This window comes from Acinetobacter sp. GG23 (genome assembly GCF_057766365.1).
The window spans coordinates 1-57,671 of the sequence record NZ_JBYMDJ010000003.1 but is presented as its reverse complement, the minus strand read 5'-3'; the positions used below and the strand labels follow the sequence as shown (position 1 = coordinate 57,671).

55 protein-coding genes are annotated in these 57,671 nt (G+C 40.6%); 17 read left to right on the top strand and 38 right to left on the bottom strand.

All coding sequences use genetic code 11. The features are described from left to right. Positions 1–65: 65 nt before the first annotated feature. The 18 genes from AC3CAU_RS06395 to acnD all read right to left on the bottom strand — a co-directional run bounded on the left by AC3CAU_RS06395 (position 66) and on the right by acnD (position 15,091). Positions 66–407, bottom strand: coding sequence for a zinc ribbon domain-containing protein YjdM (locus tag AC3CAU_RS06395; RefSeq protein WP_131217630.1), 342 nt, complete (start codon positions 405–407; stop codon positions 66–68). Positions 408–502: 95 nt separating this feature from the next. Further along, positions 503–853, bottom strand: a complete 351-nt coding sequence (locus AC3CAU_RS06390) for a DUF488 domain-containing protein (RefSeq protein ID WP_424620397.1) — start codon at positions 851–853, stop codon at positions 503–505. Positions 854–873: 20 nt separating this feature from the next. Next, the gene (locus AC3CAU_RS06385) at positions 874–1,317 is read right to left on the bottom strand and encodes an SRPBCC family protein (protein WP_131217634.1); all 444 of its coding nucleotides are present in this window, start codon (positions 1,315–1,317) and stop codon (positions 874–876) included. A gap of 205 nt (positions 1,318–1,522) precedes the next feature. Next, entirely contained in the window at positions 1,523–3,955 is a 2,433-nt protein-coding gene (locus tag AC3CAU_RS06380; RefSeq protein WP_447054364.1) for an AI-2E family transporter, read from the bottom strand. Positions 3,956–4,198: 243 nt separating this feature from the next. After that, positions 4,199–4,579 carry a ribonuclease E inhibitor RraB gene (locus tag AC3CAU_RS06375; protein WP_067723624.1) on the bottom strand — a complete coding sequence of 127 codons (381 nt, stop codon included), beginning with the start codon at positions 4,577–4,579 and terminating at the stop codon, positions 4,199–4,201. A gap of 560 nt (positions 4,580–5,139) precedes the next feature. Next, positions 5,140–5,805 (bottom strand): RluA family pseudouridine synthase, encoded by a 666-nt coding sequence (locus AC3CAU_RS06370; RefSeq protein ID WP_131217637.1) that lies wholly within the window; start codon positions 5,803–5,805, stop codon positions 5,140–5,142. 87 nt (positions 5,806–5,892) lie between these two features. Further along, positions 5,893–6,345 carry a GIY-YIG nuclease family protein gene (locus AC3CAU_RS06365; RefSeq protein WP_131217639.1) on the bottom strand — a complete coding sequence of 151 codons (453 nt, stop codon included), beginning with the start codon at positions 6,343–6,345 and terminating at the stop codon, positions 5,893–5,895. 161 nt (positions 6,346–6,506) lie between these two features. Then, positions 6,507–7,220, bottom strand: a complete 714-nt coding sequence (locus AC3CAU_RS06360; protein ID WP_131217641.1) for an SIMPL domain-containing protein — start codon at positions 7,218–7,220, stop codon at positions 6,507–6,509. Between the two features lie 144 nt (positions 7,221–7,364). Then, entirely contained in the window at positions 7,365–7,613 is a 249-nt protein-coding gene (locus AC3CAU_RS06355) for a DUF6868 family protein (protein WP_131217643.1), read from the bottom strand. 592 nt (positions 7,614–8,205) lie between these two features. After that, positions 8,206–9,492, bottom strand: a complete 1,287-nt coding sequence (locus AC3CAU_RS06350; protein ID WP_171459167.1) for an MFS transporter — start codon at positions 9,490–9,492, stop codon at positions 8,206–8,208. A gap of 472 nt (positions 9,493–9,964) precedes the next feature. Continuing rightward, complete coding sequence (locus tag AC3CAU_RS06345; protein ID WP_424619233.1) at positions 9,965–10,186, bottom strand: hypothetical protein; 222 nt, start codon at positions 10,184–10,186, stop codon at positions 9,965–9,967. 167 nt (positions 10,187–10,353) lie between these two features. Beyond that, on the bottom strand, positions 10,354–10,497 hold the full coding sequence (locus tag AC3CAU_RS06340) for a zinc ribbon-containing protein (RefSeq protein ID WP_081408354.1): 144 nt from the start codon (positions 10,495–10,497) through the stop codon (positions 10,354–10,356). A 106-nt stretch (positions 10,498–10,603) separates the two neighbouring features. After that, positions 10,604–10,957 (bottom strand): hypothetical protein, encoded by a 354-nt coding sequence (locus AC3CAU_RS06335; protein ID WP_447054083.1) that lies wholly within the window; start codon positions 10,955–10,957, stop codon positions 10,604–10,606. Next, the gene (locus AC3CAU_RS06330) at positions 10,902–11,474 is read right to left on the bottom strand and encodes a hypothetical protein (protein ID WP_447054082.1); all 573 of its coding nucleotides are present in this window, start codon (positions 11,472–11,474) and stop codon (positions 10,902–10,904) included. Before AC3CAU_RS06330 ends, AC3CAU_RS06335 begins: the two co-directional genes overlap by 56 nt. Before the next feature lie 57 nt (positions 11,475–11,531). After that, positions 11,532–11,855, bottom strand: coding sequence for a hypothetical protein (locus AC3CAU_RS06325; protein ID WP_250697872.1), 324 nt, complete (start codon positions 11,853–11,855; stop codon positions 11,532–11,534). Positions 11,856–11,867: 12 nt separating this feature from the next. Next, a complete protein-coding gene (locus AC3CAU_RS06320; protein WP_131217649.1) occupies positions 11,868–12,086 on the bottom strand; it encodes a hypothetical protein in 219 nt (72 codons plus the stop codon). A 78-nt stretch (positions 12,087–12,164) separates the two neighbouring features. Continuing rightward, positions 12,165–12,383: a hypothetical protein gene (locus AC3CAU_RS06315; RefSeq protein ID WP_131217651.1), complete on the bottom strand. Its 219-nt coding sequence runs from the start codon at positions 12,381–12,383 to the stop codon at positions 12,165–12,167. Between the two features lie 101 nt (positions 12,384–12,484). After that, positions 12,485–15,091: a Fe/S-dependent 2-methylisocitrate dehydratase AcnD gene (gene acnD / locus AC3CAU_RS06310; protein WP_447054081.1), complete on the bottom strand. Its 2,607-nt coding sequence runs from the start codon at positions 15,089–15,091 to the stop codon at positions 12,485–12,487. A 258-nt stretch (positions 15,092–15,349) separates the two neighbouring features. Here acnD and ygfZ point away from each other — a divergent pair, with 258 nt between their 5' ends. After that, entirely contained in the window at positions 15,350–16,069 is a 720-nt protein-coding gene (gene ygfZ / locus AC3CAU_RS06305) for a CAF17-like 4Fe-4S cluster assembly/insertion protein YgfZ (RefSeq protein ID WP_447054080.1), read from the top strand. A 59-nt stretch (positions 16,070–16,128) separates the two neighbouring features. On the opposite strand, the gene AC3CAU_RS06300 is transcribed toward ygfZ, so the two are convergent. Then, positions 16,129–16,380: a hypothetical protein gene (locus AC3CAU_RS06300; RefSeq protein WP_131217654.1), complete on the bottom strand. Its 252-nt coding sequence runs from the start codon at positions 16,378–16,380 to the stop codon at positions 16,129–16,131. 355 nt (positions 16,381–16,735) lie between these two features. Between AC3CAU_RS06300 and AC3CAU_RS06295 the strand changes: the two genes are divergently transcribed. Then, positions 16,736–17,542 carry a tetratricopeptide repeat protein gene (locus AC3CAU_RS06295; RefSeq protein ID WP_131217655.1) on the top strand — a complete coding sequence of 269 codons (807 nt, stop codon included), beginning with the start codon at positions 16,736–16,738 and terminating at the stop codon, positions 17,540–17,542. A gap of 57 nt (positions 17,543–17,599) precedes the next feature. Here AC3CAU_RS06295 and AC3CAU_RS06290 read toward each other — a convergent pair whose 3' ends face one another. Genes AC3CAU_RS06290 through AC3CAU_RS06275 form a run of 4 tightly spaced genes read right to left on the bottom strand, consistent with a single transcriptional unit; the run spans position 17,600 to position 23,147 of the window. Continuing rightward, complete coding sequence (locus AC3CAU_RS06290; protein ID WP_447054079.1) at positions 17,600–18,523, bottom strand: AEC family transporter; 924 nt, start codon at positions 18,521–18,523, stop codon at positions 17,600–17,602. Positions 18,524–18,581: 58 nt separating this feature from the next. Continuing rightward, positions 18,582–19,703: an NADH:flavin oxidoreductase/NADH oxidase gene (locus AC3CAU_RS06285; protein WP_131217657.1), complete on the bottom strand. Its 1,122-nt coding sequence runs from the start codon at positions 19,701–19,703 to the stop codon at positions 18,582–18,584. 11 nt (positions 19,704–19,714) lie between these two features. Further along, the gene (locus AC3CAU_RS06280; protein ID WP_447054078.1) at positions 19,715–21,865 is read right to left on the bottom strand and encodes a TonB-dependent receptor domain-containing protein; all 2,151 of its coding nucleotides are present in this window, start codon (positions 21,863–21,865) and stop codon (positions 19,715–19,717) included. A gap of 19 nt (positions 21,866–21,884) precedes the next feature. Continuing rightward, positions 21,885–23,147 carry a carbohydrate porin gene (locus tag AC3CAU_RS06275; protein ID WP_131217659.1) on the bottom strand — a complete coding sequence of 421 codons (1,263 nt, stop codon included), beginning with the start codon at positions 23,145–23,147 and terminating at the stop codon, positions 21,885–21,887. A gap of 396 nt (positions 23,148–23,543) precedes the next feature. Here AC3CAU_RS06275 and mutM point away from each other — a divergent pair, with 396 nt between their 5' ends. Together mutM and AC3CAU_RS06265 are read left to right on the top strand one after the other, a co-directional pair. Further along, the gene (gene mutM, locus AC3CAU_RS06270; RefSeq protein ID WP_131217660.1) at positions 23,544–24,398 is read left to right on the top strand and encodes a bifunctional DNA-formamidopyrimidine glycosylase/DNA-(apurinic or apyrimidinic site) lyase; all 855 of its coding nucleotides are present in this window, start codon (positions 23,544–23,546) and stop codon (positions 24,396–24,398) included. After that, positions 24,395–24,676 (top strand): peptidylprolyl isomerase, encoded by a 282-nt coding sequence (locus AC3CAU_RS06265; protein WP_131217661.1) that lies wholly within the window; start codon positions 24,395–24,397, stop codon positions 24,674–24,676. The genes mutM and AC3CAU_RS06265 overlap by 4 nt, the downstream gene beginning before the upstream one ends. A 205-nt stretch (positions 24,677–24,881) precedes the next feature. On the opposite strand, the gene mscL is transcribed toward AC3CAU_RS06265, so the two are convergent. After that, positions 24,882–25,319 (bottom strand): large conductance mechanosensitive channel protein MscL, encoded by a 438-nt coding sequence (gene mscL / locus AC3CAU_RS06260; protein ID WP_131217662.1) that lies wholly within the window; start codon positions 25,317–25,319, stop codon positions 24,882–24,884. Positions 25,320–25,537: 218 nt separating this feature from the next. Further along, complete coding sequence (gene typA, locus AC3CAU_RS06255) at positions 25,538–27,376, bottom strand: translational GTPase TypA (protein ID WP_131217663.1); 1,839 nt, start codon at positions 27,374–27,376, stop codon at positions 25,538–25,540. Positions 27,377–27,548: 172 nt separating this feature from the next. Between typA and AC3CAU_RS06250 the strand changes: the two genes are divergently transcribed. The 3 genes from AC3CAU_RS06250 to AC3CAU_RS06240 all read left to right on the top strand — a co-directional run bounded on the left by AC3CAU_RS06250 (position 27,549) and on the right by AC3CAU_RS06240 (position 31,486). Continuing rightward, on the top strand, positions 27,549–28,919 hold the full coding sequence (locus AC3CAU_RS06250) for a uracil-xanthine permease family protein (protein ID WP_447054077.1): 1,371 nt from the start codon (positions 27,549–27,551) through the stop codon (positions 28,917–28,919). A 66-nt stretch (positions 28,920–28,985) separates the two neighbouring features. Continuing rightward, complete coding sequence (locus AC3CAU_RS06245; RefSeq protein WP_131217665.1) at positions 28,986–30,020, top strand: methyltransferase; 1,035 nt, start codon at positions 28,986–28,988, stop codon at positions 30,018–30,020. Continuing rightward, positions 30,020–31,486: an amino acid permease gene (locus AC3CAU_RS06240; RefSeq protein WP_131217666.1), complete on the top strand. Its 1,467-nt coding sequence runs from the start codon at positions 30,020–30,022 to the stop codon at positions 31,484–31,486. Before AC3CAU_RS06245 ends, AC3CAU_RS06240 begins: the two co-directional genes overlap by 1 nt. Before the next feature lie 69 nt (positions 31,487–31,555). Here the strand turns inward: AC3CAU_RS06240 and AC3CAU_RS06235 are convergent, their stop codons facing one another. After that, positions 31,556–32,392 carry an alpha/beta fold hydrolase gene (locus AC3CAU_RS06235; RefSeq protein WP_131217667.1) on the bottom strand — a complete coding sequence of 279 codons (837 nt, stop codon included), beginning with the start codon at positions 32,390–32,392 and terminating at the stop codon, positions 31,556–31,558. Between the two features lie 142 nt (positions 32,393–32,534). After that, on the bottom strand, positions 32,535–33,578 hold the full coding sequence (omp38, locus tag AC3CAU_RS06230) for an outer membrane protein Omp38 (RefSeq protein WP_131217668.1): 1,044 nt from the start codon (positions 33,576–33,578) through the stop codon (positions 32,535–32,537). A gap of 371 nt (positions 33,579–33,949) precedes the next feature. Here omp38 and AC3CAU_RS06225 point away from each other — a divergent pair, with 371 nt between their 5' ends. Beyond that, positions 33,950–34,471 carry a GspH/FimT family pseudopilin gene (locus AC3CAU_RS06225; protein ID WP_131217669.1) on the top strand — a complete coding sequence of 174 codons (522 nt, stop codon included), beginning with the start codon at positions 33,950–33,952 and terminating at the stop codon, positions 34,469–34,471. A gap of 115 nt (positions 34,472–34,586) precedes the next feature. Further along, complete coding sequence (locus AC3CAU_RS06220) at positions 34,587–35,762, top strand: thiolase family protein (RefSeq protein ID WP_131217670.1); 1,176 nt, start codon at positions 34,587–34,589, stop codon at positions 35,760–35,762. Here AC3CAU_RS06220 and AC3CAU_RS06215 read toward each other — a convergent pair. Beyond that, complete coding sequence (locus tag AC3CAU_RS06215) at positions 35,759–35,935, bottom strand: hypothetical protein (protein ID WP_447054076.1); 177 nt, start codon at positions 35,933–35,935, stop codon at positions 35,759–35,761. The two genes, AC3CAU_RS06220 and AC3CAU_RS06215, sit on opposite strands and share 4 nt — an antisense overlap. On the opposite strand from AC3CAU_RS06215, the gene AC3CAU_RS06210 reads away from it, so the two are divergent. Next, positions 35,934–36,383, top strand: a complete 450-nt coding sequence (locus AC3CAU_RS06210; protein WP_131217671.1) for a VOC family protein — start codon at positions 35,934–35,936, stop codon at positions 36,381–36,383. The two genes, AC3CAU_RS06215 and AC3CAU_RS06210, sit on opposite strands and share 2 nt — an antisense overlap. An 82-nt stretch (positions 36,384–36,465) precedes the next feature. Here AC3CAU_RS06210 and AC3CAU_RS06205 read toward each other — a convergent pair whose 3' ends face one another. From AC3CAU_RS06205 to AC3CAU_RS06185, 5 genes are all read right to left on the bottom strand, one after another. Next, positions 36,466–36,951 carry a DUF934 domain-containing protein gene (locus AC3CAU_RS06205; RefSeq protein WP_131217672.1) on the bottom strand — a complete coding sequence of 162 codons (486 nt, stop codon included), beginning with the start codon at positions 36,949–36,951 and terminating at the stop codon, positions 36,466–36,468. Further along, the gene (locus tag AC3CAU_RS06200; RefSeq protein WP_447054075.1) at positions 36,944–38,587 is read right to left on the bottom strand and encodes a nitrite/sulfite reductase; all 1,644 of its coding nucleotides are present in this window, start codon (positions 38,585–38,587) and stop codon (positions 36,944–36,946) included. Before AC3CAU_RS06200 ends, AC3CAU_RS06205 begins: the two co-directional genes overlap by 8 nt. 330 nt (positions 38,588–38,917) lie before the next feature. Next, positions 38,918–41,326: a glucose/quinate/shikimate family membrane-bound PQQ-dependent dehydrogenase gene (locus AC3CAU_RS06195; RefSeq protein ID WP_447054074.1), complete on the bottom strand. Its 2,409-nt coding sequence runs from the start codon at positions 41,324–41,326 to the stop codon at positions 38,918–38,920. Positions 41,327–41,494: 168 nt separating this feature from the next. After that, positions 41,495–42,760 (bottom strand): carbohydrate porin, encoded by a 1,266-nt coding sequence (locus AC3CAU_RS06190; RefSeq protein ID WP_447054073.1) that lies wholly within the window; start codon positions 42,758–42,760, stop codon positions 41,495–41,497. Positions 42,761–42,899: 139 nt separating this feature from the next. Further along, positions 42,900–44,018, bottom strand: coding sequence for a CaiB/BaiF CoA transferase family protein (locus tag AC3CAU_RS06185; protein ID WP_447054072.1), 1,119 nt, complete (start codon positions 44,016–44,018; stop codon positions 42,900–42,902). A 242-nt stretch (positions 44,019–44,260) separates the two neighbouring features. Between AC3CAU_RS06185 and AC3CAU_RS06180 the strand changes: the two genes are divergently transcribed. The 4 genes from AC3CAU_RS06180 to AC3CAU_RS06165 all read left to right on the top strand — a co-directional run bounded on the left by AC3CAU_RS06180 (position 44,261) and on the right by AC3CAU_RS06165 (position 49,402). Then, positions 44,261–45,271 carry an AraC family transcriptional regulator gene (locus AC3CAU_RS06180; protein WP_131217702.1) on the top strand — a complete coding sequence of 337 codons (1,011 nt, stop codon included), beginning with the start codon at positions 44,261–44,263 and terminating at the stop codon, positions 45,269–45,271. Between the two features lie 163 nt (positions 45,272–45,434). Then, complete coding sequence (locus AC3CAU_RS06175; protein ID WP_447054071.1) at positions 45,435–46,640, top strand: acetyl-CoA C-acetyltransferase; 1,206 nt, start codon at positions 45,435–45,437, stop codon at positions 46,638–46,640. 11 nt (positions 46,641–46,651) lie between these two features. After that, positions 46,652–48,787 (top strand): 3-hydroxyacyl-CoA dehydrogenase NAD-binding domain-containing protein, encoded by a 2,136-nt coding sequence (locus AC3CAU_RS06170; RefSeq protein ID WP_447054070.1) that lies wholly within the window; start codon positions 46,652–46,654, stop codon positions 48,785–48,787. A 288-nt stretch (positions 48,788–49,075) separates the two neighbouring features. Beyond that, positions 49,076–49,402, top strand: coding sequence for a hypothetical protein (locus tag AC3CAU_RS06165; protein ID WP_447054069.1), 327 nt, complete (start codon positions 49,076–49,078; stop codon positions 49,400–49,402). A 69-nt stretch (positions 49,403–49,471) separates the two neighbouring features. On the opposite strand, the gene AC3CAU_RS06160 is transcribed toward AC3CAU_RS06165, so the two are convergent. Both AC3CAU_RS06160 and AC3CAU_RS06155 read right to left on the bottom strand, forming a co-directional pair. Beyond that, positions 49,472–49,900 (bottom strand): GNAT family N-acetyltransferase, encoded by a 429-nt coding sequence (locus tag AC3CAU_RS06160; protein ID WP_447054068.1) that lies wholly within the window; start codon positions 49,898–49,900, stop codon positions 49,472–49,474. 56 nt (positions 49,901–49,956) lie between these two features. After that, complete coding sequence (locus AC3CAU_RS06155; protein ID WP_447054067.1) at positions 49,957–51,183, bottom strand: class I SAM-dependent methyltransferase; 1,227 nt, start codon at positions 51,181–51,183, stop codon at positions 49,957–49,959. A gap of 105 nt (positions 51,184–51,288) precedes the next feature. Between AC3CAU_RS06155 and trhA the strand changes: the two genes are divergently transcribed. Together trhA and AC3CAU_RS06145 are read left to right on the top strand one after the other, a co-directional pair. Next, positions 51,289–51,927 carry a PAQR family membrane homeostasis protein TrhA gene (gene trhA, locus AC3CAU_RS06150; RefSeq protein ID WP_447054066.1) on the top strand — a complete coding sequence of 213 codons (639 nt, stop codon included), beginning with the start codon at positions 51,289–51,291 and terminating at the stop codon, positions 51,925–51,927. Between the two features lie 144 nt (positions 51,928–52,071). Continuing rightward, the gene (locus AC3CAU_RS06145) at positions 52,072–53,388 is read left to right on the top strand and encodes an MFS transporter (RefSeq protein WP_447054065.1); all 1,317 of its coding nucleotides are present in this window, start codon (positions 52,072–52,074) and stop codon (positions 53,386–53,388) included. A 58-nt stretch (positions 53,389–53,446) separates the two neighbouring features. Here the strand turns inward: AC3CAU_RS06145 and AC3CAU_RS06140 are convergent, their stop codons facing one another. After that, positions 53,447–53,791 (bottom strand): hypothetical protein, encoded by a 345-nt coding sequence (locus AC3CAU_RS06140; RefSeq protein WP_447054064.1) that lies wholly within the window; start codon positions 53,789–53,791, stop codon positions 53,447–53,449. 87 nt (positions 53,792–53,878) lie between these two features. Further along, on the bottom strand, positions 53,879–54,889 hold the full coding sequence (locus AC3CAU_RS06135) for a metallophosphoesterase (RefSeq protein ID WP_447054063.1): 1,011 nt from the start codon (positions 54,887–54,889) through the stop codon (positions 53,879–53,881). 168 nt (positions 54,890–55,057) lie between these two features. Between AC3CAU_RS06135 and AC3CAU_RS06130 the strand changes: the two genes are divergently transcribed. Then, on the top strand, positions 55,058–56,635 hold the full coding sequence (locus AC3CAU_RS06130; protein ID WP_447054363.1) for a phospholipase D family protein: 1,578 nt from the start codon (positions 55,058–55,060) through the stop codon (positions 56,633–56,635). 37 nt (positions 56,636–56,672) lie between these two features. Here the strand turns inward: AC3CAU_RS06130 and AC3CAU_RS06125 are convergent, their stop codons facing one another. Then, entirely contained in the window at positions 56,673–57,482 is an 810-nt protein-coding gene (locus tag AC3CAU_RS06125) for a lysophospholipid acyltransferase family protein (RefSeq protein WP_447054062.1), read from the bottom strand. Between the last annotated feature and the right edge of the window lie 189 nt (positions 57,483–57,671).

The window sequence follows — 57,671 nt, the reverse complement described above, 5'->3', positions numbered from 1 at the left end:
AATTCCAGCCTCATAAAAAAGCCCTAGCATTTCAGCTAGAGCTTTTAAATTTCTATCTGTGTGAATTAAGCTTTTTTCACAAATTCAGATTTTAATTTCATTGCCCCAAACCCATCAACCTTACAATCAAGATCATGGCCATCGCTTGAGTCAGGTAATAAACGTATGTTCTTTGCCTTGGTTCCCACTTTAATAACAGATGAAGAACCTTTAATTTTCAAATCTTTAATTAGGGTAACAGTATCGCCATCAGCCAGGACATTACCATTTGAGTCTTTAATAATGGTTGTTTGCTCAGCGCTGCTTTCATCCTCTTTCCACTCATAAGAGCATTCTGGACAAATCAGCAAATCGCCATCTTCATAGGCATATTCTGAATTACATTTGGGGCAATTTGGCAAAGACATAAAAAACCTCAAAAAGTCTACTATAGCATTTTATAAGCCAATCTCTTGCTTAAAACCCTATTTATTTTATGGAATAAAAGCAGGTAAGATGAATATCAACCTTGTTCCAAAACCTGTTTAAGTACAATTACATGGTTATAGTCTTCACTTTTGGCAGCAGTAATTAAAGTCACTGTTTGCTGCTGAGCCATCTCTCGAATTTGCTGCAATATTTCCGGTTGCTTAAGCAATTTTACCTTATAGCAGCGTTGAAATACTTCCCAATGTTCTGGATCATGCGCGTACCATTTTCGCAGTTCAGTCGACGGTGTAATTTCCTTGGGCCATAGATCAATTTTAGCATTTTCCTTTTTGAGGCCTCTGGGCCAAAGTCGATCGACTAAAATCCGTTTGCCATCTGAGGCTAAGACTTTAGCATAGGCACGTTTGATCTGAATTTGCGTCATCTATATTGCATTCATTTCTATTAATCTGGTATTTCAGGAGTAATTAATAAAGTGAGCAGTTGCAAAGATTCCTGCCATCCTAAATAGCAGGCTTCGACTGGAATCACATCGGGTATACCCGACTGGGTGATATTCACTTCAGTGCCTACAGAAACAGGATTTAATTGAATAATGACTTCAATTTGACCGGGTAAATTTGGATCATCAAACTGGTCGGTATAACGCAATAATTGGTTTGGAATCAGTTCATGATAAGTTCCACCAAAGGACTGGCTTGAACCGGTAGAAAAATTATTAAAGGACATTTTATATGTTCCACCGACTTTAGCTTCGAGATGATGAACTTTGGCAGTAAAACCATTCGGCGCCATCCACTTGACTAAGGCATCAGGATCAATAAATGCCTTAAATACCCGTTCAGGGGGCGCGTTAAATACACGGTGAATTTTGACAGTATTAGGCATTTCTTATTCCCGGATTTTTATTGTTTTGTTTCTTCAGTCTACTGCAGTCGCTACATAAATCTGTATTGCTTTGGTAGGAGTCTGATTATTTTTTTCATAAACAAACAGATGAAATTTACCCACTTTTTATTATTAAAAAGTACAGATGAACGAGTTTAACTGCCCAGTTTCCTTGATCATTTATAAGTCTAAGCGATAGCATTCGTCAGCTAGACAAACCCTGTATAGGCTCTGCTTGTTGTAACTTGGAAATTTCTTCTAACTTTTGGGTTTGTGCCTTGTCACTACTCAGGGTCTGAATTAAATCGTCTGCAAGCTGGTTCAATAAAAGCAAATCATCTTCACTCATCTGCCTTACCTGTTTATCCAGAATACATAAACTGCCTAACACCAAGCCTTGCTTATTGCGTAAGGGTACACCTGCATAAAACTTAATTTTATTTTTATTCAACTCTGGATTATGGCTAAAACGCGGATCCCGGTCTATATCCTCAATAATCAGTGCTTCATTTTGATGAACCAAATGGGTACAAATAGATTCCTCGCGAGGAATGCCAGCTTCTATCGGATTCTGATTTTCATCTGCCAGTGGACTGGCTGGAGTATTCACCCATTTTTCATCGACCAGGGAAATTTGCGCATATGTCACATTAAATGCCTGACAAGCTTCTTCAATATATTGCTGATAAATTAATAAAGTTTCAGGTTCAAGTAATTGTAATTCATGCAAAGCTGCCAAACGTTCTGGTTCATTTTCAGCAAGCAATTCACGTGCAGGGTTTTCACCGTGTTGTAGCATGAGAGCATCAATGCTCAACATCAATTCGTTCACTGTAGAGACTACGGCATCCGGTTGGAAACGGTTTTGAATTTCTTCCCTCAATTCATCGCTGGTATTGCCCCATGTGGCAAAAATAATTTTTGTATTGGGTAACTGTTTACGGATGCGATGATTCAGTAATCGAATTTGCGCCAAAGGCTGTTGATGAAATATAGAAATGCACATCACCTGAATATCTTGTGGCACTGACTCAAGCACATCTGTTTTTGATTGAATCAGTACTTCACTATGACTTTGCGCTGCAATTTTTCTTAAGTTTAAACCATGGGCCAACATAGAAGATGCCAGCACATCAATTTCCCAACGTGCACCCAGGCAAATGACTTGTACTGAATCATTTGTCTTTGGACTTGGATACTTGTTTTGAAAATCATGATTAAACAATTTCAAACCTTGGTGCATCCTTAAACGATGCTCCGCGCTTGCTTCAGTACTATGTCCTTGGGAAAATAAACGAATTGCGGGAATGGCAACATCATCATAAAAGCTTATGACCTTACGAACGACGACTTCTTCACTGGGCTTTTTCGGTAATTTTTGTTGAATATAATCCTGTGCAACTTCAAGCGCATCATCTACATCATCCGCAACCAAACGCTGGTAAAACCGTTCCGGTGGCGTCAGTACCGGTTCACTGCCAATCAGAATTTTAATAAATCCCAAAGCCGGAATATAATTGGACAATACCAATAAACATGCTGTCACTGGAGTCGAGAGAATCAGGCCAGCTGGCCCCCATAAGGTGGTCCAGAATGTTGCTGCTAGAATAATCGCCAAAGTGGAAAGACCGGTACTTTCTCCATATAACCACGGCTCAATCATATTGTTACTAATCAACTCAAGTAACAGAATCAGCCCAATGGTCCATAGCACCATATCCCAGCCCGGATCGACTGCAAATGCCAAAGTAATGGGAAATAAGGCCGAGATCATTGGACCGACATAAGGAACGAAGCGCATGCCTATAGCCACAATCCCCCACATAATTGCAGCAGGCACACCAATCAGCCATAAGCCTAATGCCATAGGAAGACCATAAGTGACATTCACCAACAGTTGCATCCGCAGATAGGTTCCGATCCGGTCTGCTGCTTCATCTAATGCATCTGTACCGACATTTAAATTGCCACCCAGCAATTTCAATAGACGGTCATGCAAGTCTTTACGGCTCAGTAAAATCAGCACCACAAACAGAAAAACAATACCGGCAGTCGCCAAAGGACTGAGGATTTTTGATCCCCACTGCAGAGCCGCTTCAGCGTCACTTTGTTGCTGCCCCACCACCTCTACCTGTTGTACATCCTCTTTTTTATTAACCGGAGCCACATCCTGTATTGAACTTTCCACCGTATCAATGGTCTTGATAGCACCGTCCCATACACTTGGCCCAGAAGTAAAACTTTTTACCGAATCGAGTTTGTGTTTAATGGTGTCCTGATATTGGGGCAACTCCTGACTTAAATTCCCCAATTGATAACCAAGATAAGTTGCGGCCCCACCCAAGACACTTAAGGCAAATAGCACCACCAGTGCAATCGATGGCAGTTGCGGTAAGCCCCATTTTTTTAAGCGTGCCACTAAAGGTTCAAGTAAAAATGCCAAGAGCACCGACAGCGCCAAAGGAATTAAAATATCTTTTCCAAAGTAGAGGGCTAAAATAATCAGCGCAGCAATCACAAATCCCGCCATTACACGTAAAATATGCTGGGTTTGAGTTTCATCATTTATTGGAGGTAATGGAGATTCTGAATTTAGAGTTTTTCCCTTATTCACGTTAATATCCTTATTATTTTTTATCCCTACCTCTCTATTTAAGATTTTTTTGTGCTGAAATTCTAGAGAGTTACTGTAAATAAAAGCCTTTTCTCTTACCTCATTTTTAGTTAAAAGGCATTATTTTTGCCAAATCTGAAAATATAAAAACACCCTAACCATTTGCATCGTCAGGGTTGCTTGGTCTTTCACTCAACAAGCGGAAATTTGACTTCAGCTTTATTTGAATTCAGACACGATATTTGGACTATTATTCAGTGATTTGAATTAGCTTTGAAGTTCATCTTCCAAGTCTTCGTCGTCATAGACATAAGCCATACAACCCCAGCCATCATATTCACCGCCGTGTTGTTCAGCTATTTTAGTGAACCATTCCTCAATATCGACAATGTCTGAATAGTCAGGTTCCATATACACATAAATAGTGATAATCCACTCTAACGTATCGGCTTCTTCATCTTCAAACAGACTGATTTTCTGTTCTTCTTTCAGCAAATAAAGTGCACATTTTTCGGCTTGTTCTTGGGTTTGAAAAGCAATAGAAAATTCAATTTCATGTGCTTCAGTCAAGTCATCGCCATCTTCAGCCATTTGCCAAAGTACGTTACCATTTTCGTCATCTGGGAATTGTTCAAAATCGCGTGTCATGGGCATTTCCTTATCGTAATCATTTAAATCTGTAACATTGTACCCAGATTAGCTCAAGTTTGTTTCATTTTAGCGATTCAAAAGATTCTTTCTCTTGCTCATTCGTTAAAGTTACTTTCCGTTTTATCCGTTCAAACTGGTATTTACTTCTTCATCCCTGCAGCATCTGTACCTGCACTGGGCTTTGTTACTTTCGTTATTTTTCTTTCACCCAATTTATTGCACGGTAAAACCATACTGCTAAAATAATTATTGTGATAACCCTTATAACAGATAGGTAAATCATTATTATTATCCAAAAAAAACCCCACCCTACAGTAGTCATTTTTGATCAATTTTCAATCACTAAAACAAGAGATATTATTTCTATTTGTATCCCATAAAATTATTAAATAAATACAAAAAACTATATTTTTCAAATTGTTAATTATTTAAAATATTTTAAATTTGCTTATTAAGCATCCACAATTCCAGTCCGTAGAACAGTGTTTACTCCGACCAATGCATCCTAGACCAGCTATACAATTCCTGTCATACGGGGTTGTATTTTGATTCCTAGATCAGAAAGGTACATTTCCTTTAATTTCAACATTCGCTCCTGTAAAGGGTTGCTTAAATGCCAAATAACTCGCATGTAAAGCCATACGTTTTAATGGGCTTTGGTAAGGTTCGGGGTGATACAGCTTATCGCCAGTAATCGGATGCCCGATATATTGCATATGCACCCGGAGCTGATGCGAACGTCCGGTAACAGGAGTGAGCAATACACGGCTAATATCTTCAGCTTCCGAATAATCCAAAACCTGATATAGGGTTTTGGCCGCTTTGCCCAATTCAAAATGCACCATTTGACGGGGACGGTTTTCCCAATCTGTAAGCAGTGGAACTTCGACACTTCCCTCACCCGCAAGCTTGCCTTGTACCAAAGCGATATAGTTTTTTTGTACGGTACGCGCCTGGAACATTTTACTGACCGCGACTTCTGCATCCCGGTGTTTGGCAAACATAAGTATGCCTGAAGTTGCCATATCTAGACGATGGGTGATTTTGGCGTGAGGGTATTTTTCCAGAACACGTAAATAGGCACTGTCCTGATGTTCAGGCAAACGCCCCGGTACGGACAACAACCCTGCAGGTTTTTCGATGACCACCAGATCTTCATCTTCATAGACAATAGCAAGCGGTTCTTGCGGTGGCATATAAATAAAGTTTTTGTTAATGGGCATGTGCGGATAGTGTTTGAGAGAATGGGCGCAAAATAACAAGGTGAGATAATGCTGTCAATCCAACTTCAACCTAGGGCTAAAATTGAATTATTTATTGTTTGCACCTGATTTTCCAAATGCAGGTTTAAGTTGATCTGAGAGATCATCTTCAATCAATTGCAGTACTTGATTTTCTACCTCATATTGCTGAATGGTAATTTTAAACTGACCCTGAAACCATTGATTTAAATGCAATGCATAAGTCCCTTTGTGACCTAGTCCCAAATGTTGTTTCAGCCGATTTTTAAGTCCGGTAATTGATGACCCCACATACATGACTGCGCAAGGTGCATTTAATTTTGCACAAGCATGGGTTGCCTGTTCTTTAAAAGTAAGAAAATGATTAAATGTCTGGTTAATATCGCCGTCTACTTGTTCAATGATATAAATTGCTTTAGAGATTTTGGGTAAATCATCCAATGTTGAAAATATAAACTCCTGAACAGGTAGAGCTGTTTTTGCAATGTAGCACTGTTGAATAAGCGTATCTAAATAACCCATATGATTTTATTACAATACAATGATTTATTTAATATTTTAGCAGCTAAAAAATAGAATTTAACGGTATTTTTTATTTTAAAATTTCAAAGGATTAAGTAAAATTCTACTGAAATTTTATCCAAACTCCCCCTTCAATCATCCCGTTCACATACTTCTATCCATTAATCTGCAAGATAATAATCAACCGTTGAAACCACGCGTACTTTTTTCAAATACGGCGTATTACTGTCTCGGTCTTCAATACTGAACAAGCCCTGATTGGCTGACTTAATTTTACCTAAACCGCTTTTAGAATCAGCAGCAAATTTTTCCGCAACACTGCGGGCATTTTCGGTGGCTTGTTCGATCATGGCAGGTTTGATGTCATTAAGTTTGGTAAATAAATATTCGGTTCTTTGCCCAGAATCATCTCCGCCAAAGGCAATGCCTTTTTTACCTAAAGCCACCAAGCGACTTTGTGCAGCACGTACCGCATCTATTTTGTGGGTATATACAGTTATAGTTTGATGTGCGGTATAACGGAGTGCAACATTTTCATTACCGCCATATTGCTGGGCATATTTATCCGTTGTACTGGGTGAAGCGGTAGTAATTTCCTCGGCAGTAAAACCTTCATTTTTCAAGAATGCCTGAATTTGCTGAGTGTTTATTTCCATGCTGTCGTACAACTGAGTCAGGTCCTGGCTGGCAGAGCTAAAGCGAATGGGCCAAACCGCTACATCGGCTTTCACTTCGCGTTCAGACAAGCCTTTGACCGAAACAATACGTTCATATTGTTTAATTTTCAGTGCGCTGCTGCCTAAAATCCATCCTGCAATAATCATCCCTAGGCAAATAAAAACGCCTAAAATAAGTGCGGGTTTGAACTGATTCATTGGACTAAATTCCTTTTTAGCATGACTTTAATTTGAGTTTTACGGTGGTTATTTTTATCGCATCAGTAGGAAAGTATTAATTAAATTATTGTGATAGTGGTATGTTTGACTGTGTACTTAGATGTTGAAATACAGCGTTAAATTTTAACTTTTACCCATAAAGTATAAAGCAATCAAAGGCACTAAGTTAAACAGTAGAATACCTACTTTATAGACCGCCATTCCCCCATAATGAATTGCATCAAAAGTCGCATCTGACAGATTGAACCATTTTCCATGGACTTGTTTAATCCAGTCACGCGCAAAAATAATAGCCAAAAACCAGATCATTAATATGATGTAATTGATGAGTACTGCGGAAAGCAAAAAACGACACCAAAAATCAAGATTCATATTGATTCTCTACGTGGTAGCTCATGATTTCTAAAATAACAGATTTAATATGCTGAAACGAGTTGCTGATTTGTATCTACATTATCAGGGTTAAAGTCTATTGCAGGTTTATGATTTTTAATTTTTTTATATTTTAATTGTTTTTTATTCGCTAGAAAATTCTTGAGGGTGTTAGGGAAAACATAATGTTTAACTTCAACAATTATAGCTTTGTAAGCGATAACCTTATGCCTATAAACTTGTGATCTATAGCGTCCTAAGCCGAATCGAGACCTTTTGGGTAAGTACTACACTCACGTTATACGTAACTAGTAGCAATCTACTCTTTTCGATCCCCGTCACACCCTTGAGATATAATTTAACAAGTTAGGCTCGGGATTAATTTCCTAAGATTTGTCTATTTCAAATTATTTTAGGAAAATTTCCCTTCAATAGCGTATTAAAAAGAATTTTTTATTAAATTTAAGTACATTATGGTTTTTTATTACGGTTTAATTAAGTTTATTGAAATTAATTTCAGGCTATTTTTCCTGTAAAAAATATGGTGCATAAAAAAACCTGCCCAATGGCAGGTTTTTTTATGCACGTTAAATCAGTGATCGTGATGTAAATACTCAGGTTCTTTCGGTAGAGCAAAACTACACAAGAAGCAAATTACCAGCATTACCACGACATAAACAAAGAAGAGATTTTCAATTCCGGCATCTTTAAACTGTAGCGCTACAGCAGGCGCCGTTCCACCAAATATCGCATTACCTACAGCATAAGAAAAGCCAACACCGAGTGCACGTACATGCGGTGGGAACATTTCCGCCTTAACCAGACCACTAATAGAGGTATAGAAACTCAGCAGCATCATCATAAAAATTAGCAACAAGGTCACAATGACTGGCGAATAGCTAAAGTATGGCATGGCAATCACCATCACTGGATAGATAAAGATTGCCACGGACGCACTGAATGCCAACATTGCAGCACGACGCCCAATACGGTCAGAAATCGCACCAAAAAGTGGTTGTGCCACCATAAATATAAACAGGGCCGCAGTCATCATGTAACCAACAGTTCTACCCTCAATCCCCAAATTGGTCATATAGGTTTTTGAGTAAACGGTCAGCACATAAAAACTTAAAGAACCTGCGGATGTATAACCGACCACCAGCAAGAAGGTTCTCCAGTGCTTTTTAAATAACTCACGCAAACTTCCCGCTTCTTCTTTACCTTCGTCTTTTTTGGACAAAGTCTCCTCTAAGCGACTACGTGCCAGCAATGAAATAATGGCAGCAACACCACCCACTACAAATGGAATGCGCCAGCCGCCATCCATTAACTGTTGTTCAGTCATTAGCATCAGCAAGATAACGCCCAATAAGCTTGCTAATAACTGCCCGCCAGATAAAGTCACATACTGGAATGAAGCAAAAAAGCCACGTTGCCCTTTGAGTGCAATTTCGCTCATATATGTTGCAACTGCGCCATATTCACCGCCTACCGATAAGCCTTGTAACAGACGTACCAAAAGCAACAAGAACGGTGCAGCCATACCCACCTGCTCATAGGTCGGTAATAAAGCAAACAAGAATGAACTGACTGCCATTAAACTAATGGAAATCACCATCGAGTTTTTACGGCCATGTTTATCGGCAATACGTCCGAAAATCCAGCTCCCAATAGGGCGCATAAAGAAACTGGCAGCAAAAACACCCCAAACGTAAACCCCTTGGGCTGAAGAACTCATATCTGGTGCAGTTAAGGCATGCTGAAAATACATGGCAAAAACAGCATAAATATAGAAGTCAAACCATTCGACCAAGTTACCCGAAGAAGCTCCTATAATCCCTCGAACGCGTTTGCTCTTCTCTTCTTTACTATAAACTATCTCACTCATTGCTATTCCTTTGTACCATTTATAATTATTGACAGAGCATGACTCCCACAATAACTTGAATTTTCCACTTTTAATTTTACAGTTCAATAGTAAATTACATTTAAGTCAAAACTCTTTACTTAAATATTGGCTTACTGGATTAACCCATATTTCTTTTAGATAAAAGTTTTGAATACTGAGGCTGTAGAGCGAATCTGCTCGATACTTTACATATAGATAAGTATCTAACTCCTATAAAATTAAATGAATTTTTTAGTTGTATTTTTATGAATGAGAATGGGCACTTTTCAGTGAAGATAAATAATCTTGTATAGAATTTATTGATTATTCTAATTTTAGCAGCGAGAGGATGGTTAAATTTAACTAGCGCCCAGTTAAAAATAAAGAAACAGCAAAGCTGTTTAAATCTAACAAAAGTGAATGTTTTGATACCGGCATTTAGATGAAGTAACAGGCAAGTCAGCTATCTAGCAAATAAATGACGGGTATGCTGATTGATATAGGCATTTAAGCCATCGCCATACTGAGCCAGTTGTTTCATGTTCTCGACATGCTGATAGCCTGCACTGGCATAACTATAGGTATAAGTTTTTGATTTTTTCTTGAATTGAACCCGAATAAACTCATTGCCAATTTCATAGTTGGCAACACCAGAGTCATGATTAAGGTCTAGATAATGTTCCAACTGGGCAGCCCTGAAAACCATGAATTTCTTGTTTTTATATGGGGATAAATTGATCGTTTTTCAAACAAATATAACGAATTAACACCAATGCTGAAGTAATAAAAAAGCCCTATTGAGTAATAGGGCTTTTGTTCAAAACAGAGGGTAACTGTTTTTATATGTGCTGCTTAGGCAATTTTGTTGTTAAATATATTGCCAAGACATTTGGTACACGGGGGTAAACGATCTGTACCAATTTCTAAGTAAGTGCGTTTTCCGCACTGAACACAAAAATAGAAGCCTGTTCCGGGTTTTTCGCCAGCAGTAACCATTTTTGTTCTCCATGGGTTTTAGAAATGGTAGAATCAGTATATCCCTATTATGATGAATGTCTATTGTCCATTTCGACAGATGATAGTGGCGTTTGGGCGAAGTTTTCTAACTGTCATTACTCGCTTTTGCAGGAGTTATAGAATCAATAACATCTTCGACCTTGTTCACTATTCTTTCTCCAACCTTATTCAGACCTGTTTTTTCTATAACCTCATGAGTAGGACTACCATGATTTACAGAATCAACCAATCTCAATGGTGCTTCTTCAAGCCTAGTCAATGCAACATTAAATAATCGAGCCTCAAACTCTTCATCGATTTTTGCAGCTTCTTTTTTATACCCCTCATATGCTTTTGCTACTGATGCCTTGAAATCATAATCTTCTGCTAATTTGAAACGTTGACTAATTTGTTTCGTCGCTAACCAAGCAAACCACAAAGGCGCAATAACACTCGTCATTGATAAAATTATTTGTATCCAAATGATCCCCCCAATTTAAATTCTGGGATAACAAGGAACTCGTTAAAATTTGTATTCTTTCGTGCCCAATCCAAGCGCCTACAGCTAGAGCAAATAATAATCCGCCAACCCATAATCTCATTGAATTTTTAAGATCTTTTGCTCTTTGATCAAAAGCTGAAGCTAACCCTTTTGTGGTTGTTATTCGGTATGCATCTTCACAATTCTCTATTAACTTTTTAGCTTGTTTATGTAATTCATTAATAGATTTAAGTTGTGCTTCTACAGAGGCTTTATCTTCAGTAATCTTTTTTCTATCAAAAGATGAGTCTTCATGAATTTCTGAAATTTTTATTCTAGCTTCTTTTAAACTTTGTAAATCAGTGGGTAACGATTCTGCTGCCTCTGTAGCTTCTTTTATTAAATCAATTTGTTGTGATAGGTCATCTTTATTAGGAATAAGATTATCTAATTCCGTCTGAATCCCCCTTAATCTACGGTTAAGTGCAGGTGGCAATGCTTTAGAATCTTGTAAAATTTCCCATGAAAATAATGGCTGAATAACTTTTTCAACTCATTGTAAGGTTGATAGATAAGCTGGTATAGCCTGATTACCATGTCCATTAAACATATAAGGAATTGTATCTGAATACATAACCTGTAAACGTGTAGGTATCAATGATATTAATTCGACTAATTCAGCATCGATAACTTTAATTTCAGAGTTTCGGATGCTCATCGATAAATTTTTAGGAATATTTGCTAAATCATGTCTCGTTACCGCAGGATGATGCCATCCAAAAACATTTTTTAAAACTTGATCATCATTCCATGACTTTAAAACAACTTGCGATAGCTCATCTAAAGCATCACATAGCTTAATTAAGGTTTTATCCATATCTCCCCCTCTTTAATCGTATAATTTTTTTACATTTCGCATAATATAAGAATTTAGCCCATTACCACTCTTAGCTAACACTTTCATTTTTTCTATATGAAATTGACCTGCTTTATAATAACTATAAGTATAAGACCTAGCAGTTCCTTGAAACCAAACAGTTATATACGTACTTCCAATTTCGAAATGAGTAACATTTGAATCATTATCTATGTCTTTATAAATTTCCAAACTTAGCCCCCCTTAATAAAAAACCCCACTTCACAGTAGGGTTTTTTTACAACAATATCAATAACTTTTAGTCTATGTTTATGAAGTATGGCAAGCCGCTGCACACCAATAACAACCATTAATTCTATTGCTAGGCCAATTCGATTTAGCTTGAGCAACCGCTTGCTGACAATTAGAAAAATTGCCTAGTTCAATTTGATTCTCTGCAGCCGGCAGATAGCTACAACCTTTTGTGGCATTGTGTACTTCATGATCACCACTAGATTGTGAGTTCTTATTAATAATATATTTATCCATTGACTTTCCCCATTCAAAAAATTTAAGTGACATTAAAAATAAAGCCATATTAATAATATGGCTTTATTGGTTAAAAATCAAACACCTTTATAAATAGTTAATTACGCCACTTGCCCTTCCAAAAAGTCCTGTGCAAAGCGTTGCAATACACCACCCGCTTCATACACATGCACTTCTTCTTCGGTATCCAAACGGCAGGTTACCGGCACTTCAGTAATCTGATTCTTGCCATCATCTGTGGCACGTTCAATCACTAAAGTTAAGGTTGAACGTGGCGCAATATTACCAATCACGCTATATAGCTCAGTACCATCCAGCTTCAATGTTTTACGGTCTGTGCCCGGTTTAAACTCAAGCGGCAATACACCCATGCCGACCAGATTGGTACGGTGAATACGCTCAAAACCTTCTGCAACAATCGCTTCTACACCAGCTAGACGCACACCTTTGGCAGCCCAGTCACGGCTTGAACCCTGACCATAGTCTTTACCGGCAATCACAATCAAAGGCTGCTTACGGTTCATGTAAGTTTCAATCGCTTCCCACATACGCATTACTTCGCCTTCCGGCTCTACACGCGCTTTCGAACCTTGCTTAATTGTACCGTCGGAACGAACCACCATTTCATTAAACAGTTTCGGATTCGCCAGTGTCGCACGTTGTGTAGTCAGGTGATCACCGCGGTGCGTCGCATAAGAGTTAAAGTCTTCTTCAGGCACACCCATTTTTTTCAGGTATTCGCCTGAAGCACTGTCGAGCACAATCGCATTCGATGGAGATAAGTGGTCGGTGGTAATGTTGTCACCCAAAATTGCCAGCGGACGCATATTTGCAAGTGTACGCGGTGCAGCCAATGCCCCTTCCCAATACGGCGGACGGCGAATATAGGTACTTTGCGGACGCCAGTCATACAGTGGACTGACTGTCTTTTCATTCTTGCCTAGATCGAACATTGGAATATAGACTTGACGAAACTGTTCAGGCTTCACTGACTTTTGCACCAAAGCATCAATTTCAGCATCGGATGGCCAAATGTCTTTTAAGTAAATTGGATTACCGTCTTTATCGTTGCCAAGTGAATCTTTTTCGATGTCAAAACGAATAGTGCCGGCGATTGCATACGCAACCACGAGCGGCGGTGATGCCAAGAATGCCTGTTTTGCATAAGGATGGATACGACCATCAAAGTTACGATTACCCGATAACACCGCAGTTGCATACAGGTCACGGTCAATAATTTCTTGCTGAATTTTTGGGTCTAACGCACCAGACATCCCGTTACAGGTGGTGCAGGCATAAGCCACAATACCAAAGCCGAGTTTTTCTAAATCGTGCAATACACCCGCCTCTTCAAGGTAAAGTGCTGCCGTTTTAGATCCTGGTGCAAAAGATGATTTCACCCAAGGTTTACGGGTTAAACCCAACTCGTTTGCCTTACGCGCAAGCAAACCTGCTGCAACAGTATTACGCGGGTTTGATGTATTGGTACAAGACGTGATTGCAGCAATGATCACTGCACCGTCCGGCATTAAACCATCGGTACGCTGCTCAACCACGCCGGCAATGCCTTTTTCTTTTAAGTCAGCTGTAGATACACATGCATGCGGATTCGATGGCCCGGCAATATTGCGGGTCACAGTCGACAAGTCGAAACGCAGTACACGCGGATATTCTGCTTGTTTCATTTCGGATGCCCAAAGCCCAATTTCTTTGGCATAGGCTTCAACCAGTTTCACTTGTTCTGCTTCACGACCAGTCAAGGTCAGATAATCAATGGTGTTCTGGTCAATGTAGAACATGGCAGCCGTTGCGCCATATTCAGGAGTCATGTTGGAAATCGTGGCACGATCCCCCACCGACATGCTGTCCGCACCTTCACCAAAGAATTCAAGATAGGCACCCACGACACGCTCTTTACGCAAAAATTCAGTTAGTGCCAATACGATATCGGTTGCAGTAATACCGGCTTGACGCTGACCGACCAGTTCCACACCAATAATGTCTGGCAGACGCATCCACGATGCACGGCCCAGCATCACATTTTCAGCTTCCAAGCCACCGACACCAATCGAGATTACCCCCAAAGCATCGGTATGCGGAGTATGCGAGTCTGTTCCTACGCAGGTATCTGGATACGCCACGCCATCACGGTTTTGAATCACCGGAGACATTTTTTCCAGATTGATCTGGTGCATGATGCCGTTGCCCGCAGGAATTACATCGACATTTTCAAAGGCTGTTTTGGTCCACTCAATAAAGTGGAAACGGTCTTCATTACGACGGTCTTCAATGGCACGGTTTTTCTCAAAAGCATCAGGATCGGAACCGCCATACTCCACTGCCAATGAGTGGTCAACGATGAGCTGTGTAGGAACAACTGGATTTACCTTGGACGGGTCTCCGCCCTGATCAGCAATCGCATCACGTAAGCCAGCCAAGTCGACCAGTGCGGTCTGACCCAAGATGTCATGACAGACTACACGTGCCGGATACCAGGGAAAGTCGTGATCTTGTTTACGTTGAATAAGTTCTTTTAATGACTGCTCTAAAATGGCTGGGTCACAACGGCGTACCAACTGTTCTGCAAGTACTTTAGAGGTATAAGGAAGTTTGGCATATGCGCCTGGCTGGATATCTTCTACGGCTTGGCGCACGTCAAAATATTCGAGCTGGGTGCCTTGCAGTAGTTTACGGTAGTTGTTGTTCATAGCTTACCTGCCTCTTAAATCATTTTTTTACTGCGTAATTGTTGTTGACTAGTCACACTCGTTTGTTAGCATTGTACGCTGTGAAAAAGCCATTTCCCAAATCACATATATTTCAAAAGCTTAGGTATAAAATTGGCATTTTAGAAATATTTAGTTACATAAAATTTAGAATATTTGCCCTAAATGTGCTTTTTTTTGCAAAATAGCGGAAAATACAGCTAATTCTTTAGTATTAGATCCAGTATTGGTGGGCAATAAATGAATAATCCAGCTTTCTCCTTATTCACGCTAAACGGTGTGGATGCGCAAAAATTCCTTCAAGGTCAAGTGACTTTAAATACCGAAGCCTTAACAGAAAACCTAACTCGATATACAGCAATCTGTAGTTTAAAAGGTCGTATTCAGTTTGGTTTATGGCTCAAAAAAATTAATCCGGAAAGTTTTGAAATTGTTGTGACTGCCGATCAAGCCGAAGAGTTTGCCAAGCATATTAAAAAGTTTGGTGCATTTTCTAAAATGAAGCTGGAAGAAGTCGGTTCAGTGTTCCCTACTCTAGATGGCGACAGCACTAATTTTTCTGCGGCTGAAACTGATATTGCAGTATGGCAACTGCAAGCGATTGAATCCGGTCAAGCCTGGATTGAAGCAGCAACGGCGCATGAGTTCCAACCGCAAGAATTACGTTTACACCAACGTGAAGGCGTGCATTACGACAAGGGCTGTTATATTGGTCAGGAAATCATTGCGCGCCTGTGGTTTAAAGCCAAGCCTAAAAGCTGGTTACATTTGGTTCAAGGTACAGGTGCAACACCTGCTTTGGCAACAAAGTTAAATAATGATGTTGAAGTGGTAAACAGCATTGCGATTGATGGCGGTTATAAAGCTTTAGTGGTCGCTAAACCTGCAGCACTTGAAGAACTAGGTTTAGCCGTTTTAGATTTACCAGAGGCTTTAAAAGGCGATGTGGCACGTCCGTAATAATATTCAAGTTTACTAACTCCATTAAAAAAGCCTCCCAAATCGGAGGCTTTTTAAAATCATAAATTAAAATCGTGAAAAAGTTTGTTCATGTCTTTAATGACATACTCTTTAAAATGAAATGCACGCGCATGTTTTGCATCAATACGTGCCGTCTTACCCTCATGTTCAAAGATATAAACACGGTCGTCTTTGCTCACCAAAAAGTTTTTGCCTAATCTCATTAACAATGCATCAAATTTATCTTCATCCGGAATGCTTTCATCCAGATTAATCTGATCATATGCCCGTTTAATCGCTTTGATGAACATTCATATACTCACAATTTTATTCAGCCGCGATTTAAACAAACATTGAGGAAAAAGCAAAGTGCTGTTGATTTCGTGACGCCTTTTTTATGTCATGAAATTTTACTTAAACTAAAACTTTAACTTTAACTTTAGAAGAGCAATTCACGTTAATACAAAAAAGCCTTAAGGCTGATTTAAGCTACTCATTATTTACTTAAGCCCTTGCTCTGCAAATATCAAAAAAAATTGTTGCAGTACACAAATCATATATTTACATTCACACAATTAAACTTATGATGTTGTATTGAGTCTTCCACATACATTCTTAAACACATAAATGGAATTATGTGATTGTTTATAAAAAGGTTATTAAACTATGAAAAAAATTATACTTGCCAGCATCATTGCGCTGTCTTCACATCTTGCAATGGCAGAGATGGCAACAAACTCTGTTGATCCTGCATTTGCTAAAATTGAAACATTAATCAAATCCAATAATATGAAGGATGCTTACCAAGAATTGGAAAAATTGGCCAAAACGGGGAATGCTCAAGCCATTTATAACTTAGGCTATCTGACTCAAACCGGTCAAGGTACAGCCAAAGATGAGAAAAAAGCCATTAAGCTGTATGAAGAGTCTGCAAGCAAAGGCTATCCTGTTGCCAACTATGTATTGGGTAAAAATTACATGGGTGGAACTCTAGGTCTTAAACAAGATACTAAAAAAGCCAAACAGTATCTAGAAAAAGCCTCTAATCAGGGTTTTGCTGATGCGACTGTCGATTTAGCCGTTTTACTTTTTGCTGAAGGTACACCTGCTTCAGAAAAACTGGCATTGCACAAATTAGATCCTTTAATTAAAAAAGATAACTATCAAGCAATTCATGCCAAAGCGTTATATGACATTAGTTTGGGTTTTAAAAATAAAAATGAAGCACCCATTAAACAAGGTTTAAAAAGCATTCAAGAGTTGGCGCAAAAAGGCTATATTCCAGCCTTGATGGCCGTGGGCAATATGTTTGCAAATGGCAAAATCGTGCCGCAAAACTTGCCTGAAGCGAAAAAGATATTCTCTGCGCTAGCAAAAGAAAATATACCGCAAGCCAAAGAATCTTTAGCAGTAGTGGATAAAATGATGGCTGAACAAGCAAAAGCTCCTGCAAAGGCTGAAAAGAAAAGCTAAGTTTTCCTCATAAAAAAAGCCCTCAGTTAGGGGCTTTTTTATTGCCGTTATCATCATTTACCACCAAATTGCAATTAGACCACTCAGCAGCATAAAACCCAATATTGTACTGAGCATTAGAGCGCTCAGTGCTTTATCACCAAGTCCATAGTTCTGTCCCAAAATACCGAACGCAATCGGCATGGGTAATGCAGCAAGCAATGTGCCGGCATACAGCATTTCCTGACTGACATTGGGTGAAATACTCAGTAAGGCAAAAATAGTCAGTGGCATCAGTACAATTTTTATTAGCACCAAAGTCATGCTCTGTAAATCTACAGCTTTTAAACTCATTCCAACCAGACTTCCCCCAATGACAAATAAAGCAATCGGAGATGCCGTTTTGCCTAACATCTCTAAAGCCTGAGCAATGGAAGATGGAAGTTGGATCTTCAAGATCACACATAACATGCCAAACACGATCGACAGAATAACCGGATTTTTAATGACGTTATATAAAGTCTGCTTGAGCAACTGAGATTTCGCCCGATGTTGATGAATACCTGCTTCAGCAATAATCAGGGTCAAAGTCATAATTAGCAGATTTTCAATAATCAGGGTCAAGGAAAGATAAATTGCTGCATGCTGTCCAATCAACATCATAAGTATGGCTGTACCAATAAACCCGGTATTGGACATGGATGCGCCCATAGACAATACGCCAGATTCGGTCAAACGACATTGAAAATATTGACGGTACAACAAAAATGCAAAGGCAAAAACAAACAGTGATCCCCCGCCATAAGCGATGAAATAACTGGGATGCCAAATTTCATCAAAACGCTTACTGGATAAGGCTTGCAATAAAAATGCCGGCAAGGATATTTTAAAAACAAACTGACTTAAACCTTTTATATGCTCGGCTAAAATAAATTCGAACTTTACGCAGATAAATCCCAATAGAAGCAGCAGGCAAATCGGTAAAATTACACTTAAAACCACAACTGCTCCTTGTTTTTAAATCAAATTATTTCAGCTCAATCACTACCATTTGAACCATTCAATTTTGGTTTTGAAAAGGTTTAAACAGTGATTTCAAACCATGCGGCTGACAGCGCAAATATTGCGGTGAAATTTCAATATGTGCATCCAATGTCGCAGCAGCATGCCAAGGCCAACGCGGATCGTAAAGCATGGCACGTGCAAGACCAATGGCGTCTGCTTGTCCGGTTTGTAAAATATGTTCAGCTTGCTGCGCTTCAGTAATCAGTCCTACTGCAATGACCGGAATATGAACCACTTTCTTTATTGCTTCAGCAAAAGGCACCTGATAGTTGGCACCAATTTGAATCTGTTGCTGGGCATGCAAACCACCACTGGATACGTGAATATAAACTGCCCCCAACTGCTCTAGAGCTTTGGATAAACCGACCGAAGATTCCACATCCCAACTGTCTTTTCCATCGATCCAATCGGTCGCCGAAATACGCACCCCGACCGGATAATCTGCAGGTACTGCATTTTTTATGGCTTGCAGTACTTCAAGCGTCAAGCGAATCCGGTTTTCAAAACTGCCCCCATATTCGTCATCCCGGGTATTGGAGAGTGGTGACATAAACTGGTGCAGCAAATAACCATGCGCTGCATGTATCTCAATTATATCAAAACCTGCATCCACGGCGCGTACGGCTGCATCAGCAAAGTCCTGAATCACTTTCTGGATTTCATCTTTACTCAGCGCATGCGGTGGGTGATCAGTTGGATTAAATGGCAAATCACTGGCAGAAACAGTTTGCCAGCCGTGTGCTTCTTCCGGTTTAAATTGGTCTTTTCCAGCCCAGGGTTTATCGGTAGATGCTTTACGGCCTGCATGCGCCAATTGAATACCAAAAGGCATAGGAGATAAAGATTTTACTTTAGCCAACAGCGCTTTTATTTGAGCACGTTGCAAATCATTCCAAAGCCCTAAATCTGCATAACTGATTCGCCCTTCAGGCTGAACCGCAGTGGCTTCAATAATGCATAAACCTGCACCCGACAAGGCATAGTTCGCCCATTGCTGTTCGTGCCAATAGGTCACTTCCCCTTGTTCAGTTGCTGAATACTGACACATGGGTGCAATCACGATTTTATTATTAAGTTTTAATGTTCCAAACTGAATATTTTCAAATAATAAAGCCACACTTTCTCTCCTTAAAATGCTTTAGTAACACTTAAACCTGCGCTCCAGTTCGCACCATCCGCAGGTTCAAAGAAACGACCATTGCCATCATTGACAATGACTGAGCCTACATACTCTTTATCAAATAAATTATCGACCCGGGCAAAAGTCCGCACTTTCCAGTCTGCATTTTTCCAAATATAACCCACATTGACACTGGTTACGCTATAGCTTGGTGCAGCATCAGAATTGAGATCATCGACATATAATTTGTCAATATAGCGAACATCTAGCCCAGCGTTAAAACCAGTTTCCGGCTGCCAGCCCAAAGATGCAAAAGCCTGATTTTTAGCTACACCTGGAATGTAATTCCCTTTCGCTACTACCTTTGCAGGGTCAGTATTTGGGATATCGGCATCAAAAGTTGCATCGATAAAACTATAACTTGCTTGCGCAGTTAACTCACGCCATAGCTTTTTATTCCATGAGAGTTCCACACCTTGTCTTAGCGTTTTATCGGCATTGCGGAAAGTATTCCGTCCATTGTTCGATTCAGCTGAAACGATGTCGTTGTGCGTTTCACTTTGGAAAATAGCAGCAGTAAAATTACCGAAACGATTTTGAGATTTTAAGCCCAGTTCATAGTTATCACTGGTCGCAGGGTTTAAGTCAAAGTTAATTCCCGATGTCGCCACTGTTGGATAAGCCATTTCAGTAAAAGTCGGGGTTTCAAAACCTTTGGCATAACTGATATAGGTCGAAAATTCTGGAGTAATGTTCCAGGTCAATGCGGCAGAAGGTAAAAATTTTTGATAATCCGTTTTACCGCTGTCGTCTCCATTATCTGTGACAATATAATGATCTTTAGATTCATAATGCACATTGCTATAACGTAAGCCAGTATCTAATGTCCAATTGGGTAAAAAATCCCAAGAGGCTTGCAGATAAGGGTCTAAATTCCACAGCGTATTATTTTCATCACGACGTAATTGGCCTTTTTGGCCTTTATTAATATCTGAAGCAGGAGTATCAGCTGCGGTTCTAGTAAAGTTTTCATAACCTTGACGATCTTCGGTCATTGCATCAAAAGCAAAACCGGCGGTAAAACGTGTATTGGGTAATAAGTCTTTAGCTGTCCAACGCAAATCAGTACCGTAATAATCACGGCTAAAATCGATCACTCCACCGGCATGTGTTGCGCTATTGCGTTGTGCTGTATTTGGTATTGATTGGTATTGAACAACTTCTCGGTGTCCTATATAAGCCATACCATACAATTCATGTTGGTCATTTAAAGGCTTAGTCCAATTCAATCCTGTTTGAGTTTGATTGATTTCCTTACGAACATTGTATTCATTAACAATATCGGCAACCTGCTTAGGATTAGCTTTCCATTGCGCTCGGGTCAAGCCCTGTGGATCATCAGCGTTAATATCCACATGATTCACAATCCAGTTCAGTTTAGAACCGTCATCTAAATCCCAAGTCAGTTTGGCATTGCTTAATACTTTTTTGGCAGCGCTATGCTCACGATAACCATCGGTATCAAAATAAGATGAACTCACTACATAACTTGGCTCACTGGCTTTATCTGCCCCACCTTGCAAGACAATATCCGTACGACCTTTGTTATGACTCCCCAGCGAGTAGCCTAACTGGATAGAGTCACGGCCCTCGCCTTGTTTAGTGGTGGTTAAAATCGTACCACCCGAAGAGTTACCATAAAGTGATGAAAATGGTCCACCCAAAACTTCAATATGATCCAAGCTGCTTAAATCAATATTCGAGGTTTGTCCCTGACCATCAGGCATAGTTGCAGGAATGCCATCCACATATAAACGTATGCCCCGCACCCCAAAAGTTGAGCGTGCGCCAAAGCCACGCATCGAGATTTGTAAATCTTGGGCGTAATTTTCACGGTTATTCAGTTGTAAGCCAGGCACACCTTTTAAGGTTTCAGATAAATTAATGCCCAGATTATTTTCATTGTTGTTCTGATCAACTCGATATACCGAAGCTGGTGTTTGCAACCAGTCTGTATCAGTACGTGTTGCTTCAATTTTTAAGGTAGGCAACAAAACAGGTTCCGTAGAATCTGCTTCAGCATAAAGGTTTTGGCAGATGCATGCCGTCAGGCAAAGTAAAGTCATATTGATGGGCATCAGGTGATATTTACCTTGCATGGGGACTCTCTATGTCATATTAAAATACTACTTTAGAGCTTAAACCAAGAACCAAGGCATCGTCCACGTTATTTGTAGTGCCTGGGTTAATAACATATTGAATATTCGGACGAAGCATTAACCATTTGGTTGGGTAATAGCTATAGTTCAATTCAACATTGTATTCGGCACTGGCATTAAATGCAGGATGAGGGATACGGTCATTTACATGTACACGGTTTATCCCCAGGCCTAAAATGTCATTAGGTTGAGAATCCAGTAAACCAATATATTTCACCCCGATTTGTTGTGAATTATCGACTTTATTGGTGGTACGGTCATGCCAGGTAAAGTTGGCAAAGCTATGCAAGCCCTGTTTACCCGAACCTGTCGAGGTCAATTGCTGTTCGACTGCCAACCAGCCAGCATAAGTACGATCTTCGCCCATTGTGCCTTTAGCATAGGCAACATTATATTGATTCTTAGCTTCATCGGCCGTGTTGTATATACCACCTACCCGGTAGCTGCCCGGCAAACCGTTCACAAATGATTTCGGCTGCCATACTACTTCCACGGGAATAGTCACACCATCGGCATGATCAGTATCCAAGTTCCAGCCATGACGTTCCAAGGCATTTTCAGGGTTATATTCATACACACCGACTTGAGTAAATACTTCAGGCGTTACCTGATATTTCAGACGGCCACCCCATTGTGAAACAGGCGTGTTCATCCAGATATTGCCTTGCCATTTCCCCATTTGCGCCGCACAAAATGCTGTGCTCTGGAAATCACACGCCATCACGTTAAAGTCCATTCCTAAACCTAAACGACCGACTTTGACACTCACGCCTTGCGCTTTAAAATTCTTTTCAATCGACAATTCACTTAAACGTGTTTTTTGGTTACCACGGCCAAAGTTCGCCTGAACATTGGCAAGTTGCGGCACCTCACCCTGCAAATCATCGACTGTGGTATTTTGTCCTTGACGTGCACTCATCACAGCACGAATTGTCACCCCATCCCAGCCTGCAAGTTTTTCCATATCGAAAGTTGAGCCTAACCATAATTGGCTCGCTACAGTCGGATCATTGCCATCATCACGACCGCCATCGGCTAAATAGGCAACATCAGCAGCAATATTGGCATCAAATTTCATGCCTCTAGCTGCAAGTTCAGTACGTTTACCGTTCCAGTCACCTAACAAATACTGACCATTTAGGTCAAATGCTTCAACAGCTTGAGTTTGGGCCATGGCAACCATCATCAAAGTTGGTAACAGAGCTAGACTAAATTTTTTCATAAGGAAAACCACAGCAACATTTAGAGACTACAATTCAAAGAAATTGCATATATTGTGTGAAAATTACATAATTTATAAACATTAATCTCATCAATTTTTTTATCATATAAAAAACAAAAAGTTATATATAAAGTAAAATAAATAACAATTAGTTTAATATAAATTAAATTTATTAATAATTTTCAATAATTTAATGAAAAATCAATTTTAAAAAATAACTATCTATAATAAAAATGGAATTTAAAATTAGACTAAAGGGTATATGTTTAATCAATTTAAAAGAAAGGTATTTAGAAGATAAATCACAAATCTCACAGATTGGAATTCAAAATAAAAACTTGCATTCACTACCTCGTAACCCGATATTAGCTTTATCTACTCACACTAAAATCCAACATGCCTGAATTACCTGAAGTCGAAACCACCAAAACCAGTTTATTACCTTTAATTGACCAAAAAGTCTTAAAAGTTGAAGTGCATCAGTCTAGTTTACGCTGGCCTATCCCTGAAAATATTCAGAAATTGAAAGGACAAAAACTGCTTAAGCTGACCCGACGTTCTAAATATATTTTGGCAGAGTTTGAGCACGATACTATGCTCTGGCATTTAGGCATGTCGGGGAGTTTCCGTCTTTGCGATGCCCATACGGAATTACGCAAGCATGATCATTTAATTATTCAATTTGAAGATATCGAACTGCGTTATCACGACCCGCGCCGTTTTGGCTGTATTTTATGGCTAGATCCCAACTCGCAAAGCAAACTGATTGATACTTTAGGCCCTGAACCTTTAAGTGATGCCTTTAATACGGATTATTTAGCGGAAAAATTTAAAAAGAAAAATGTCGGTGCCAAAGTGGCGATTATGGATAATCATATTGTTGTCGGCGTAGGCAATATTTACGCAACTGAGAGTTTGTTTAATCTCGGTATTCACCCTGCCCAGCCCGCTTCAAGTTTAAATCGCACACAAATTGAAAAACTGGTCATCGAAATTAAACGTATTTTAAAACAGGCGATTGATTTAGGGGGCTCTACCCTGCGTGACTATAGTAATGCGATGGGTGAAAATGGTTATTTCCAGCAAACCTTGTTGGCCTATGGGCGCGCCGGTGAAATGTGTATTAACTGCGAAAGCACTTTAGAAAATTTAAAGCTTGGACAACGTGCCAGTGTATTTTGTCCGCAGTGTCAGCCTTTAAAAAAAGTTAAAATAGTAACCAAGACACCCTCTAAAGTGAATAAAGCATGAAATCTGCCATCGTCCGTCATATTTTAGTCAAAGATAAAGAATTGGCTGAACAGCTGAAAAAGAAAATTAAAGCCGGTGCAGATTTTGCCAAAATTGCCAAACAGCATTCAACTTGTCCGTCGGGTAAAAAAGGTGGTGAACTGGGTGAAATTAAAAAAGGTCAGTTGGTTGGCCCAATTGATAAAGCTGTTTTCACTTTAGCTGAACGTGAATTACATGGCCCGATCAAAAGTCAGTTTGGCTGGCATTTATTGGAAATTAAGTTCCGGATGGATTAGCAATCTATGTTGCTCCTTCCTACTTTTAGGAGGTGAGGAATATATTCCGCAAGGGGATGGAGGTGATTTACCATTATAGAAAACTCACCTCTCCCCAGCGCTCACTTGCGCTGCGTTTTAAAAGAGTGCTTTAAAACTTGCTCAAGAGAGAGAATAAATAAGGTATAAAAAACGGCGCATTTAGCGCCGTTTTTTATGAATAAAATTAAAGTTGTGGACGTTTTTTCAATTCATCACGAATTTCACGCAGTAATTCGATATCGGCGGGTGTTGTCGGAGTTTCCTCTACCGGGCCTTCTTGTTTACGTAAACGATTCATAAATTTAACCAGCAAAAATACCACCCAGGCCAAAATTAAGAAGTTAATTAAAATCGTTAAGAAGTTACCATAAGTCAGAACATTTACACCCGCCTTAGTTAAAGCATCTAAAGATTGTAAATTATCGGGGTTCTTGCCTAATACGAAGAATTTTTGCGTAAAATCGACACCACCACCAGTGATCACCGTGATTAAAGGCATAATAATGTCTTTAACCAATGAGTCAATAATCTTACCAAAAGCACCACCGATGATGACACCAATGGCTAAATCCATCATATTGCCTTTAATGGCAAATTCTTTAAATTCTTGAACAATACTCATGTCTGTCTCCAGTTTATCTTTAAAGCTATTCTTTATTAATATATTTTGGGAACTGTATGATGCGGTAGTGCATTTATAACAGCTTATAATTCCTTCTAATTTACTCGGAATTATTTATGTTGAATATATTGAATTGCCAATTGTAAACAAAAAAAATGCTACCAATAAATTGATAGCATTTTTTCAATCATTTAATTCAGTTCAAACTGATTAAATCATTATTTACCAGAACGGTTACGTTTACGTTCGTTCTCAGTCAAGTAACGCTTACGGATACGAATTGACTTAGGAGTTACTTCAACTAATTCATCATCTTCAATGAATTCAAGCGCTTGTTCAAGCGTGTATTCAATTGCAGGTACTAATGTTAACGCTTCATCTGTACCAGATGCACGTACGTTAGTTAACTGTTTCGCTTTAGTCGGGTTAACTGTCATGTCGTCAGAACGTGAGTTAATACCAATGATCATACCTTCGTAAACTTCTAACTGTGGTTTAGCGAATAGACGACCACGGTCTTGAAGAGTGAACAGTGCATAGCCAAGGCAAGTACCTTGAACCATAGAAATCAACACACCATTTTGACGTTTCGCAACAGTACCTTGTTTCATTGGACCGTAGTGCGAGAAGCTTGACGTCATGATCCCTGTACCAGAAGTCATGGTCAGGAATTCTGAACGGAAACCGATCAAGCCACGTGAAGGAACAGTTGCTTCAATACGGATACGGCCTTTGCCGTCAACTTCCATATTGGTCATTTCGCCTTTACGGTGACCCATTTGTTCCATTACAGAACCTTGGTGTTGTTCTTCAACGTCGAAAGTCACGTTTTCGTACGGTTCTTGTTTTACACCGTCAACTTCTTTCAAGATTACTTGCGGACGAGATACACCCATCTCGAAGCCTTCACGACGCATGTTTTCAATCAGAACTGAAAGGTGAAGTTCACCACGGCCAGATACTTTGAAACGGTCTGGAGAATCAGTATCTTCAACACGTAATGCTACGTTGTGAATCAATTCGCGGTCTAGACGTTCACGGATATTACGTGAAGTAACGAATTTACCTTCTTTACCAGCAAACGGTGAGTTGTTTACTTGGAATGTCATGGTTACTGTAGGTTCGTCTACAGACAATGGCGGTAAAGCTTCAACATTTTTAGGATCACAAATTGTGTCAGAAATGTTAAGTGCATCAATACCAGTTACACAAACGATGTCACCAGCATTTGCTTCTTCAATATCTACACGGTCTAAACCATGGTAACCCATAATTTTTAAGATACGACCGTTACGAGTCTTACCTTCTTTATCGATTACAGTAACTTGCGTATTTAATTTTACTGAACCACGTTGAATACGACCCACACCGATAACACCTACGAAGCTGTTATAGTCAAGTGAAGACACTTGCATTTGGAATGGACCATCAACGTCAACTGCCGGCGGTTCAACGATGTCTACGATTGTTTGGAACAATGGAGTCATGTCATCAGCAAGTTCTTCTGGAGAAGGACCTGCAACACCACGTAAGCCTGAAGCGTAAACAATTGGGAAGTCTAACTGTTCGTCAGTAGCACCCAGGTTGTCGAACAAGTCAAATACTTGGTCAATTACCCAGTCTGGACGCGCGCTTGGCTTGTCTACTTTGTTAATGATTACGATTGGCTTTAGACCGCTTGCAAAGGCTTTTGATGTCACAAAACGCGTTTGTGGCATTGGACCTTCTTGAGAGTCAACAAGAAGCAATACACAGTCAACCATTGACATTACACGTTCAACTTCACCACCGAAGTCTGCATGTCCCGGGGTGTCCACGATGTTAATGCGATATTCAGTGTTTGTACGCGCATCTAACCATTTAATTGCAGTGTTTTTTGCAAGAATGGTAATACCACGTTCACTTTCAATAGCGCCAGAATCCATGACACGCTCGATCTCACCCGCGCGATCACCGAGAGCACCTGATTGTTGCAAAAGTTTGTCTACAAGAGTGGTTTTACCATGATCGACGTGCGCAATAATGGCGATGTTACGGAGAGTTTTAATATCTGACATGTATATTCGATGCATATTTAATTTGAGGGCAAATTATACAGAAAAATACAAAGTTTTAGTAGTGACAGTTCAGTGACAGTTACAAGTTTTTTTGACAAATCAGGCTTTTTTTCATTTGTAATGTCCTGTAACTCGATTAGAATAACGGCAAATTGCTGCTGTACCTTCTTACATGTCTGATTTAAATACCCTTCCCGAACAAAAAGAGCGCCTTGATTTGGTCTATGGATTGAATGATCGCCCTCAACCCGTCATCGCGTTTTTGGCTGCACTGCAACATTTACTTGCAATTATTGTCCCGATTGTCACGCCCGGTTTGCTGATTTGTTTAGCCCTCGGTGTTTCAAAAGAAGACACCAATATGATTCTTTCAATGTCATTGGTGATCTCGGGCATTGCCACCTTTTTACAATGTAAGAAGGTCGGTCCTTTTGGGGCAGGTTTGCTGATTGTTCAAGGTACCAGCTTCAACTTTATTGGCCCAATTATAGGGATTGGCTCGGCAATGGTCGCTGCGGGTACCCCGGTTGAAGCCGTCATGGCCTCTATTTTTGGTGTGGTGATTGCTGGCTCATTTATTGAAATGGGTGTTTCACGCGTCTTACCTTGGGTGAAAAAGCTCATTACTCCGCTTGTTACGGGTATTGTTGTTCTGCTGATTGGTTTGACCTTGATTAAAGAAGGTCTAATTAGTATGGGGGGCGGTTATCAGGCAATGAGCGATAAAACGTTCGCTAACGCTGATAACCTGATCATGTCATGTAGCGTTCTGGCGGTTATTATTATTTTGAATCGTATCCGTATTACTTGGGTAAAAAGCTCGGCGATTCTAATTGCTTTAATCATTGGCTATACCCTTGCAGGCTTCATGGGACATCTTGATTTTTCCGGCTTAAAAGATGCACCAATTGTTCAAATTCCGACCCCGATGCACTTTGGTTTAAGTTTCTCCTGGAGCTTGTTTATTCCAATGGCATTTATTTATCTGGTAACGTCGCTAGAAGCGATTGGTGACATCACCGCAACTTCTAAAATTTCAAACCAACCGGTAGATGGTCCGAAATGGATGGAACGTATTAAAGGTGGTGTACTTGTAAATGGTGCAAACTCTTTCTTAGCCGGTATTTTTAATACTTTCCCAAGTTCTGTATTTGCACAAAATAACGGTGTGATTCAACTGACGGGTGTTGCCAGCCGTTATGTCGGTATCTGGATTGCAGCTTTATTGGTGATTCTTGGATTGCTTCCTGCGGTTGCGGGTGTCATTCAAGCGGTTCCTCAAGCCGTGTTGGGTGGTGCTGTTATGGTAATGTTTGGTGCTGTTGCAGCTTCTGGGATCAATATCCTTTCAGGTGTGCAACTTGACCGTCGTGCGTTATTGATTATTGCAATCTCACTTGCCCTCGGTTTGGGGGTTGCACAAGTGCCACAAATTCTTGAACACTTGCCTGAATTATTCCGTAACATCTTCAGTTCAGGTGTGGCTACAGGGGGTATTGCAGCATTGTTATTAAATATTATTCTTCCTGAGTCGAAGAAATAATTTCATTTCAGCATCAACTCTGCCCAGCATTGTCTGGGCAGAGTTTTTCAATGGCGAGATAAAAAAATGGATCCAAGAAGTGAAGTTGTCATTCGACAGCATGAATATCTTTCAGGACGTATATTGTTGGTTAATGCACCAACAGATGACTTACTTTCCAATTTAGAGAAAGACATTACTCCCTGTTTATGGACATGGAATTATAATGAATTTCAATATTTTCAGTCACAACAAGCCAATGTCCATTTTGGTGTCGACCTTCCTGAGGCTGATTTTGATCAAGCGATCATTTTTGTGCCGAAGTCAAAAGAATTATTAAATTATATCTTACACAATGTCGTAAGCCGTTTAAGTTTAGGTTCTTCTATCTTTCTGGTTGGTGAAAAAAAAGCCGGTGTCGAACGCGCAGCCAAACAACTGCAACCTTATGGCAAAGCCCTTAAACTCGATAGCGCACGTCATTGTCAAATGTGGCAACTCACCATTGAATCAACAGTGACTGCGAAAACTTTGGCAGATTGGGCGCAGCAATATACGGTCGCGACGCCTAGAGGTGATTTAACCATCTGCGCTCTTCCGGGTGTATTTAGTCAAAATCGCTTAGATCTAGGCACAGCCGTATTGTTGCCTTTTTTATCGCAAGTGACTTCAGGTAAAATTGCTGACTTTGGCTGTGGTGCGGGGGTAATCAGTGCTTATTTAGCTAAACTGAATCCTAAAAACCGAATTTTCGCGATGGATGTCGATGCCTTTGCGTTGGCGTCTACCCGAATGACCTTTGAAAAAAATGATCTTGCACCAGAACAACTTGAAATTACCGCAGTGACAGGTATTGAGGATGCTCCTCTCTTCTTGCATGCCATCGTCAGCAATCCCCCTTTCCATCAGGGTATTCAAACCAATTACAACGCCAGTGAAAGTTTATGCAAAACTTCACGACGTCATTTAAAATCGGGCGGCGAATTATGGATTGTAGCAAACCGCTTTTTAAATTATCCATTATTAATTGAGCAGAATTTTGGTCAGTGTACAACCAAAGCCGATCAACAAGGCTTTAAAGTGTTGTTCGCTAAAATGCAAAAAAATGTTAAGGAACAATGATGAGCGAAACAGATCAACCCCACCTGCAGCGTAAGCTTGGTGCTCGCCATCTCAATATGATTGCCATTGGCGGTTCCATCGGTACAGGATTATTCTTGGCTTCTGGTGCAACCATTGCAAATGCAGGTCCTGGCGGCGCATTACTTGCTTATGCCCTAATTGGTTTAATGATTTATTTCTTAATGACGAGTTTGGGCGAGTTGGCCACACACAACCCCACTTCAGGTGCATTTTTCACCTATGGGACTAAATATGTGGAAGGTGGTTTTGGATTCGCTTTAGGCTGGAACTATTGGTACAACTGGGCCATCACCGTTGCTTTTGAACTGGTTGCGGTACAGTTTATTATGAAATTCTGGTTCCCTGATATTCCAGGCTTCTACTGGAGTGCCATTTTTCTGGCCATTATTTTTGGTATTAATGCCCTGACGGTCAAAGGCTTTGGTGAAACTGAATTCTTATTCTCTTTGGTCAAAGTCATTGCGATTATTGTCTTTATCATTATTGGTATTGCCATGATTGCCAAAATCATGCTGACCCCGGATATGGTCACTTTCTCCAACTGGACTAAAGGTGATGCACCGTTTGTTGGCGGCTTACAAGCCATGATTGGTGTGGCCATGATTGCCGGCTTCTCGTTCCAGGGAACCGAGATGGTGGGGGTTGCAGCGGGTGAATCTAAAGATCCTAAAAAAACTATCCCTGTTGCCATCAAGCAAATTTTCTGGCGTATTTTATTGTTTTACGTAGTGTGTATTTTCATTATCGGCACCTTAGTTGCTTATGATGATCCACGTTTATTACAAGCCGCTGCCAGTGAAAATATCACCCTTTCACCCTTTACATTGTTGTATGAAAAAGCAGGTTTTGCCTTTGCTGCAGGTTTAATGAATGCGGTGATTCTGACTGCAATATTGTCTGCAGGTAACTCAGGTATGTATTCATCTACGCGTATGCTATTTGATATGGCACGTCAGGGACGCGCACCGAAATGGTTTGCTAAACTCGACCCTCGTGGCGTACCGATGAATGCGCTTTATGCCACCACTGCAATTGCTGCACTCTGCTTTTTGACGACATTTATTGGCGAACAAGAAGTGTTTAACTGGCTGCTGAATATGTCCGGGATGTGTGGTTTTATTGTCTGGTTAGGTATTGCCATTTCACATTACCGTTTCCGTAAAGGCTATTTAGCACAAGGCTATAAACTTGAAGATTTAGCTTATACAGCCAAGTTTTTCCCTTTTGCACCATGGTTCGCCTTCATTCTCTGCTCGATCATTATTCTAGGTCAGAACTATGAAGCATTGATTGGTGGAAAAATTGACTGGTTAGGTTTGCTTTCAACTTATATCAGTATTCCGCTCTTTCTTGTGATCTGGTTAGGGTATAAATGGAAACATAAAACCAAACTGATTCCATATCAAGAAATGGATGTTCAACCTGTAAATGTAGAACGTGATTGAGCTTTTATTTAAAAAAACAGCCTTAGGGCTGTTTTTTTATACTACTGTCCTTGCCACTTGAATGCACTTTTATAATACCGAACCTGCTGCAAAAAATTGTTTTAAAGCAAAACTAACTTCATTCTTATGCGTAGTACACAAACCATGTGAAGCGCCTTTAATTTGCTCCTCTACGCCGTGCTTTAAAAGTTTTAATGTGTGTTGACTACAAATTTCTGGAGGTACAATTTCATCTGCAGTCCCATAAAGCACCAAAGTCGGCACCGTGATCTGTTTTAAATCTTCGCGCAAATCTGTTTCTGAAAAAGCCTCAATACAATCATAATGTGCTTTGATCGACCCCTGCATAGCGATACGCCAAAAATTTTGCACTACACCTTCAGATTTTTTATTGAATAATTTGTCGTAACCATAAAACTTCTTAGCAAAATCCAGATAAAAATCAGCTCTGTTATCCAATAAATTTGCACGCATTTCATCAAATACTTCTGGATCAACTCCGTCTGGATAATCCTCTCGCTTAATCATTAAAGGAGTTACAGCAGCAATTAACGCAAGCTTAGTGACCTTCTGCTGTCCATATTTTGCCGTATAACGGGTGACAACTGCTCCACCGGTAGAATGCCCAACTAAAGCAAAATTATCTAAATTCAAATGTTCAATCAATTGATGTAAATCTTTTGCATATTGGTCAATAGTATGTCCAGCCCATGGTTGACTTGACCGCCCATGTCCACGCCGATCAAATGCAATGACCCGATAGCCATGTTCAGCTAAAAATAACATTTGGTCTTCAAAAGCATCACTGGATAAAGGCCATCCATGTGAAAAGACAATTACAGCACCCTCCCCCCAATCTTTATAATAAATGGAGCTGCCATCTTCAGTCGTTAGCATCTGTGTCATTGCTTACCCTGTTTTTATTGTATAGGAATATTTATTAGAACAAGATAAAAATAAAACAGTGTATTAAACAAGTTATGCTTATGTAGCGAGTATAAAAAAAGCAGCCCTAAGGCTGCTTTTTTCAGATCAGATCAATAATTAATTATTGAGCTTGAGTTGGTTCAGCAACAACTGTGCGGCTACCAGAAATTGTCGCGAATACACGACGGTTCATAGCACGGCCTTCTTTAGTGTTGTTGTCAGCAATCGGTTGATCCCAAGCGAAACCTTGAGTAGACAAACGAGCTGGATCTACATTGTATTCATTTACAAGTGAAGATTTAACAGAGTTAGCACGAGCTAAAGATAAACGTTCGTTCAATGCACGTGGACCAGTGTTATCTGTATGGCCTTCGATGCGAGCAGTAGCGTTTGGATATTCAACTAACTTCTCAGCAACTTTAGCAATTTCTGGTTTGTACTGATCTTTGATGTTTGATTTGTTTGTATCAAAGAACACACGAAGTTCCATGTTAAGGTCTTCGGTCAACTCTTGTGGAGCTGGTTGAACTGGAGCTACAGGTTCAACTGGCGCAACTTCAACTACAGGAGCAGCTGGCTTCAAGTGACCACCAAGAACTACGTTAAGACCAGCTAAAGCTGTATAGTTCCAGAAATCTTCATCGATGTTATAGGTAGCACGAGCTTCAGTACGAAGAGATAAAGCATCGTTTAAGCGCCAGAAAGCACCAAGACCAGCATTACCTAAAGTACCTTCTTCTTCAAGACCACGTGTATCACGACCAGCAGCACTATCAAGCTCATATTTATAGTGACCAGCACCTAACAATACATATGGCTTGATTTTGCTGTCGTAATTTTTAGTGATCAAATCAGAAGTAGCATAGAAGTTACCATTGATTTGAGTTTGTTTATATTCACCCTGGTTGAAATCTGAATCACCTTTAACTTGGTTATATTCAGCTTCAAAACCTAACCATGGAGTTAATTCAACACCAAGTGCAGCACCAACGAATAAATCGTCTTGAAGCTCTTGGCCACCATTTGTTAGGTTGCCACGGCTGTTATTGTGTTGAGTGTCTTGGAAAGTGTAACCAAGCATTAATGGTGTAATAGTTACGCCAGCGTTAGCAGCAGCTAAAGGTGCAGCAACGAGCATTGCTAATGCAATACGACTCATTTTCATGGAATTATCCTCCAGAGATAACAATTGTTGTTCAAGCTCAAGCCTAAATTTGGGCTATCCTGAGATAGGCTTTCCAATACCCCAGTTTTATTTTTAAGCCATTCACTTTGAATCATACAAACACTTTATTTTTTTTCCAAGTGCTTGATAATTTTAATCAAGTAAATTATTGACAAAATTACTTACAATTTCCGTTGTAATTCGGTAATTTTTTACTCAATTTATTCTTATGAATAGCTTATTGTCACTTGCTAAATTATTTTAACAGCTTTCTTAAAAGTTGAGTAATAAATATTAGCTTTAAAAAACCATTAAAAAACAAAATATTAATAACACAAATAACTAAAATAATATATTACAAGGTTAATTTAATGATTTCCAAACAAAAAAATGGTTTTACGCTCGTTGAACTCATCGTTACGCTCGCTATTTTAGCGATTATGACGACCATCGCTTTACCTTATTTTCACGACATAATGGCAAGACAAGAAGTCAAAAATATTACAAACAAATTGATTTCAAGTATTCAATTAGCAAAATCCCATGCTGCCATACATCACACCAATGTCGTGCTCTGTCCTAGCCAAAATAAAGTGAGTTGCCAAGCAAGTCATTGGAATTCAGGTTTTATTGTTTTTTTAGATAGTAATAAAAATAGACAGGTGGATGCGGATGAAAAAATTGTCTTTACGGAATCAACTGAGCTGAAATATGGAAATTTAGATTGGAGAGGTACGTTAAGGACGCCAAGTGTAACTTTTCAAGCTGAAAATGGGCTTCCGAATGGATCAAATGGCAGTTTTTATTATTGTTCTCATTATCAACAAACTCACTATAAAATTTTATTGAGTAGGATGGGACATACCCGTATTGAGAATCCACTCACTTGCTAAAAACTTATCAGTCTAAAGGCGTAGAACAAACAGACTTTATTCCTGTTCATTTTTCCATATACTGCTTATGTTTGTAAAACAATCCCCTAAAAAGTAAATCTCGGAGAGAACAAAAATGACAGACATCGTAATTGTAAATGGCGCACGTACAGCTATGGGCGGTTTTCAGGGTAGCTTAGCGGGTTTAACAGCGCCTGAGCTTGGTGCAGCTTCAATTAAAGAAGCAATTGCGCGTGCAGGATTACAACCAACGGATGTCGAAGAAGTCATTATGGGCTGTGTACTCCCTGCCGGTTTAAAGCAAGGCCCTGCGCGTCAAGCAATGCGTCAAGCCGGTCTGCCTGATTCAACTGGAGCAGTCACCATCAATAAACTCTGTGGCTCGGGCATGAAAGCTGTCATGCAGGCTGCCGATATGATCAAAGCAGCTTCTGCTGAAATTGTGGTGGCTGGCGGTATGGAATCAATGAGCAATGCACCTTATGTGTTGACCAAAGCACGTGCAGGCTATCGCATGGGCCATGGTGATGTGAAAGATCACATGTTCCTCGATGGTCTAGAAGATGCTGAAACAGGCCGCTTGATGGGTTCATTCGCTCAAGACATGGCAAACAATAAAGGCTATACCCGTGAACAAATGGATGATTTTGCCATTCGTTCTTTAAAACGTGCTCAGACTGCTATTACTGAAGGCTATTTTGCCGATGAAATTGTTCCAGTTACCGTGAAATCTCGTAAAGGCGATGTGGTTGTAGATAAAGATGAGCAACCTTTTAATGCCAATATCGATAAAATTCCAACTTTACGTCCTGCATTTGCAAAAGACGGGACAATTACTGCTGCAAATGCCAGCTCAATTTCAGATGGTGCTTCTGCCCTAGTATTGACCTCTTCAGAACATGCTACGGCAAAAGGTTTAAACCCTTTGGCAAAAATTGTGGCATATGCTTCGAATTCACAACATCCTTCTGAATTTACTATTGCTCCTGTAGGTGCAATTCAAAAAGTTCTAGATAAATCGGGGTGGAAGGTTGAGGATATTGACCTATGGGAAATTAATGAAGCCTTTGCAATGGTAACGATGTGTCCGATCGACGAATTCAAGTTAGATCCTGAGAAAGTGAACATCAATGGAGGAGCATGTGCTCTCGGTCATCCTGTCGGATCTACTGGTTCGCGTATAATCTTAACCTTAATCCATGCGTTGAAACGTACAGGTGGCAAACGTGGTATTGCGGCACTGTGTATCGGTGGCGGTGAAGCAACTGCTGTGGCGATTGAATTGCTTTAACTTCCTTGCGAAGCAGTGCTTCTCATCTCTCCCCTAAGGAGAAAGCATAAAAAAATCTCTCCACTTGGAGGGATTTTTTTATGCTTACACTTTTTCATATTTTTATTATCAAAATTTAAGCTTAAGCCTGCTAAATTAAATCTGAACAAAACAACAAAAACAGGCTTTTCCATGCAACTCAATCATTACCTCAACTTCCAAGGTGAAACAGAAGCTGCTTTCAACTTTTATAAGTCAGTTTTTGGTGGCGAATTTTCGAATCTTACCCGTTATGGCGAGCTACCTGCTGAAGAAGGTGTTACGCTTTCTGAAGCGGATAAAAATCTTATTCTGCACGTTTCGCTACCCATCAATGAATTTACAGAACTGATGGCATCCGATACCAATGATCAATTCTGTGCGCAAAAAAACACTGTTTTCACTAAAGGCAATAATCACTATATTTCGATTAATCTAAATGCCGATGAACAAGTTGAAGCACAACGCTTGTTTGAGGCTTTATCTGTCAATGGACAACTAGAAATGCCCTTGGAAAAGACGTTTTGGGGTGCGTTATATGGTGCATTTACAGATCAGTTTGGGATTAAATGGATGATTAACTGTCAACTCGAAGCAATGTGAGATTAAATTCCTCTAAATATCAGACCTAAAAAAGCCGGAATTACTCCGGCTTTTTTTAATTTTCACGGCAACTTAATTCAAATTAAGCACCTGTTTGATAACGTGCTTGTGCAACGGCAGTAGATGCTTGATACGGATTTTTAAAATCATTTAAGCCTTCAGCCGCTTCCAAAATATCTTTACCTTCTTTAACCACGAAAGTATCGAAGCCTGAACGTTTTAAATAGTTCAACACATCTTTAAAGATATCGCCAGTCGCGCGAAGTTCGCCTTGATAACCTTGACGACGCAACAAGGCTGCAAATGAATAACCACGGCCATCATTAAAGCCTGCAAACTCGATAAAGATTGCATCTAACTGGTCAAGCGGGAATTCATTGACTTCAGGAGAAGCATCAACAGTAATGTACAAAGCTTTTTTGCCAGATACATTTGCCAATTGATCAAGCTGTTCTACAGTCAGAACCACGTCACCTTGCGGTAAAATCCCATCTTCACCAATCAATTGATAAGTGTTGTCTGCAATCGTGCCATCTTTAGAGAGCACTTTTAGCGCAGTATTAAGCATATGCACGCTCCTTAAACGGTTGAATGCCAACACGACGGTAAGTTTCGATAAATTCTTCCCCATCAGCACGCAAATCGAGATAAGTATTCAAAATTTCTTCTACTACATCCGGTACACGATCCGCTGCAAATGATGGCCCCAAGATATCACCAATTGAAGCATCATGATCGGCATTCCCACCTAAAGTAATTTGGTAGAATTCAGCGCCTTTTTTATCAACACCTAAAATACCAATATTACCAACATGGTGATGACCACAGGCATTCATACAACCTGAAATATTCAAGTCGATGTGACCGAGGTTATATACGGTATCTAAGTCATCAAAACGACGCGAGATCGCTTCAGAAATTGGAATTGATTTTGCATTTGCCAGCGAGCAGAAGTCACCGCCGGGGCAGCAAATGATGTCCGTTAAGAAACCAATGTGTGCACGTGCAAGGTTGTTTTGCTCAAGAATTTGCCACAATTCAAACAAGTCTTTTTGCGGAACATCAACAAGCGAAATATTTTGTTCATGTGTGGTACGAAGTTCACCGAAAGTGTACTTGTCTGCCAAATCAGCAATCAAATTCATTTCTTCAACGGTCATGTCACCTGGTGCAATACCAGCACGTTTAAGCGAAATCGTTACAATACGATAGCCTTTTACTTTATGGGTATTGGTATTGATATTGAACCATTGCTTGAATTTTGGATGCGCAGCAAACTGTTCAGTGAAGTCTTCATCTGCATAAGCTTGATAATCAAATGGCGTGAATTCTTCATCCAGCTTTTTCAAGATTTCAGGCTGAATTTTCAAAGTCTGAATAGTATGAGCAAATTCGGCTTCGACTTTTTCAGCAAATACAGCAGGCGTTAAAGCTTTCACTAAAATTTTAATACGAGCTTTGTATTTGTTGTCACGGCGGCCGTGTAAGTTGTAGACACGAAGGACGGCTTCAAGATAAGCAATTAAATCTTCGCGTGGCAGGAAGTCACGAATAAAGCTACCAATGACTGGGGTACGACCGAGGCCACCACCGACTTTAATTTTATAGCCGATCTCGCCTGCTTCATTTTTCACGATATACACACCGATATCATGGAATGAAACCGCTGCACGGTCTGTTTCAGCCAATGCAGACACCGCAATTTTAAATTTACGCGGCAAGAAAGCAAATTCTGGATGGAAGGTTGACCATTGACGAATCAATTCACAGGTTGGACGCGGGTCGGCAATTTCACCAGCAACCACACCAGCATACTGGTCAGTTGTGGTATTACGAATACAGTTACCCGATGTTTGAATGGCATGCATTTGAACTGTTGCCAGTTCTGCCAACATGTCAGGTACATTTTCTAGTGCAGGCCAGTTAAACTGAATGTTTTGACGTGTTGATACATGTGCATAACCACGGTCATAGTCTTTAGCCAAATCCGAGATTTTACGGAGCTGGTTCGAGTTCATCAGACCATAAGGCACAGCAATACGTAACATTGGCGCATAACGTTGCACGTATAAACCATTTTGGAGACGTAGCGGACGGTATTCATCTTCCGTCAATTTACCCGCTAAATAACGTTCCGTTTGGTCACGGAACTGTGCAACACGTTCATTGATCAGTTGCTGATCGAAATCAGTATATAAATACATGGCGTACAGCTAGTAGGTTCATTATAACGGCTGACAGCATAACGAGATTTAACCTATCAACAAAATGCGTTTTTTACATATTTAATAGCGGTTTTATTGATAAGCATGTCTGGATTTCACTGATATAGCCACTTACAGCCGAATCCTGCTACTTCTAATCAGATTTGATGTTGTTTTCACTTGTTTATCATTATTTTTCATATAGAAAATAAATTTTGAAATTCTCCCCTGTAAATATTCCTATTTTTATATGAAAAATTTAAGTTTTTTAAAATGATGAAATTAATCTATAAAAAAAGCCTGACGAATCAGGCTTTTTTATTTTAATGATTATTTCTTTTGATCAGGTAAAGCATAGGCTACTAAATAATCGCCCATTTTAGTCCCGAATGAACCATGCCCACCGGCCATAATCACAACATACTGCTTACCGTTAATTTCGTAAGTCATTGGAGTTGCCTGTCCACCTGCTGGTAAACGTCCTTCCCACAACTGATCCCCATTGGTCACATTAAAGGCACGAATATAGTTATCTTGCGTACCCGCAACGAACATCACGTTACCCGCCGTAGAGATTGAACCACCCAGACCGGGAACACCAATTTTAACTGCTGGCAACTGGAACAAGTTCGGCAAGCTGTCACGGATTGTACCAATACGTTTTTTCCAGACCACCTCATGGGTATTCAGATCCACACCCGCTACAAATCCCCAAGCTGGCTGTTTACAAGGTAAACCCAGTGGTGACAGGAATGCTTTAATTTCCACACCGTAAGGCACGCCATACATCGGTTGAATCCCGGCTTCTGTACCTGCACCTTTCGCAGTTTGTTTACGGTTTGGATCTTCAGGAATCAGTTTAGACACAAATGGCAAGCCGATTGGATTCATCAACGCAACCTGACGGTCTTGGTTGACAGACATGCCACCCCATTCGAATACACCAAGGTTGCCCGGGAAAACCAAAGTACCATTTTCAGAAGGTGGGGTATAAATACCATCATAGTTTAATGATTTGAAGTAAACACGACACATCAGCTGGTCAAACATGGTTGCGCCCCACATTTGCTTGTCGGTCAATTTATCTTGTGGCGCAAGATCAAAATCAGAGAATGGCTGAGTTTTAGAGTAGAACTCGCCTTTGGTTTGTGGACCACGTTTCACAGTTTGTGGTACAGCACGCTCTTCAATCGGAACGATTGCTTCACCTGTACGACGGTCTAGAACGAAGGCATTTCCTGTTTTAGTCAACACATAGATGGCAGGAACAATATTGCCTGATTTATCTTTGATGTCAGCTAGAGATGGCTGTGATGGCACATCCATATCCCACAAATCGTGATGTGTGGTTTGGAAATTCCAGATCAATTTACCTGTAGATGCATTCAATGCAAGCATTGAGTTTGCATAACGCTCAGCAAGCTCAGTACGGTTGCCCCCCCAAATGTCCGGCGTACCCACACCTGTTGGTACATATACGATATCTAGTTTTTCGTCATAAGCCAGAGGTGCCCAGGCATTTGGTGAGTTTTGAACATATTTTTGACCCGGAGCCGGGATGAGATTCGGATCTTCTGCGCCGGTATCAAATACCCAAAGAAGCTCACCGGTGTTTACGTCATAACCACGGATTACACCAGAAGGTTCTTGTGTTGAGTAGTTATCAGTTGTTGAACCACCAATGATGATGGTGGTACCGGTAATCACCGGCGGTGAAGTTGGGATATAGCCACCTGGATACGGGAATGGCATATCTTTTTGAAGATCGACTTCACCATTTTTACCAAAGTCGGTACAACGCTGACCATTGTCTGCATTGATTGCCACAAGACGACCATCATTCACAGGAAGAATAATTTTACGTGGGCAAAGTACAGAGCTTGATTTTTTACTTTCTAAACTTTTTGCGAATTGAACCGTGTTGTTCGCATCAAAATAAGATACACCACGACATGTTAAATGCTGGAAGGTGTTATCCGCTTTCAACTTCGGATCGAAACTCCATTTTTCCTTACCTGTCGCAGGATCAAGTGCAATCAAACGTTGATGTGTAGTACACATAAACATGTTGTTGCCAATTTTAATTGGCGTTACCTGATTGGTGGTTTCGCCTGAGTCCTTATCGGTTTTCATTTCACCAGTACGGAAGGTCCAGGCAACTTCTAAATCTTTAACGTTGTCGCTGTTAATTTGATTTAACGGAGAATAGCGCACACCCGCTTGAGTACGACCATAAGCAGGCCAGTCTTCAGGGGCTACACCAGTAATGGCTTGCGCTTGTTTTGGCTGTGCAGTTTTAATTTCACCCTTAATTTCTTGTGGATCATTAAAAATTGCATAAATCATCACTACAATGGCGAGGATTAAAGTACCCGCTAAAGCAATTTTAGCTGTTTTCGCCTCAGCAATTCCGCGAGAAACTGCCGGAATCAACAACCATAAACCCAGTAAACCTAAAATATCGAGACGTGGTGCAAGTGCCCAGAAGTCAGTACCTGCTTCCCAAACACCCCAGATGACTGTACCCAGCATTAATGCGGCATACACCCAAAATGCTTTGGAATCCGATTTCTTCAGAAGAACCGCTGTTGCCAACAACAATAAACCGGCAATGATGTAATAAATTGAACCGCCTAGCACTGCTAGCCAGATACCGCCTATCAGCAGGATCAACGCAAATATCGCCAAAATAATGACGCTAAATGTACGCATTCCCGTTCCTGTAGATGGATTATTCATATTAACCACCTTAATCTTTAATTTTTAGTAAGGTTAATCAAAAAGATTCTTCACAACCCTTTTGATTAACCGTATGTACATCAGCTACAAAAATCAGACTCTTTAAAAAAAATTAGAGGTAATCACTGTTGATGATGACCTCTCATTTTTTAAGGCTCTGAATCACCCCTAGAAAGCAGTTTGGAATTTGACTCCGCCAACCCAAGCATTTTCACCGTTTTTATATGCACCAACATGACGAATATACTGAACGTTTGGACGGATCGTTAACCAATTGGTTGCATGTAAACCGTAATAAACTTCTGCATCAATTTCCTCACTACGTTGATCATTCAGACCATCGTTCATATTGATACGTGCAACACCAACTGCAATTTCATCTTTAGGACGAGAATCTATTGCACCTTTATAAACAAGACCTAGGTTTTGCATATCGCTTACAGCATTTGTATCTGAATCATGAACGGTTAAATTCACGAAACCCGTTAAGCCACGAGAAGCATCCCCTTTATGTGCGGTCAGCTGTTGTTTCACAACCACCCATCCGCCTTGCTTATGTGAAGTTTGTAGAGGCTGGCTAATTTCTTGCGCGTCAGCAGTGCTGTAGTAATAACCGGCACGGTATTCACCCGGAAGTTTTTGCTCGCCGACTTTTGGTGTCCAAACTAATTCTGCAGGAATAATTGCACCCTTAGAACCATCCGTGCTGAGGTTAAAACCTTTGCCGCGTTCTAAATTTTCAGGGTTATATTCGTATATACCGACTTGTGCATAAACGTCTGGAGTGACATTGTATTTCACACGTGCAGCCCATTGTGATACAGGCCAGTTGTACCATTGATCACCCACCCAGTTCCCCACTTGTGAACCACAAAGGGCCAGGTTTTGAAAATCACAGTCAAAACTATTGAAGTCTTCACCTTCACCGAAACGACCGACTTTAATATCCAATTTCTGCTCTAAGAATTTTTTCTTGATCCAAAAATCAGTTAAACGCCAAGTTTGACCACGGCCCCACACTTCTTGGGTAGAACTTAAATGACCACTTGCTACACCAGTCGATTGACCATTTAAAGCATCGGAAGTATTAGACAGTGAATGACCATTACGCTCAGTAATGTTAATTTGAGCTTCAGTATCTTTCCATCCAGAAATCTTTTCCAAGTCTAAGTGCACACCAATTGCAAACTGGTCTGCGTATTCAGTTCCGTGACTTGAGGCATATTTTGCATTGAGTAAAGTTGCCATTTCACTGGTATAACCGAAGCTGAAATCGTAGCCTTGTTTTTGCAATGTAGTACGCTGACCGTTCCAGTCACCGAGCATCCACGGACTTTCTGCATCAAATGCATCACTTGCGTGTGCTGCCGCAATACCAGATAAAAAAGCAGTTAATGCAACTGAAACCGCCTTTATTTTAGGAGATAAGTGCATATAAGTAACCATAATTTATTTATATGTATTTTGTATATGTTACGCCTATTTTTTGTGAGACTGGTCAATTTTTTCTTCACATTCTTTTAACTTTTTGATTAAAGGTTTTTAACCATTTGATAAAATAAGAGAAAAATAATCACCATTTTCCTTCCCCGAGTCGCTGTCCAGCGAATTTATAGACATTTTCTGATCGGGAGAACTTAATTGGACAACTTAACTGTTGCTCTGTCTGTTCTGAATTTGTATCCAAAGGTACTTCAACTGTCCATTGTCGTTGCTTGGCAAGTTCAGAATCTAGTGCTTCATCCAAATGCAGTACAGGCTCAACACAAATGTCTTGCGCTGCGAAAATCGTCTGCCACTCAGCAAAATCTTTAGATTTTATTTTGTCCTGAATCGCTTGCTTAACCATTTGTCGATCTGACTCATCGAAAGAAGCACCTTTTTCTAGAAGGACTGGAAGTTCTAAAATCGTGGCCAAGCCGGACATAAATTGTGGTTCTAAACTCCCCACAGACAAGTAACGGCCATCTTGGGTCTGATAATAATCATAAAAAGTACCCCCATTTAAATGCCCTCTTTCCGCAGACTGTTTGCTTTTTCCAGCCAGTGATGCGGCGGCTGCCATATTATTTAAGGTGGCCACACAGTCGGTCATCGAAATATCAATATATTGTCCCTGTCCGCTACGTTGACGTTCAATTACCGCAGACAGAATTCCGATTACTGCGTGTAAAGAGCCCCCGGCAACATCTGCAATTTGAATGCCCATCGGGGGTGGACCACTGTCTTGTCGACCGCTATGACCTGCAATTCCAGACAGCGCAAGATAATTGATATCGTGGCCGGCTTTATCTTTATAGAGTCCGGTTTGCCCATAACCGGTAATAGAGCAATAAATCAGTCGCGGATTAATTGCGGCAAGGCTTTGATAATCCAAGCCGAGCCGTTGCATTACCCCGGGTCTGAACTGCTCAATCACAATGTCAAATTCAGAAATTTTCTGTTTAATGGACGTAATGTTTTGAGGATCTTTTAAATCCAGCGCTATGGATTGTTTATTTCGATTCAAATAACTATGCGCAGTCGCTTGTCCATTGGCATAAGGTGGCAATAAACGGATTAAATCCGGACGTGTTGGCGATTCCACATGAATAACCTCTGCACCCAAGTCAGCTAAATATAATGTCGCGAACGGTCCCGGCAAAAGGGTAGAAAAATCGAGAACTTTTAATCCTTTTAAAGCAGCTTCCATGTAATTTTTACTCTTTTATGTTGATTTTTTTCCCATATTAGAAATATAAATGCAACAAAACAATGTCATGTTCAGCCATTTACCTTGATCATTTCGGCAAATTAATATGTAGATAAGGTAAAATATATATTGTAAATTGCCACCCAAACATTTTTTAGTGTCATTTAGGTCAACTACAAGTGAATATAAAATTAGGTCAACTGCCAGTGAATATAAAAGATAAAGAAACTGAAGACTTTAATATAAGTCGCGATACGATTAGTATCCACTTCGTAAATGCGGCTTTAACAGGCGTAAAACGTCTAGGTATGGACGTCGAAACTTTATTGTCACATGTAGGCATTGAACCCGACTTATTACGTCAACCTAAAGCACGTATTTCTCCTGAGCAATACACCCGATTTGTCAAGATGTTATGGATGGTGACTCAAGACGAACATATGGGCTTTGATATACAGCCACGTCGCTTGGGCACTTTTGCCATTATGTGTCAGTTGATTATTCACGCGAAAACGCTAGGAGACGCTTTAGATCTTTCTGCACAATTCTATAAACTGTTTGGTGATGAATGGTCGGTGACTATAGAACGTGATAAACACGAAGCACGTCTGGTTCCTCATGTTCCCCAAAGCATGGATCCCGACCATTTCATTACCGAAAGTATGTTGATGATTTGGCACGGTTTAGCTTCTTGGCTAATTGAACGCCGTATTCCACTAGAACGTGTGCACTTCGGCTATCCACGCCCTGCACATGCCGATGAATACGATGCACTGTTCTTTGCCCCGGTGATGCAGTTTGATGCAGCACGCACCGAAATTACCTTTGCAGCTGATTATCTGGATTTACCACTGCGTCAAACTGAAGAGAATCTGGAAGAATTCTTAAAAGCCGCACCGGCTCAATTACTGGTCAAATTCAAAAATACCAACTCTTTAACTTCACGTATTCGTGACGTCCTCAAGAGCCAAATTGGTGAAGAAATGCCAACCTTGAATGATGTGGCGTCTATGCTGTACTTGTCGCCACAAACTTTACGTCGTCGTTTGGCTGCAGAAGGCAAAAGCTATCAAGGTGTTAAAGATGCATTACGCCGTGATGCTGCCATTCACCTTCTACTTAACCCAGGTTTAACCCTGGAAGATGTTGCACAACAAGTCGGTTTCAGTGAAACCAGTACTTTCCACCGTGCATTTAAGAAATGGACTGGAGTAACACCTGGACTGTATCGCCAATTACACGGCTATCATTAATCATTTAGCTGCATAACAGTTTCTCCGCCCAGACTAAATGTCTGGGCTTTTTTATTGGCTAAAAAACTCATTTGATCTGATCCGTTCTTGTCATTGCACTTCAAAAATTAATCATTACACTCGAAAAGTATAACAATTTAAAAGTCATAACAAAGGAACAGCTATGAGCGAGGCTTACATCATTGATGCCATTCGCACACCACGCGGAAAAGGAAAAAAAGAGGGTTCACTGCATCAAGTGAAACCGATTACCCTACTGACCACTTTGCTCAATGAATTGAAAGACCGTCATCAATTTGATACATCAAAAGTCGATGATATTGTACTGGGCTGTGTCACCCCGATTGGTGATCAAGGGGCTGATATTGCTAAAACAGCGGCCATTGCGGCAGGTTGGGACAATGATGTGGCGGGTGTACAAATCAACCGTTTCTGTGCCTCAGGACTGGAAGCCGTGAATATGGCGGCCATGAAAATCCGTTCGGGTTGGGAAGATATGGTGGTGGCGGGTGGTGTGGAATCGATGTCGCGTGTGCCAATGGGTTCTGATGGTGGTCCTTGGGCACTGGATCCAGAAACCAACATGGCCTGTGACTTTATTCCGCAAGGGATTGGTGCTGACCTGATTGCCACGATTGACGGTTATAGTCGTGAAGATGTCGACACATTCGCAGCTGAATCACAAAAGAAAGCGGCTGCCGCTCAAGCCAATGGCTATTTCAACAAATCGATTGTGCCAGTTAAAGACAAAGCAGGCGTGACGATTTTAGCCCAAGACGAGTTTATTAAGCCGACAACTACGGCAGAGGGTTTGGGCAAACTAAATCCAAGTTTTGCCATGATGGGACAAATGGGTTTTGATGCCATCGCGCTGCAAAAATATCCTGAAGTGGGTACAGTCAACCATGTACATCATGCCGGAAATTCATCCGGTATTGTCGATGGTGCTGCGCTGGTTTTAATTGCTTCAGAAAAAGCAGTGAAAGAACAAGGTTTAAAACCACGTGCCAAAGTACTTTCAACCGCGTTAGTCGGCTCCGACCCTACCATTATGTTGACCGGCCCTGCACCCGCTGCACGCAAGGCTTTAGATAAAGCAGGTCTAAGCATTGATGACATCGACCTGTTTGAAGTTAACGAAGCCTTTGCAGCGGTGGTGATGCGCTTTATTACCGAACTTAATGTTGACCCAGCTAAAGTCAATGTCAACGGTGGTGCGATTGCGATGGGACATCCACTGGGGGCAACCGGTGCGATGATTTTAGGCACACTGCTGGATGAACTGGAACGTCAGGGTAAAAAACGCGGTTTAGCTACGTTATGTGTCGGTGGTGGTATGGGCATCGCAACGATTATTGAATTGATATAAGGAGAACAACAATGAGCGCAATTCAATTTGAAAAAAATGCCGATGACATTGTCATACTCACACTAGATTCTCCCAACCAGTCTGCCAACACCATGAATGCAGATTTCCGTGCAGCACTGGAAGACATTGTTTCCAAGCTGCAAGCAGATGCAGAAATTTCAGGGATCATTTTCCGTTCCGCGAAAAAAACCTTTTTTGCCGGGGGTGACCTTGATGAACTGATTGAGGCAGAGCCGGATCATGCCACCGCATTCTTCAACATGGTTGAAGAGATGAAAGCCAAACTGCGTTATATCGAAACCCGTGGTATTCCTGTGGTTGCCGCACTTAATGGCACAGCACTCGGCGGTGGCTGGGAACTGGCTTTGTGTTGTCATCATCGAATTGCACTGAATGACCCGAAAGCTAAATTTGGCTTACCTGAAGTAACTTTAGGATTATTGCCGGGCGGTGGCGGAATCGTTCGTACTGTACGGCTACTCGGCTTGCAAAATGCCTTTCCACTGTTGATGGAAGGTAAACAATTTAGTGTTGATAAAGCCAAGTCTTTAGGCCTGATTCACGATATTGTGGAAACTGAACAAGAACTGTTAGACAAAGCCATTGCCTGGGTCAAAGCCAATCCCATCTCGCAACAACCGTTTGATATGAAAGGTTACAAAATTCCAGGTGGCTCGCCTTCAACGCCGGCTGTCGCTCAAATGCTTGCGATTGCACCTGCGATGCTGCGTGACAAGACCAAAGGTTGTTACCCTGCCCCTGAAGCAATTATGGCAGCTGCAGTTGAAGGTGCGCAGGTGGATGTCGATACCGCACTGACCATTGAATCACGTTACTTTACTTATCTGGCGACCGGCCAAATTTCTAAAAATATGATCGGCACTTTTTGGCATGGTCTGAGTGCGATCAAATCAGGTGCGAGTCGCCCGAAAGTCATTGCCAAATGGAAAGCCTCTAAAGTCGGTATTTTAGGCGCCGGAATGATGGGTGCAGGGATTGCTTATGCCACCGCATCGAAAGGCATTCCGGTTATTTTAAAAGATATATCAATAGAAGCGGCAGAAAAAGGCAAAGCCTACAGCCAAAAGTTGCTGGATAAAAAAGCCTCTCAAGGTCGTTTAACGGCTGAAAAACGCGATCAAGTTTTAAGTTTAATTACAACCACAGCTTCTGCGGAGGATTTGCAAGGTTGTGACCTGATTATTGAGGCGGTGTTTGAAAATCCAGAACTCAAAGCCAAAGTCACCCAAGAAGCGGAAAGTTATTTGGTAACTGGCGGTGTGATGGCATCGAATACCTCTACCCTGCCAATTACAGGACTCGCTAAAGCTTCTAAGGATGATAGCCATTTCATTGGTCTGCATTTTTTTAGCCCGGTCGATAAAATGCAACTGGTAGAAATCATCAAAGGGCAAAATACCTCAGCGGAAACTTTGGCTAAAGCCTATGACTATGTCCAGCAAATTGGAAAAACCCCGATTGTAGTCAATGACAGTCGTGGTTTCTTCACCAGTCGTGTGTTTGGAAAATTTGTACAAGAGGGCTTAAGACTACTTGCTGAAGGAGTTCATCCTGCCAAGATTGAAATGGCAGTGCTCAAAGCCGGTATGCCTGTTGGTGCCCTTGCGATTCAGGATGAAGTGTCTTTAACCTTGTCTGAACATGTCGCAAATGAGACGCGTAAAGCCCTGCAAGCAGAAGGCGAAGACCTGCCACGTTCTGCTGCAGATGATGTGATTGAAAGCATGATTTATGAGTTTAATCGTAAAGGTAAAGCTGCGGGTGCAGGTTTCTATGAATACCCTGAAAGTGGTAAAAAACATTTATGGGAAGGTTTAAGCCACTGGAAAAAAGAGGTGGAGATATCCGAACAGGAAATGATTGACCGCTTCCTGTTTGTTCAAGCGCTGGATACTTTGCGCTGCTTTGAAGAAGGCGTGTTGGAGTCGGTTGTAGATGCCAATGTTGGCTCGATCTTTGGAATTGGTTTTGCCCCATGGACAGGTGGAGCCATCCAGTATCTGAACCAGTATGGTCTGGAAAAAGCCTTGATCCGTGCCAATACACTTGAAGCGAAATACGGCGAGCGTTTTAAAGCGCCACAATTGCTCAAAGATAAAGTGCATTCTGGCGAGAAAATTTCATAAACCCCCTTCAGTCATAAAGCATTAACGCCCTTTCTTTGGATTGAAGATAAGGGTGTTAATGCATTCAAGGGGGCTTTTGATCATTTAGAATACTTACCTATTTTTTAAGCCTGAATATTTATACCGCTATAAACTTTGACTTCACTTAAATAGAAACCAGCTCCTTGAATTCATTTCACTCGCTTATTTAAATAATGGTTGAGTCACTTATCAGTCGGCTTTGCTTCGATTCTGTGTTATAAAGTTACACAGATTCTGATTTATTTTTATCCATTTTGGTATTTTCTCATGACTGATAATTCTTCTCCTGAAAAATCCCCTTGGGGCTGGAAAGCGCTGATTATTGCCTTTATTTTAAGTGCTTTTTTCCTTGGCTTTTTCTATCTTGCAGTAACCAATGAACCAGATTACATGCCAAGCCAACAGCAAAAAAATACCCAGCAGCATGCATTTAAAAATGCCCCTGCAATGTCTGAAGAAGCATTGGCAGAAGCTAAGAAGCAGAAAGAAATGGATACAGCCCCAGCCACTGCTGAAGATCATCACATGTCTGCAGAAGAACATGCAGCCATGACAGAAGCTGAAACATCAGCTGAACATCAGTCTGGTCATTGATACCTAGATTTATGAAAATAAAAAAGCCACTTTGAGTGGCTTTTTTATTTTATCAAAACTTAAAATTCTTTAATCGCTAAATGCCAGTCGCATATCAATATGTGGAATAGCACAGTCCAGATATTGCTCACCTTCAACGTTAAAACCCAAACTCGCATAAAACTGAATAGCATGCACCTGTGAAGACAGTTTCAGGAATTTTCGCTGTTCAAGTTTAGCTTGTTGAATGATCTGTAGCATCAGCACTTTGCCAATGCCTACGCCGCGATGCGATTTCAGCACCGCCACACGCCCGACGCTGTTATTTTGTAATAATCGTGCTGTCGCAATCGGCTGTTCCTGATCGTAAATTACGAAATGCACGGATACGGCATCTTCAGCATCCCATTCATCTTCAACCGCAATCTGCTGTTCCTGAATAAACACCTGCTCACGAATCAGTTTGGCATCATGTTGCAGTACATCCCAGCTGCCTGAACGGAGGGTCACTTGTGTCATTAAAATCATCTTCCTAAAAACAAAAGCAGCCTCACAACTGCTTGATCAATTTCAAATTAGCATTTACAGCCAATATCCTGCTGATCCCACTGATTATTCAGCAACAATTCAAGTGAATGCTTTTGAATGCCATACATCTCTTTTAGGGCTTGAATCTGAGCCAAGACTGCCTGATCCGGCTCTTGATAATCTTTACGTTTGGTCGCCAAGATCATTTTGTTTTTACTGGTATGCTCGAGTGCTACAAACTCAAATACTTTGGTTTCATAACCGTAAGCTTTGAGTAATAAAGCACGAATGGTATCGGTCAGCATTTCCGCCTGTTGACCTAAATGAATGCCAAATTGCAACATCGGTTTCAGCACTTCCGGGCTTTTGAGCTGGGGACGCAATTCTTTATGGCAACACGGCGCGCACATGATCATTTGGGCATTCAAACGAATGCCAGTGTGAATGGCAAAGTCCGTTGCCACATCACAGGCATGCAAGGCAATCATCACATCCAGATGTTCGGGTTGATAAGTGCGGACATCGCCCTGGAAAAAATCCAGCTGGGTAAATTGCGACTCTTCAGCCACCTTCTGACAGAAACTGACCATTTTATCATTCAGTTCCACCCCGGTAACAAATGGCGTTTGCCCCTGCTTTTCCAGATAATCGTACAAAGCAAAAGTGAGATAACCTTTACCCGAGCCAAAATCGACCACACGTAAAGCATGTTCAGGTTGTGCAATCTGATCTAAAGCGCCCGAGAAAATTTCCACAAATTTATTAATCTGTTTCCACTTGCGCGCCATGCTTGGAATAATCTGCGCTTTCGCATCAGTAATGCCCAAGGGCTGTAAAAAATAGCTGTCTTGATCGACATAGCGATGTTTGGTGCGGTCATGCCCGTGCTGATTTTCTATATTCTGTAGCTTTGATGCAGATTTATTTTTACTCACCGTCAACAGGGCTTTTTTCTTATTCTTTTTAAGTTGCAGCTCTTCTTCATTGGTAAAAAGATTGGCTTGTTTACAGTGCGCCAATAAATCCTGAAGAATTGAGTTGGCTTCTGCTAAAGGATAGTTTTTGGTGATATCTTGGGTCTTATAACGATACAAACCACTTAAAACCGACTGCCCTTGCAGTGAGATGACGCGCAAGGTAATTTTCTCTAGATTTTCAAGTTCACCTTTATATTGACTCAAAATTATTCGATCAAAACTTTGGGTTTCAATGGCTTGCTGAAAAACATCTAAGAATTTTTGTTCCTGAATAGAGGGAGAAGCCAATTGAGACATACAGATCACTCGGATAAATTAAGCGATCAGTTTAAAACTTCTTACTTTAAAGGTAAAACTCCATTACTATACAAGTGTATTTTTAATTATAGAAAATAAATAATCATGACTACTCAACTGCAGTCTTATGATCCACATGAAGAAAAAATAAATGCGATTAGTCATGCACTTGGCGCAGGATTAGCACTTATTGCCAGTATTTTCATGCTGATTAAAGGCAGTTATTTACCGCTCGGGCAGTTTATCGGCTTATGTGTCTATGCCCTGAGCCTGATTTTACTCTTTGCAGCTTCGAGTCTGTACCATTATGCCGAATCACCACAACGCCGGGGCTGGTACAAAAAACTGGATCACACCGCCATTTATTACCTGATTGCTGGAACCTATACGCCTTTCTTGGCAATTGCGATTCCAACGCCAAAAGCCCATTATTTGTTAATCGCGCTATGGGTGATTGCCGGCATTGGTACACTATTCAAGTTAGTTTTCATTCATCGTTTCCAGAAAATTTCACTGATCGCTTATCTGGTCATGGGATGGCTTGCATTGCTGGTAATGGATGATATGCAACGCTTTTTAAGCGATCAAGCTTTAACCTATCTGATCATTGGTGGACTTGCATATACCATTGGTGCATTGTTTTATGCATTAAAAAGAGTAAGATATACCCATGCTATCTGGCATGTTTTTGTATTGATGGGCGCTGGATCACATTTCTTGGCGATCTGTCTTTACGTGATATAACCCTCTATTTCTGCATTTTTTAGCAACCCTAAATCCGTAGATATGAGCTGGTATTTCGTATTTTTTTAAGAAATTACGCCTTTTTTAAAAAGATTACGCTTTTAAAACTAAGTTTTTTTATTTTTAGTAAGTGTAAGGTTTCTCATGGCGTCATCAAATTCTATACCTGCTTCGGAAGAAGTAGCGACAAATTCAAAATTCCGCGTACTGACCGCCAGCTTGGTTGGTACCACAATCGAATTCTTCGATTTTTATATTTATGCCACTGCGGCAGTCATCATTTTTCCGTATTTGTTCTTTCCAGCAAGTACCGATCCAATGACCGCAACCATTCAATCACTTGCAACTTTTGCGATTGCCTTTATTGCCCGCCCGATTGGCGCGGCACTGTTTGGGCATCTGGGTGACCGGATTGGGCGTAAAGCCACATTAGTCGCGGCACTCCTGACTATGGGTATTTCTACCGTATGTATTGGTTTATTACCGACATACGCTCAAATCGGTATTGCAGCTCCCCTATTGCTTGCACTTTGCCGTTTGGGTCAAGGTTTGGGTCTAGGCGGTGAATGGTCGGGTGCCGTTCTGCTCGCAACGGAAAATGCGCCTGAAGGCAAACGTGCCTGGTATGGTATGTTCCCGCAACTGGGTGCACCCATCGGCTTTATCTTGGCTACAGGTTCGTTCCTTACTCTGGGTGCATTCATGTCTGAAGCAGACTTTATGCAATGGGGCTGGCGCATTCCGTTTATCTCAAGTTCATTATTGGTGATTGTCGGTTTATGGATTCGTTTAAAACTGCATGAAACACCAGCGTTCCAAAAAGTATTGGACAAGCAAAAAGAAGTTAATATTCCATTTAAAGAAGTAACCACTAAACATTGGCGTATGCTGATTTTAGGCACGATTGCGGCAATCTGTACTTTCGTTGTGTTCTACTTGACCACAGTGTTTGCATTGCAATGGGGTACCAAACAGCTCGGCTATAGTCGTGAAGAATTCTTACAACTACAGCTGGTTGCAACCTTGTGTTTTGCTGCATTTATTCCGCTTTCTGCCGTATTTGCGGAAAAGTTTGGTCGTAAAACCACCTCTATTGCGGTGTGTATTGTATCTGCTATTTTCGGTCTTTTCTTTGCCGATATGCTGGAATCCGGAAGCACGCTCGTGGTGTTTTTATTCTTATGTATTGGTTTAGCGATCATGGGTTTAACGTATGGCCCAATCGGTACCGTACTTTCTGAAATTTTCCCGACTTCAGTTCGTTACACCGGTTCTGCATTAACCTTTAACCTTGCAGGTATTTTTGGCGCCTCTTTCGCACCACTAATTGCGACCAAGCTTGCGACCACTTATGGTTTATATGCGGTCGGTTATTATTTGACTGCGGCATCTATCTTGTCACTTTGTGCATTCCTGCTCATTCGTGAAACAAAAAATGATGATGTAAACAATCAGGTTTAGTTTCATCAAAACATAAAAAAAACCAGCGTGATGACGCTGGTTTTTTTATGCTGTTTTTTTAGATCTGTTCATCACTTAACATTTCCTGATAAAGCTCTTCAAATACCTTTCGATCGCCCCCCGCATTGTAATAACTCGGCACAATGTAAGCCACAAGTTGACGGTATCTTTCCGTTGCATATAAATGATCCAGGAAAGCTTCCACATTATTTTCATCAATAGCAAATGCCGTAATCAGTTGCTGAAACTTTTGATAAAACCTGCTGGCAAATGCGGGTGTGTTGACCACATCGCTTTCGGCTTGTTGAAAAGCCTGTTCTAGAGCAATCAAACCCGCTTCAAGCTGTGCCGACTGAGGTACTGTTAAAGAAAAAAACTGACCGACCTCTTCTGCAAAAGACATACCCTTCTCCTATTTTGTTCTCATTGTTATAAATCAATCTTATTTTACGCTATGTCAAAAATTGTTCCAGAAATCGATCTTCAAGCTTTAAACCAGCTCAATAATATCAATCGTCGGCGGTACCCGAAAACGAAAGGGTACACCGACTAAGCCTGTGCCGACCGTAACAAATACGTCGGCATGTTCATGCTGATATAAACCTTTCTTATGTCCCAGTATAGACACTTTTTTCATGATGTAATTGGTCAACCAGGGCAGCTCAACTTGCCCGCCATGGGTATGTCCAGACAGCATTAATGGCCGTGTTGGCAACTGCGGCACCATATCCACGGTGTCGGGATTATGCGATAAAATCACCCAGGGTTTATCTTGAGGCAAGTCAGGCATAAAACGCATATCAGTTTTGCCTGCCCATAAATCACCAACCCCTAACAAACGAAATTCATCAAATTCTACCATCTGCCCTTCAATATCAATCACATCATTGACCTTTAAGGCATGTCTTAATAATTGCTGAATCGGGGGGCCAGGATATTGTTCGTCATGATTACCATTAACAGAATAAACCGGTGCATTAATCTGTTTTAAAATCGCCAGTTCATCTGCCAATTTATCTTCAGGTTCATAAGTCCAGTCCCCTGCCACCACCACCAGATCAGGATTCTGCTGGTTAATTTTCTCGACAATAATTTTCAGTTGGCGTTCATGCCCCGAAAATAGACCAATATGTAAATCGGCAATCAAGGCCAGTTTGACCGGACGCTGCATGTTCTGCTCTGGATTCAACTGATATTGCAGGGTCTTAACCATCACATGCTGCGGTTCAATAAAACGTGCATAAATCAGCACACCACTCAGCAGGAAAATAAAAATAGCTTCATGAATGGAGTAATAGGCACTCCAACCGGCATAAATACTAAAGAAAAATAAAGGAATCAATAAATAAGATAGATAAAATGCCAATAAATGTACAAAAGCTTTGAACGGATGAATAGTTTCAGTACGCATTTGACTCAGCCATGCCTGTGCCACCCCCCAAACTCCAAGCACAAAAAAAATCATATAAAAATAAAAAACAACCGCGTGTGTATCCCACATAATAATTTCTCTAACGATAACGAAGACATGACATCATTCATCTATTCACATATTTATCTTTTCACAGCTGGCAATTATACTCAAACCAAATTTTGGTATTGTTTATAACTTATGGCGCAATCTTCCTCTGCTAAAACTCAATCAGATACTTATAAATTGCGTAGCTCTATCTCCACTAAAACTGCAGTATTATTAAGTTGTAGCATGATTTTGGGGGTTCCCGCCTGTAGTACCCTGCCGAAACAGATACCACAACCGATTGAATATGCGTTTGATACTGAAACCAAACAAACTGCATTGGCGCAAATCGTTTTACCGTTACGAGAGCAAAATCCCAACCTTACCGGTTATCGGGTTTTATACGACCCCTTGGAGGCTTTAGCGGCTCGTATACATCTTATTGATAAAGCAGAAAAAACTTTAGACTTGCAATACTATATCTGGGATAACGATAGAATTGGCGCACTCGCCTTGGATTCTATTATCAAGGCAGCTGACCGTGGTGTAAAAGTCCGTTTGTTGATGGACGACAACAATGCCAAAAAGATGGAAGGTATTTATCTAGCCCTTGATCAGCATAAAAATATTGATGTCAGGTTATATAACCCTTACCGTTTTAGACATTACCGTGCCATGGATATGGTGCTGGATCTAAAACGTATTAACCGCCGTATGCATAACAAAAGCTTTATTGCAGATAACCAGATTGCTTTAATTGGCGGTCGCAATATGAGTAACCACTATTATAACGTCAGTGACAATTATCAGTTTTCTGATGTTGATGTGATGCTGGTAGGCTCTGCATCAGATGAAATCATTCATTCCTTTGATGAATATTGGAATGATGATTATGCATTTCCAGTTAAGCAAATCGTTAATTCAAGACATTATTCCTTACGTTTTGAGGGTTTAAAACAGCAGCTGGATGAACACTCTCAAAGTATTAATGTTCAAAACTATCTAAATTTAGCCAATCGATCACACGCCTTTGAACAATGGCTCAATAGTGGTATCCAACTTGACTGGGTCAAAGCTGAAGTGGTAAATGATTCACCGAGTAAAATCAGAGCTAAGGCGAAAAAAGAGCAACATCTGAATTTTCAACTGCTGAAGCATTTAGAAAAACCGGAACAAAGTGTCGATATTATTTCAGCTTATTTCGTCCCTGAAAAAAAAGGTGAAAAGGCGCTGAGTGAGCTGGCTCAAAACAATATTCATGTGCGGGTACTCACCAACTCTTTTAAAGCCAATGATGTCTCTTTAGTGCATGCTTTTTATAGCAAATATCGAAAAAATTTGTTAAAGGGTGATGTCGAGTTATATGAGTTTCTGTCTGTACCTGAAACTGAAAACCTGAATGCCAATACCGATGAAATCGCGGAAAAAGCCAAAGTGAGCTTAAAAGGTTTAAGCCGTTCAAGCCTGCATGCCAAACTGATGGCAATTGATCAAAAACAGGTTTTTATTGGCTCTTTCAATTTTGATCCGCGTTCTGCGTATTTAAATACAGAAATTGGCGTATTGCTGGATAGTCCGAATTTAGCCCAGTCTGTGCACCAGACCATGGATCAGAATTTATCTAAATATGCTTACAAGCTGGTTTTAAATGCCAACAATAAAATCAACTGGAAAATTAAACGTCATGATGGCAGTACCAAAACCTATCTAAAAGAACCTAAAATGAAATGGTGGCAAAAGGCAGGTATTAAAGTGATTTCATGGTTGCCAATCGAAGGCTTTATGTAAGCCTTTGCTTTGACTGGCATTCATTTTGGTTAACCGTTCAAGTTGGACTTTTAAGCACTTTTTGCTGTAACTGCATTAAACCTTCAGCCATTTTGGTTTGAACTTCTTGGGTCAACGTTTCAACCGTATGTCCTTCAGGAGATATGGCCGGCAAGGCCATTAAATGTGCTTTCACTTTAGGCATTTCCAAGACATTTTTAACATGATCGGCAAAGCTTATCTCATTAATAAACGGCGCCACCAGATCCAGTTGTCCATGTTGATTCACATAACAAATCAAACATATTTGCACAGGGCGGTTGGCTTCAATGGCAGCACCTAAAATACGTCCATAGATTTTTTTTATTCTTGAGCCATCTGAAGTCGTTGCTTCAGGGAAAAATAATACCGGAATATCATGTTTTAAAAATTCGGTAATTTGCTGTTTAATTTTAACCGAATCGCCAGAACCTCGTTTAATAAATAGTGTTCCACCACCCTTTGCCAGTTTTCCAAGTAACGGCCATTTTTCAATTTCAGCTTTGGCTAAAAAGAAAACTCGAGCACCGGAACCCAAAACCGCGACATCTAACCAAGAAATGTGATTACTCACCCATAGCGCCGGCTCACGTGGAATGATTCCATGCACCTGAATCTCAAGGTTAAAAACTTTGCATAATTGACGGCAAAAATGCTGCACATAACGCGTATTACACGGATTATTCGGATCTTTATATAAACGGTGACGAAAAACCAGATAAAATCCTTGGGTAATTGCAGCTATAACCGCCAATAATTTTTTACTATATAAGAAAAATTTGGACATACTATTTAACGATGAAGTTTCAGATACAGAGGATTGAGTCATAGATTGGTCACTAATTACCAGATACGGCGTTTAATCATTTATATCGCATTATTCTATACTGTTCATTTTGATCTTGCATTGATCATAAAACATCAGTCCTGCTTTTTAATGAAATGCTGTAAACTAATCTACACAATAGATCTCTTGCGAAAGTCATTATTGCAAGTTTATCCGGTTTACGAGTGCAGT

Excerpts from the sequence above, each read along its gene's own strand:
- AC3CAU_RS06395 (WP_131217630.1), bottom strand. The coding sequence starts at position 407 with ATGTCTTTGCCAAATTGCCCCAAATGTAATTCAGAATATGCCTATGAA.
- AC3CAU_RS06390 (WP_424620397.1), bottom strand. The coding sequence starts at position 853 with ATGACGCAAATTCAGATCAAACGTGCCTATGCTAAAGTCTTAGCCTCA.
- AC3CAU_RS06385 (WP_131217634.1), bottom strand. The coding sequence starts at position 1,317 with ATGCCTAATACTGTCAAAATTCACCGTGTATTTAACGCGCCCCCTGAA.
- AC3CAU_RS06375 (WP_067723624.1), bottom strand. The coding sequence starts at position 4,579 with ATGACACGCGATTTTGAACAATTCCCAGATGACGAAAATGGTAACGTA.
- AC3CAU_RS06370 (WP_131217637.1), bottom strand. The coding sequence starts at position 5,805 with ATGCCCATTAACAAAAACTTTATTTATATGCCACCGCAAGAACCGCTT.
- AC3CAU_RS06365 (WP_131217639.1), bottom strand. The coding sequence starts at position 6,345 with ATGGGTTATTTAGATACGCTTATTCAACAGTGCTACATTGCAAAAACA.
- AC3CAU_RS06360 (WP_131217641.1), bottom strand. The coding sequence starts at position 7,220 with ATGAATCAGTTCAAACCCGCACTTATTTTAGGCGTTTTTATTTGCCTA.
- AC3CAU_RS06355 (WP_131217643.1), bottom strand. The coding sequence starts at position 7,613 with ATGAATCTTGATTTTTGGTGTCGTTTTTTGCTTTCCGCAGTACTCATC.
- AC3CAU_RS06340 (WP_081408354.1), bottom strand. The coding sequence starts at position 10,497 with ATGGTTACTGCTGGCGAAAAACCCGGAACAGGCTTCTATTTTTGTGTT.
- AC3CAU_RS06335 (WP_447054083.1), bottom strand. The coding sequence starts at position 10,957 with ATGACGAGTGTTATTGCGCCTTTGTGGTTTGCTTGGTTAGCGACGAAA.
- AC3CAU_RS06325 (WP_250697872.1), bottom strand. The coding sequence starts at position 11,855 with ATGGATAAAACCTTAATTAAGCTATGTGATGCTTTAGATGAGCTATCG.
- AC3CAU_RS06315 (WP_131217651.1), bottom strand. The coding sequence starts at position 12,383 with ATGGATAAATATATTATTAATAAGAACTCACAATCTAGTGGTGATCAT.
- acnD (WP_447054081.1), bottom strand. The coding sequence starts at position 15,091 with ATGAACAACAACTACCGTAAACTACTGCAAGGCACCCAGCTCGAATAT.
- ygfZ (WP_447054080.1), top strand. The coding sequence starts at position 15,350 with ATGAATAATCCAGCTTTCTCCTTATTCACGCTAAACGGTGTGGATGCG.
- AC3CAU_RS06300 (WP_131217654.1), bottom strand. The coding sequence starts at position 16,380 with ATGTTCATCAAAGCGATTAAACGGGCATATGATCAGATTAATCTGGAT.
- AC3CAU_RS06295 (WP_131217655.1), top strand. The coding sequence starts at position 16,736 with ATGAAAAAAATTATACTTGCCAGCATCATTGCGCTGTCTTCACATCTT.
- AC3CAU_RS06280 (WP_447054078.1), bottom strand. The coding sequence starts at position 21,865 with ATGCAAGGTAAATATCACCTGATGCCCATCAATATGACTTTACTTTGC.
- AC3CAU_RS06275 (WP_131217659.1), bottom strand. The coding sequence starts at position 23,147 with ATGAAAAAATTTAGTCTAGCTCTGTTACCAACTTTGATGATGGTTGCC.
- mutM (WP_131217660.1), top strand. The coding sequence starts at position 23,544 with ATGCCTGAATTACCTGAAGTCGAAACCACCAAAACCAGTTTATTACCT.
- AC3CAU_RS06265 (WP_131217661.1), top strand. The coding sequence starts at position 24,395 with ATGAAATCTGCCATCGTCCGTCATATTTTAGTCAAAGATAAAGAATTG.
- mscL (WP_131217662.1), bottom strand. The coding sequence starts at position 25,319 with ATGAGTATTGTTCAAGAATTTAAAGAATTTGCCATTAAAGGCAATATG.
- typA (WP_131217663.1), bottom strand. The coding sequence starts at position 27,376 with ATGTCAGATATTAAAACTCTCCGTAACATCGCCATTATTGCGCACGTC.
- AC3CAU_RS06250 (WP_447054077.1), top strand. The coding sequence starts at position 27,549 with ATGTCTGATTTAAATACCCTTCCCGAACAAAAAGAGCGCCTTGATTTG.
- AC3CAU_RS06245 (WP_131217665.1), top strand. The coding sequence starts at position 28,986 with ATGGATCCAAGAAGTGAAGTTGTCATTCGACAGCATGAATATCTTTCA.
- AC3CAU_RS06240 (WP_131217666.1), top strand. The coding sequence starts at position 30,020 with ATGAGCGAAACAGATCAACCCCACCTGCAGCGTAAGCTTGGTGCTCGC.
- AC3CAU_RS06235 (WP_131217667.1), bottom strand. The coding sequence starts at position 32,392 with ATGACACAGATGCTAACGACTGAAGATGGCAGCTCCATTTATTATAAA.
- omp38 (WP_131217668.1), bottom strand. The coding sequence starts at position 33,578 with ATGAAAATGAGTCGTATTGCATTAGCAATGCTCGTTGCTGCACCTTTA.
- AC3CAU_RS06225 (WP_131217669.1), top strand. The coding sequence starts at position 33,950 with ATGATTTCCAAACAAAAAAATGGTTTTACGCTCGTTGAACTCATCGTT.
- AC3CAU_RS06220 (WP_131217670.1), top strand. The coding sequence starts at position 34,587 with ATGACAGACATCGTAATTGTAAATGGCGCACGTACAGCTATGGGCGGT.
- AC3CAU_RS06210 (WP_131217671.1), top strand. The coding sequence starts at position 35,934 with ATGCAACTCAATCATTACCTCAACTTCCAAGGTGAAACAGAAGCTGCT.
- AC3CAU_RS06215 (WP_447054076.1), bottom strand. The coding sequence starts at position 35,935 with ATGGAAAAGCCTGTTTTTGTTGTTTTGTTCAGATTTAATTTAGCAGGC.
- AC3CAU_RS06205 (WP_131217672.1), bottom strand. The coding sequence starts at position 36,951 with ATGCTTAATACTGCGCTAAAAGTGCTCTCTAAAGATGGCACGATTGCA.
- AC3CAU_RS06200 (WP_447054075.1), bottom strand. The coding sequence starts at position 38,587 with ATGTATTTATATACTGATTTCGATCAGCAACTGATCAATGAACGTGTT.
- AC3CAU_RS06195 (WP_447054074.1), bottom strand. The coding sequence starts at position 41,326 with ATGAATAATCCATCTACAGGAACGGGAATGCGTACATTTAGCGTCATT.
- AC3CAU_RS06190 (WP_447054073.1), bottom strand. The coding sequence starts at position 42,760 with ATGCACTTATCTCCTAAAATAAAGGCGGTTTCAGTTGCATTAACTGCT.
- AC3CAU_RS06185 (WP_447054072.1), bottom strand. The coding sequence starts at position 44,018 with ATGGAAGCTGCTTTAAAAGGATTAAAAGTTCTCGATTTTTCTACCCTT.
- AC3CAU_RS06175 (WP_447054071.1), top strand. The coding sequence starts at position 45,435 with ATGAGCGAGGCTTACATCATTGATGCCATTCGCACACCACGCGGAAAA.
- AC3CAU_RS06170 (WP_447054070.1), top strand. The coding sequence starts at position 46,652 with ATGAGCGCAATTCAATTTGAAAAAAATGCCGATGACATTGTCATACTC.
- AC3CAU_RS06165 (WP_447054069.1), top strand. The coding sequence starts at position 49,076 with ATGACTGATAATTCTTCTCCTGAAAAATCCCCTTGGGGCTGGAAAGCG.
- AC3CAU_RS06160 (WP_447054068.1), bottom strand. The coding sequence starts at position 49,900 with ATGACACAAGTGACCCTCCGTTCAGGCAGCTGGGATGTACTGCAACAT.
- AC3CAU_RS06155 (WP_447054067.1), bottom strand. The coding sequence starts at position 51,183 with ATGTCTCAATTGGCTTCTCCCTCTATTCAGGAACAAAAATTCTTAGAT.
- trhA (WP_447054066.1), top strand. The coding sequence starts at position 51,289 with ATGACTACTCAACTGCAGTCTTATGATCCACATGAAGAAAAAATAAAT.
- AC3CAU_RS06145 (WP_447054065.1), top strand. The coding sequence starts at position 52,072 with ATGGCGTCATCAAATTCTATACCTGCTTCGGAAGAAGTAGCGACAAAT.
- AC3CAU_RS06140 (WP_447054064.1), bottom strand. The coding sequence starts at position 53,791 with ATGTCTTTTGCAGAAGAGGTCGGTCAGTTTTTTTCTTTAACAGTACCT.
- AC3CAU_RS06135 (WP_447054063.1), bottom strand. The coding sequence starts at position 54,889 with ATGTGGGATACACACGCGGTTGTTTTTTATTTTTATATGATTTTTTTT.
- AC3CAU_RS06125 (WP_447054062.1), bottom strand. The coding sequence starts at position 57,482 with ATGACTCAATCCTCTGTATCTGAAACTTCATCGTTAAATAGTATGTCC.